General features: G+C 56.5%; 47 protein-coding genes and 1 pseudogene (2 of these 48 cut by a window edge). 23 read left to right on the top strand and 25 right to left on the bottom strand.

Features of this window, described 5'->3' with window-relative positions; genetic code table 11:
- From dam to pilM, 10 genes are all read right to left on the bottom strand, one after another.
- On the bottom strand, window positions 1–220 hold the 5' portion of the coding sequence (gene dam, locus ACMGG1_RS00715; protein ID WP_128865271.1) for an adenine-specific DNA-methyltransferase. The gene continues 593 nt to the left of window position 1, outside the view; 220 of the gene's 813 nt are visible here — the first part of the coding sequence; its start codon is at window positions 218–220; the stop codon falls past the left edge of the window.
- Between the two features lie 277 nt (window positions 221–497).
- On the bottom strand, window positions 498–1520 hold the full coding sequence (locus ACMGG1_RS00710) for an SPOR domain-containing protein (protein ID WP_128865272.1): 1023 nt from the start codon (window positions 1518–1520) through the stop codon (window positions 498–500).
- A gap of 158 nt (window positions 1521–1678) precedes the next feature.
- Window positions 1679–2776: a 3-dehydroquinate synthase gene (gene aroB / locus ACMGG1_RS00705; RefSeq protein ID WP_020837329.1), complete on the bottom strand. Its 1098-nt coding sequence runs from the start codon at window positions 2774–2776 to the stop codon at window positions 1679–1681.
- Between the two features lie 93 nt (window positions 2777–2869).
- Window positions 2870–3391, bottom strand: coding sequence for a shikimate kinase AroK (gene aroK, locus ACMGG1_RS00700; protein ID WP_004391482.1), 522 nt, complete (start codon window positions 3389–3391; stop codon window positions 2870–2872).
- A 113-nt stretch (window positions 3392–3504) separates the two neighbouring features.
- On the bottom strand, window positions 3505–3735 hold the full coding sequence (locus ACMGG1_RS00695; protein ID WP_020837331.1) for a hypothetical protein: 231 nt from the start codon (window positions 3733–3735) through the stop codon (window positions 3505–3507).
- A gap of 6 nt (window positions 3736–3741) precedes the next feature.
- A complete protein-coding gene (gene hofQ / locus ACMGG1_RS00690) occupies window positions 3742–4983 on the bottom strand; it encodes a DNA uptake porin HofQ (protein ID WP_217331893.1) in 1242 nt (413 codons plus the stop codon).
- Window positions 4980–5336, bottom strand: coding sequence for a HofP DNA utilization family protein (locus tag ACMGG1_RS00685; RefSeq protein ID WP_217331892.1), 357 nt, complete (start codon window positions 5334–5336; stop codon window positions 4980–4982). The genes hofQ and ACMGG1_RS00685 overlap by 4 nt, the downstream gene beginning before the upstream one ends.
- The gene (locus ACMGG1_RS00680; protein ID WP_414161100.1) at window positions 5329–5847 is read right to left on the bottom strand and encodes a hypothetical protein; all 519 of its coding nucleotides are present in this window, start codon (window positions 5845–5847) and stop codon (window positions 5329–5331) included. The genes ACMGG1_RS00685 and ACMGG1_RS00680 overlap by 8 nt, the downstream gene beginning before the upstream one ends.
- Window positions 5840–6376 (bottom strand): PilN domain-containing protein, encoded by a 537-nt coding sequence (locus ACMGG1_RS00675; protein ID WP_259219710.1) that lies wholly within the window; start codon window positions 6374–6376, stop codon window positions 5840–5842. The genes ACMGG1_RS00680 and ACMGG1_RS00675 overlap by 8 nt, the downstream gene beginning before the upstream one ends.
- 3 nt (window positions 6377–6379) lie before the next feature.
- Complete coding sequence (pilM, locus tag ACMGG1_RS00670; RefSeq protein WP_259219708.1) at window positions 6380–7222, bottom strand: type IV pilus biogenesis protein PilM; 843 nt, start codon at window positions 7220–7222, stop codon at window positions 6380–6382.
- Window positions 7223–7344: 122 nt separating this feature from the next.
- Between pilM and mrcA the strand changes: the two genes are divergently transcribed.
- Both mrcA and ACMGG1_RS00660 read left to right on the top strand, forming a co-directional pair.
- On the top strand, window positions 7345–9903 hold the full coding sequence (mrcA, locus tag ACMGG1_RS00665; RefSeq protein WP_041415065.1) for a peptidoglycan glycosyltransferase/peptidoglycan DD-transpeptidase MrcA: 2559 nt from the start codon (window positions 7345–7347) through the stop codon (window positions 9901–9903).
- A gap of 93 nt (window positions 9904–9996) precedes the next feature.
- A pseudogene (locus ACMGG1_RS00660) lies at window positions 9997–11242 on the top strand (IS3 family transposase).
- Between the two features lie 16 nt (window positions 11243–11258).
- On the opposite strand, the gene nudE reads toward ACMGG1_RS00660, so the two are convergent.
- Window positions 11259–11813 (bottom strand): ADP compounds hydrolase NudE, encoded by a 555-nt coding sequence (gene nudE / locus ACMGG1_RS00655; RefSeq protein WP_006319109.1) that lies wholly within the window; start codon window positions 11811–11813, stop codon window positions 11259–11261.
- 467 nt (window positions 11814–12280) lie between these two features.
- On the opposite strand from nudE, the gene ACMGG1_RS00650 reads away from it, so the two are divergent.
- From ACMGG1_RS00650 to ACMGG1_RS00620, 7 genes are all read left to right on the top strand, one after another.
- The gene (locus tag ACMGG1_RS00650) at window positions 12281–14413 is read left to right on the top strand and encodes an intracellular growth attenuator family protein (RefSeq protein ID WP_414161099.1); all 2133 of its coding nucleotides are present in this window, start codon (window positions 12281–12283) and stop codon (window positions 14411–14413) included.
- A 96-nt stretch (window positions 14414–14509) separates the two neighbouring features.
- Entirely contained in the window at window positions 14510–15190 is a 681-nt protein-coding gene (gene yrfG / locus ACMGG1_RS00645; protein ID WP_414161098.1) for a GMP/IMP nucleotidase, read from the top strand.
- Window positions 15187–15594 carry a ribosome-associated heat shock protein Hsp15 gene (gene hslR / locus ACMGG1_RS00640; protein WP_020837348.1) on the top strand — a complete coding sequence of 136 codons (408 nt, stop codon included), beginning with the start codon at window positions 15187–15189 and terminating at the stop codon, window positions 15592–15594. Before yrfG ends, hslR begins: the two co-directional genes overlap by 4 nt.
- A 25-nt stretch (window positions 15595–15619) precedes the next feature.
- Entirely contained in the window at window positions 15620–16498 is an 879-nt protein-coding gene (hslO, locus tag ACMGG1_RS00635) for an Hsp33 family molecular chaperone HslO (RefSeq protein ID WP_414161097.1), read from the top strand.
- A gap of 196 nt (window positions 16499–16694) precedes the next feature.
- Window positions 16695–18314 (top strand): phosphoenolpyruvate carboxykinase (ATP), encoded by a 1620-nt coding sequence (gene pckA / locus ACMGG1_RS00630; protein ID WP_020837351.1) that lies wholly within the window; start codon window positions 16695–16697, stop codon window positions 18312–18314.
- Between the two features lie 126 nt (window positions 18315–18440).
- Window positions 18441–18704 carry a FitA-like ribbon-helix-helix domain-containing protein gene (locus ACMGG1_RS00625; RefSeq protein WP_414161096.1) on the top strand — a complete coding sequence of 88 codons (264 nt, stop codon included), beginning with the start codon at window positions 18441–18443 and terminating at the stop codon, window positions 18702–18704.
- Window positions 18701–19180, top strand: a complete 480-nt coding sequence (locus ACMGG1_RS00620; protein WP_046372473.1) for a type II toxin-antitoxin system VapC family toxin — start codon at window positions 18701–18703, stop codon at window positions 19178–19180. The genes ACMGG1_RS00625 and ACMGG1_RS00620 overlap by 4 nt, the downstream gene beginning before the upstream one ends.
- 34 nt (window positions 19181–19214) lie before the next feature.
- Here the strand turns inward: ACMGG1_RS00620 and envZ are convergent, their stop codons facing one another.
- Together envZ and ompR are read right to left on the bottom strand one after the other, a co-directional pair.
- Window positions 19215–20585 carry a two-component system sensor histidine kinase EnvZ gene (gene envZ, locus ACMGG1_RS00615; protein WP_142816250.1) on the bottom strand — a complete coding sequence of 457 codons (1371 nt, stop codon included), beginning with the start codon at window positions 20583–20585 and terminating at the stop codon, window positions 19215–19217.
- A complete protein-coding gene (ompR, locus tag ACMGG1_RS00610; protein WP_004709363.1) occupies window positions 20582–21301 on the bottom strand; it encodes a two-component system response regulator OmpR in 720 nt (239 codons plus the stop codon). Before ompR ends, envZ begins: the two co-directional genes overlap by 4 nt.
- A 416-nt stretch (window positions 21302–21717) precedes the next feature.
- Between ompR and greB the strand changes: the two genes are divergently transcribed.
- The 5 genes from greB to ACMGG1_RS00585 all read left to right on the top strand — a co-directional run bounded on the left by greB (window position 21718) and on the right by ACMGG1_RS00585 (window position 28173).
- Window positions 21718–22191 carry a transcription elongation factor GreB gene (greB, locus tag ACMGG1_RS00605; RefSeq protein ID WP_020837359.1) on the top strand — a complete coding sequence of 158 codons (474 nt, stop codon included), beginning with the start codon at window positions 21718–21720 and terminating at the stop codon, window positions 22189–22191.
- Window positions 22192–22348: 157 nt separating this feature from the next.
- Window positions 22349–24679, top strand: coding sequence for a Tex family protein (locus tag ACMGG1_RS00600; protein WP_414161095.1), 2331 nt, complete (start codon window positions 22349–22351; stop codon window positions 24677–24679).
- Window positions 24680–25325: 646 nt separating this feature from the next.
- Complete coding sequence (gene feoA, locus ACMGG1_RS00595) at window positions 25326–25544, top strand: ferrous iron transporter A (protein ID WP_020837362.1); 219 nt, start codon at window positions 25326–25328, stop codon at window positions 25542–25544.
- Window positions 25545–25615: 71 nt separating this feature from the next.
- Window positions 25616–27931 (top strand): Fe(2+) transporter permease subunit FeoB, encoded by a 2316-nt coding sequence (gene feoB / locus ACMGG1_RS00590; protein ID WP_020837363.1) that lies wholly within the window; start codon window positions 25616–25618, stop codon window positions 27929–27931.
- Window positions 27931–28173: a FeoC-like transcriptional regulator gene (locus ACMGG1_RS00585; protein WP_044554790.1), complete on the top strand. Its 243-nt coding sequence runs from the start codon at window positions 27931–27933 to the stop codon at window positions 28171–28173. The genes feoB and ACMGG1_RS00585 overlap by 1 nt, the downstream gene beginning before the upstream one ends.
- 37 nt (window positions 28174–28210) lie before the next feature.
- Here the strand turns inward: ACMGG1_RS00585 and ACMGG1_RS00580 are convergent, their stop codons facing one another.
- Together ACMGG1_RS00580 and bioH are read right to left on the bottom strand one after the other, a co-directional pair.
- Window positions 28211–28495, bottom strand: a complete 285-nt coding sequence (locus ACMGG1_RS00580; RefSeq protein WP_046372469.1) for a YdgH/BhsA/McbA-like domain containing protein — start codon at window positions 28493–28495, stop codon at window positions 28211–28213.
- A 260-nt stretch (window positions 28496–28755) separates the two neighbouring features.
- A complete protein-coding gene (bioH, locus tag ACMGG1_RS00575; protein WP_414161094.1) occupies window positions 28756–29532 on the bottom strand; it encodes a pimeloyl-ACP methyl ester esterase BioH in 777 nt (258 codons plus the stop codon).
- Between the two features lie 42 nt (window positions 29533–29574).
- Here bioH and gntX point away from each other — a divergent pair, with 42 nt between their 5' ends.
- Together gntX and nfuA are read left to right on the top strand one after the other, a co-directional pair.
- Window positions 29575–30258 carry a DNA utilization protein GntX gene (gene gntX, locus ACMGG1_RS00570; protein ID WP_130016893.1) on the top strand — a complete coding sequence of 228 codons (684 nt, stop codon included), beginning with the start codon at window positions 29575–29577 and terminating at the stop codon, window positions 30256–30258.
- 67 nt (window positions 30259–30325) lie between these two features.
- On the top strand, window positions 30326–30901 hold the full coding sequence (nfuA, locus tag ACMGG1_RS00565; RefSeq protein ID WP_006328556.1) for a Fe-S biogenesis protein NfuA: 576 nt from the start codon (window positions 30326–30328) through the stop codon (window positions 30899–30901).
- A 186-nt stretch (window positions 30902–31087) separates the two neighbouring features.
- On the opposite strand, the gene malQ is transcribed toward nfuA, so the two are convergent.
- On the bottom strand, window positions 31088–33178 hold the full coding sequence (gene malQ, locus ACMGG1_RS00560; protein ID WP_020837368.1) for a 4-alpha-glucanotransferase: 2091 nt from the start codon (window positions 33176–33178) through the stop codon (window positions 31088–31090).
- 9 nt (window positions 33179–33187) lie between these two features.
- Window positions 33188–35593 carry a maltodextrin phosphorylase gene (malP, locus tag ACMGG1_RS00555; protein ID WP_020837369.1) on the bottom strand — a complete coding sequence of 802 codons (2406 nt, stop codon included), beginning with the start codon at window positions 35591–35593 and terminating at the stop codon, window positions 33188–33190.
- A gap of 542 nt (window positions 35594–36135) precedes the next feature.
- Between malP and malT the strand changes: the two genes are divergently transcribed.
- The 6 genes from malT (at window position 36136) to glpD (ending at window position 43474) form a co-directional block, all read left to right on the top strand.
- Window positions 36136–38850, top strand: a complete 2715-nt coding sequence (gene malT / locus ACMGG1_RS00550) for an HTH-type transcriptional regulator MalT (protein WP_020837370.1) — start codon at window positions 36136–36138, stop codon at window positions 38848–38850.
- Between the two features lie 25 nt (window positions 38851–38875).
- Window positions 38876–39424, top strand: a complete 549-nt coding sequence (locus ACMGG1_RS00545; protein ID WP_020837372.1) for a GNAT family N-acetyltransferase — start codon at window positions 38876–38878, stop codon at window positions 39422–39424.
- A gap of 149 nt (window positions 39425–39573) precedes the next feature.
- Window positions 39574–39900: a thiosulfate sulfurtransferase GlpE gene (gene glpE / locus ACMGG1_RS00540; RefSeq protein ID WP_020837374.1), complete on the top strand. Its 327-nt coding sequence runs from the start codon at window positions 39574–39576 to the stop codon at window positions 39898–39900.
- A gap of 168 nt (window positions 39901–40068) precedes the next feature.
- The gene (glpG, locus tag ACMGG1_RS00535) at window positions 40069–40905 is read left to right on the top strand and encodes a rhomboid family intramembrane serine protease GlpG (protein ID WP_020837376.1); all 837 of its coding nucleotides are present in this window, start codon (window positions 40069–40071) and stop codon (window positions 40903–40905) included.
- Between the two features lie 36 nt (window positions 40906–40941).
- Window positions 40942–41700, top strand: coding sequence for a DeoR/GlpR family transcriptional regulator (locus ACMGG1_RS00530; protein WP_020837378.1), 759 nt, complete (start codon window positions 40942–40944; stop codon window positions 41698–41700).
- Between the two features lie 265 nt (window positions 41701–41965).
- Entirely contained in the window at window positions 41966–43474 is a 1509-nt protein-coding gene (gene glpD, locus ACMGG1_RS00525; protein WP_046372456.1) for a glycerol-3-phosphate dehydrogenase, read from the top strand.
- A gap of 44 nt (window positions 43475–43518) precedes the next feature.
- Here glpD and glgP read toward each other — a convergent pair whose 3' ends face one another.
- The 6 genes from glgP to asd form a co-directional block, all read right to left on the bottom strand.
- On the bottom strand, window positions 43519–45966 hold the full coding sequence (gene glgP / locus ACMGG1_RS00520; RefSeq protein WP_046372455.1) for a glycogen phosphorylase: 2448 nt from the start codon (window positions 45964–45966) through the stop codon (window positions 43519–43521).
- Between the two features lie 272 nt (window positions 45967–46238).
- A complete protein-coding gene (glgA, locus tag ACMGG1_RS00515) occupies window positions 46239–47672 on the bottom strand; it encodes a glycogen synthase GlgA (protein WP_046372454.1) in 1434 nt (477 codons plus the stop codon).
- 331 nt (window positions 47673–48003) lie between these two features.
- Window positions 48004–49281: a glucose-1-phosphate adenylyltransferase gene (glgC, locus tag ACMGG1_RS00510; protein ID WP_020837383.1), complete on the bottom strand. Its 1278-nt coding sequence runs from the start codon at window positions 49279–49281 to the stop codon at window positions 48004–48006.
- Window positions 49282–49293: 12 nt separating this feature from the next.
- Complete coding sequence (gene glgX, locus ACMGG1_RS00505; RefSeq protein ID WP_130016894.1) at window positions 49294–51279, bottom strand: glycogen debranching protein GlgX; 1986 nt, start codon at window positions 51277–51279, stop codon at window positions 49294–49296.
- Window positions 51276–53462, bottom strand: coding sequence for a 1,4-alpha-glucan branching protein GlgB (glgB, locus tag ACMGG1_RS00500; protein WP_414161093.1), 2187 nt, complete (start codon window positions 53460–53462; stop codon window positions 51276–51278). The genes glgX and glgB overlap by 4 nt, the downstream gene beginning before the upstream one ends.
- A 496-nt stretch (window positions 53463–53958) precedes the next feature.
- Complete coding sequence (asd, locus tag ACMGG1_RS00495; RefSeq protein ID WP_020837386.1) at window positions 53959–55062, bottom strand: aspartate-semialdehyde dehydrogenase; 1104 nt, start codon at window positions 55060–55062, stop codon at window positions 53959–53961.
- A 213-nt stretch (window positions 55063–55275) separates the two neighbouring features.
- On the opposite strand from asd, the gene ACMGG1_RS00490 reads away from it, so the two are divergent.
- A complete protein-coding gene (locus ACMGG1_RS00490) occupies window positions 55276–55869 on the top strand; it encodes a YhgN family NAAT transporter (protein WP_041415736.1) in 594 nt (197 codons plus the stop codon).
- A gap of 48 nt (window positions 55870–55917) precedes the next feature.
- On the opposite strand, the gene gntK is transcribed toward ACMGG1_RS00490, so the two are convergent.
- Together gntK and gntT are read right to left on the bottom strand one after the other, a co-directional pair.
- Window positions 55918–56445, bottom strand: a complete 528-nt coding sequence (gntK, locus tag ACMGG1_RS00485) for a gluconokinase (RefSeq protein ID WP_020837388.1) — start codon at window positions 56443–56445, stop codon at window positions 55918–55920.
- A gap of 184 nt (window positions 56446–56629) precedes the next feature.
- Window positions 56630–57671 carry the 3' portion of a gluconate transporter gene (gntT, locus tag ACMGG1_RS00480; RefSeq protein ID WP_046372451.1) on the bottom strand. 275 nt of this gene lie beyond the right edge of the window, so only the last 1042 of its 1317 coding nucleotides appear in the window; its start codon lies beyond the right edge, outside the window; the stop codon is at window positions 56630–56632.

Here is a 57671-nt window from a genome sequence, read left to right as displayed (position 1 = left end):
CGAAGTCATCCGTACGCAGCTTAACGATGTTATACAGGTTAATAAGATCGCTGTTGATGTCGGCGAGAATATAGGCATCGTATTCCGTGTTCAGAAAGACTGAACCCGCACCCACGAAGGGCTCGATTAAGCAGTCGCCTGCTGGCAGATGACGACGAATCTCGTCCACCAGCGGGTATTTTCCACCAGCCCATTTTAAAAAAGCGCGGTTTTTCTTCATGCCGTCAATTAGCTACTTATTATACAATTCAGAGCGGCGGATTGTACTCTGTTTCAGACAGCACATCAGCGCACAAATTTAAGTGATTGATACCCATCATACTTCAAGCCGCAGCATCGCTGGCCACGCACGGTTGTTCAGCCTGTTTCCAGGCCACTTCAGTCATCTGTCGCGGGTTAACTGGCGCACCCCGATTAACATGGGCGCAGCATGCTGCGCCCCTTAATGTCTGAAACCCCTGCTCTTGCCGTCTGACTGCAGCTTGAAATCTACCGGGTTACTTTTTCAGTTCTTGCTGTACCTGGCGTACAGGTCGAACCCATGGTTTTTTCGCCTGAACATCCGCTGGCAGCGTCGCGATTGCGCGCTTCGCTTCTGCCGAAGAGGCATAGTTGCCACTCACCAGCACATACCAAGGTTTACCGTCACGCTGGGTTGCGTACACCAGATAATGCTGCAGTTTCTGCTGCTTGGCGTAGGCATTGAGCGTATCGGAACGCGAGGCACTGCTCAGTTGCAGAGTGTAATGGCCTGCCGGTGCAGATTGCAGCGAACCCGCGTTGCCGCTTACGGCTCCCGCCTTGGCACTTGCCGCTCCCGCTTTGGCGGAAGAGGTCGGCGCCGGTGTATACACCGTGGTTGGCGCTTTGTGCTGCGAGGTCGTAGCCGTCGGCTTGCTGACGGTTTTTGCCGGCGTTTTGTGTTGCTGTGGCGCCGTTCCCTGAACCGGACGTACGGTTTCTTTCGCCGTTGCGCCGTTCATCAGAGTCGCAGGAGCCGTCGGCAGGGTCGAAGCCGGCCCCGTCATGCCCTGCGTCGCGGTATCAATCTGCCCCTGCTGGGCCGACAGCGCGTCCGACATATTGCCTGGTAAATCGACCCGTTGCTGCGCGCCGCCCTGCGGCTGCTGCGGTTGCGCTTCCGTCGGGGTGCTGGCGATCGGTGGAACGCTGACGGTTTGCGGCTGCGAACTGCTGCTCACACCGTTATTGTCATTGGTGTCGGTAGTACCACCCGGAACGCCGGAATTACCGGCCGTCAGCGACGAAGAACCGGACAGGTTAATGTCTTTGGCCGCGCCATTTTGCGCGCCTTCCTGGGCCGCTTCATGCTTGGTTGGCGCTTTCAGCGCCGAGCCAATGCCGACAATCAGCAATAACAGCACCAAAATACCGATACCAATCATTAAATGCTGACGCGAAACGGCAAAACGCGGTCCCGGAGCCGGTTTGCGCGAACGTGCAGGACGACGATCGCTGCTATCAGGTCTGAGATCGTCTTCCGGTTTAAACTCATCCATCTGAAACCCTCCAACTAGAGGCAAAAGCCCACCACTGTAGATCTACCGTGGCACGGGCAGATTAACCCGATGATGTCAAAGCGACGCCATGCCTGCTTTGCACATAATTAATATAGATGTAAACGGCGGCTAAGCCACTGTTACTTCGTCCGATTTACTTAGGCATTCCCTGCAGGAAGGCAAGCTGCGATGGAAGCAAGCACCATTTCATGCCCAACTCCGCCGCGGACTTCCGCCTGGCCAATGGCCGTCGGCAGTACCAGACGCAGTTCACCGGCCAGTACTTTCTTATCGCGCATCATATGTGGCAAATAAGATTCCGGTGCCATTTCCTGCGGACCACACACCGGCAAGCCAGCGCGTAATAACAGTGCTTTGATACGTTCAATATCTTCGGCGGAGAACTGACCGAGACGGTGCGCGGTTTCTGCCGCCATCACCATGCCGGCAGCGACGGCCTCACCGTGCAACCATACACCATAGCCCATTTCGGCTTCGATAGCATGGCCGTAAGTATGGCCCAAATTCAGCAGCGCACGCAGACCGCTTTCGCGTTCGTCAGCGGCAACGACCTCAGCCTTAAGTTCACAGCAACGGCGGATGCAATAGGCCAAAGCCTGCATGTCCAACGCCACCAGAGCATCAATATTGTTTTCCAGCCAGACAAAGAAATCGCGATCGAGAATAATCCCGTACTTGATCACTTCAGCCAAACCAGAGGAGAGCTCACGCGCCGGCAAGGTTTTCAGGCAATCCAGATCAACCACGACTGAAGCGGGTTGATAGAAGGCACCGATCATGTTTTTACCGAGCGGATGATTGACGGCGGTTTTACCGCCAACGGAAGAGTCCACCTGCGACAGCAGAGTGGTAGGGACCTGAATAAAGCGGACTCCGCGCTGATAACACGCGGCGGCAAAACCGGTTAGATCGCCTACCACGCCGCCGCCAAGGGCAATCAGCGTGGTATCGCGACCGTGCGGTTTTTCCAACAGCGCCGAGAACACCTGCTCGAGCACGGCAAGAGATTTGTACTGTTCGCCATCAGGTAAAATCACCTGATCCACCATGACGCCAGCCTGTTCCAGCACCTTCCGGACGTGGTCCAGATAGAGTGGCGCCAGGGTTTGGTTGGTGACCAGCATAACCTGCTCACCCGCCTTCAGCGGCATAAAAGAAGCCGGATCGTTGAACAATCCGGCGGCTATGGTAATCGGGTAGCTGCGCTCCCCAAGCGTTACGGTAATTCTCTCCATGTCGCGCTCAGTTCTCAGTGTGGTTTATCCCCGCTACTGCGGGGAACACAATCAGTCTTTCCGCATTTGCCGTGGCGAACACGGAAACCGCAATCAGTTGCTTTCCAGCATGTTGATAATCTGGTTGGCAACCACTTTGGCGCTTTGATCGTCGGTGCGGATGGTGACATCTGCAATTTCTTCGTATAACGGATTGCGCTCTTTCGCCAGCGCTTCAAGCACTTCACGCGGAGGAGAATCAACCTGCAGCAGCGGACGCTTTTTGTCGCGCTGGGTTCGGGCCAATTGCTTCTCGATAGTGGTTTCCAGGTACACCACTACGCCACGCGCCGACAGACGGTTACGCGTTTCACGCGATTTAACCGAACCGCCGCCGGTAGCCAGCACGATGCCTTGCTTTTCCGTCAGTTCATTAATGACTTTTTCTTCACGATCGCGGAAACCTTCTTCACCTTCCACGTCGAATACCCAGCCCACGTCAGCTCCGGTACGTCGCTCAATTTCTTGATCGGAGTCGAAAAACTCCATATTGAGTTGCTGAGCTAACTGACGGCCAATAGTGCTTTTGCCGGCACCCATAGGCCCAACCAGAAAGATATTGCGTTTCTCTGCCATGTTTTTCGGTATTACTAAGACAATTCGTTAATGTTAACCCGCCCCGCCAATCAAATCAGCGGCGGGACCTAAACTGAAACCTCATGAACGATAGTGCGAGATCAGACGGAAAATTATCTCAACACTCTTGGTAGTTTGGCAACCGAATAAATCGCAATCCACGCCGCAGGAGGGAAACCATACGTTTTTAACGGCGTCTTGGCGCTAACAAAAAAACCTCGGTGCTCAATTCGGTAACCCTTGTAAGCTAAATCGGTCGCAGCGTCAAACGCAGATGCCCCCAAGGCGATAAAAAAGTGCATCTGCTCATCAACTTTAGGTGATTTCCCACGAACCTGACACATTGCCGCTCAGGCCTTAATCAATGTCGGAGTAATGAATATCACCAGCTCACGCCGTTTATGCTGCTTGCTGCTCTGTTTGAACAAAGATCCCAGCAGTGGCACATCGCCAATACCGGGCACCTTATCTGCCCCCTGGGCGCTATGGCGCTGAAATACGCCACCCAAAACAATGGTTTCGCCATCTTTCACCGTCACCTGGGTTTTGATCTCCTGCTTATCTATCGCCAGCGTCTCGCCTGTCGCGCGGCTGATGGAGCGCCCCGGCATGTTCTGACTGATTTGCAACGTCAGGGTAATACGGCCATTCGGCAAAATTTTTGGCGTCACCTCCATGCCCAGCACCGCCTCTTTAAATTCTATCGATGTCGCCCCGCTGGCACCGCTGTTCACCTCATAGGGAATTTCCGTCCCTTGCTTGATACTGGCGGTCTGCAGATTGGCGGTCAGCAGGCGTGGGCTGGCGATAATTTCCACCCGGTTCTCCTGTTCCAGCGCCATCAGTTCCAGATCGAGCAAACGGCCACCGATTCGTGCCAGATGAAAACCGGCGCTGACGGCGCTACGCTCCAACGGCAACGCCACGTTGAAGCCATCCAATTGCCATGACTTTGCTGGCCGCTCGTCCGGCGCCAGCCCCCAACGCACACCAAGCTCCCGCAAGCTTTCGCTGTTAATAGTGACGATATGCGCCGCTAACTGCACCTGCGCCAATGGCACATCCATCTCCGCGATCCGCTGCGTCAATAACGCCACTATCGGTGCGGTATCGCGGAGCAGCACGGCATTGGTGCGTTTGTCCGCCACCAGGCTGCCCCGCTCACTCAACAAGGTACCGTCCTGAGCATTCAGATTTTCAGCAATCTCCGTCGCATCGGCATGATTCAGCGGCAGGGTCACGCTGTGTAATGGCTGTTTTTGCGCTAAAGCCAGCTGTTGTCGTTGCTTTTCCTGTTCGCTTGGTTCGGGAAACACCATCATCACGTTGCCCTCCAGCGTCATAGTCAGTTTCCCCACGCGTAAAATCACGGCCAGCGCCTGCCGCCAGGGTACCTTATCCAACCGCAGCGTCAGGTTTCCCCCCACGCCTGCGGCGGTGACAACATTAAGCTGCTGATGATCCGCCAGCGCCTGCAATACCACAGCCACAGGCGCATCCTGAAACTCCAGAGAAATGGGGTCAGGCTCCTGTGCTATGCTTGCGAACGCACTCCCCCACAGCAAAGCTGCAAGCCAACGACATCCTTTCATTTTTCTTCCTTATGCTTTCCCAACGCCAACACCACCCTATCCTCGGCAACCGAACAGGCCGGATTACTCTGAACCGCGCTTAACGTCACTTGCCGCTCCAGAATCTGCTCAACCTGCCAACGCCCAGCCAGTAGCATTTGGCTGGGTTTGACTCGCAACCACTTTCCGCCCGGCGTAACTATCCAGGCAAAACGCAGCCTCTCGTGTCCGAGGGTACCTTTTAAGCGCCAATTCACCGGCGACTCTGCCGCAGCAGGACAGTCGGGGGAAGGCAGCGGTCGAAAAGGATCCCGTGGCTGCGCCAGCAGCGCCATCGGTAGCAACAACAGCCAGAATCCAAGGTTTTTATTCATAGGGGGCAACCCGCACAGCCTCAGCCACATCCTGGAAAGTGAAATGCACCGACATCCCCTCCGTCTGCGTTTCAACAGTCATCTGATCGATGCGTAGCCTGGTGGGCAATTTTTCCAGCAGCCTTAATAAGCTACCGTACTCAAGATGCAGCCGTAGGGCTTGCCGCGAGGCACTTTCCTGCTGCTGCCAGCGTTGCAGCCCGGCCCCCACTTGCTGCAATACGTCCAGCACCGCTTCATTAGCCACCGGTGAGGGCTTAATCTGTTGCAGTTGTTGATTGAGAGCCTCCATTGTCGGCATCCGGGCCAATTGTGCCCACAGCGGAGACATTTGTTGCGTTAGGCGTTGCCGCTCCACCTGGGTCTGCCCCAGTTGCTGCCATTTGTCCTGTAGCAGCAGAAGGCCGAACAGCAGGATCGGGCCGCTCAACGCCAGCCACTGCATCAGCAACAGCTTCCACCCCGGCAGGTTCAAGCATCTCGTTAGCCAGCGCGGTAGAGGCTTATTCATCCCGCCCCCACTGTGCCGTCAGGGTAAATGAAAACAAACCATCCTGACGCTGCACCACCTCAGTCAGGCGGCCGTGCTGCAACAACGGCAACGCAACTAGCCGTTGTTCAAACTGAGTCACCGCCTCATAACGGCGGCTCAGGCCCCGCAGACGGATATTTTGTGCATTAGTATCCAATGCGATAAGCCACAACGCTGCGGGCAACAGGGGCGACAGCTGTTGCAGCAATTGAAGGTAACGTCGGTTGTGCACCCCATTTCTGCCCTGTTGCTCCACCTGCGCGGTTAAGCGTGCCAGGCGAGCCATTGCCCGTTGCCGTTGCTGAAAACGTTCCGTCAATTCCGTCTGCTGCCCGACCAGCGTCAAAAGTGCCAGATACTCTTGATCCTGCTGACGGTTTAACACCCCCAAAACCCCCGTCAGCACCGCCGCAGCCAGCGCCAGTTGCAACACCAACAGGCGCAACCAGAAAGTGGCGCGCCGACGCTGAGCTCGAGTGCGCCAGGGCAAAAGATTAACCTGATACATCAGCTAGTTGTCCTCTGTGCGCAGCGCCAAACCCCCGGCTAATACAAATGCCGCCGGTATAAGGGGCTGTGGTGGACGCAGTTGACTAAAAGCGCTAAATGGAGACCAGGACAAACATCCTGGCGGAGGCAGCTCATCCAGCACGCTGCTATAGTAAATTTGCTGCGTAGCAAGTGGCTGGCAGGCGGCATGCATTGCCGCCAGCGCCTGACCCGCCTCTGTGGCCTCCACCATTGGGACAACCCCATAGGCAAAGGACCTAGAAGGTGATGCAACCCATAACCACTCCAGCTCGAGGCGATGCAGCAAACCGGTTTCGGTCGACACGCCTGCCGCTGTCGCCATCGTGCGAAGCGCGCAAGGGGTAATATCCACCGCCTGCGGCTGCAAATTGGCTTGGTGCAAGCAATGCAGCCACTGTTCCAGCTCCTGCTGTCGCGCAGCGGTAAGCAGCAAAGTGGCAGCGTCTGCCGGTGATGGACGGTAATCCAGAGCCAGCGACTGGCTGTCCAGCGGGAACTGTTTTAATCCCTGGTTGGTGATGTATTCACCGCGAGCCGGCTCTTTCAGCCTGGCGTCCGGCAGCGGCATCTGCTGCTGTAAAACCCGCTGCGCGGGCAAAGCAATGCGTAAGGAAATATGTCTTGGTAACTGAATTCGCCATTGTCGCAGCGCCTGAATCAGCAGCTCGGGGTGTTCGAGGCAGCCTTCTCGCAACACCGGTTGCGGTAGCCTTTGTTGCCACCAGTGACGCAGTTGCCAACCGTTGCGGCGGCGCTGTACCGCCAGGGCGCGAATGCAGTGACTTTGTATATCCAGCCCCACCTGCCATGCTTGAGTGAACATATTTCGCCCGACCTCCATATCGTCAGATGATAAAAGAACATATCCATGTTGCAGGCTTGCCTTTATACTACCGCGCGGTTGTTTATAAACTGCCCAAATGACATGAAAATGGGAAATCTCAGGTGAAGTTCGTAAAGTATTTACTAATCCTTGCAGTGTGTTGCATCGTGTTGGGGGCAGCCTCGATCTTTGGCTTGTACAAATATGTCGAGCCGCAGTTGCCTGACGTTGCGACGCTGAAAGATGTGCGGCTGCAAATACCGATGCAGGTTTACAGCGCCGACGGCGAACTGATCGCCCAATATGGTGAGAAACGCCGTATTCCGCTGAAGCTGAACCAAATTCCACCGGTTATGGTGCATGCGTTTATCGCCACCGAAGACAGCCGCTTCTATGAGCATCATGGCGTCGACCCGGTCGGTATCTTCCGTGCCGCCTCTATTGCGCTGGTTTCCGGACATGCGTCCCAGGGGGCGAGTACCATTACCCAGCAGTTGGCGAGGAACTTCTTCTTAAGCCCGGAACGCACCCTGATGCGAAAAATCAAGGAAGCTTTCCTGGCGATTCGCATCGAACAGATGCTGAGCAAAGACGAAATTCTCGAGCTGTACCTGAACAAAATCTATCTGGGGTATCGCGCCTATGGCGTGGGTGCCGCGGCTCAGGTTTATTTCGGTAAAGACGTTAGCCAGCTCACCTTAAGCGAAATGGCGACCATCGCCGGCTTGCCGAAAGCACCGTCTACCTTCAACCCGCTTTACTCCCACGATCGCGCCGTTGCGCGCCGCAACGTGGTGCTGTCGCGCATGATGGATGAGCATTACATCACTCAGGCGCAGTACGATCAGGCCCGTAGCGAAGAACTGGTGGCCAACTACCATGCACCGGAAATCAGCTTCTCCGCCCCGTATCTCTCCGAGATGGTGCGCCAGGAGATGATCAAGCGTTATGGCGACAACGCCTATACCGACGGTTACAAGGTCTACACCACCATCACCAAAAAGCTGCAGCTGGCGGCGCAGGAGTCGGTACGCAACAACGTGCTGGCCTACGATATGCGCCACGGTTACCGCGGCCCGTCCAACGTGCTGTGGAAAGTCGGTGAAGCGGCGTGGGATCAAAAACAGATCGTCGATTCGTTGAAGAATCTACCGAACTACGGCCCGCTGTCTCCGGCGGTGATTGTCTCGGCCAACGCCGAAGAAGCGACGGCGATGATGGCTGACGGCAGCCACATTGCGCTACCGATGGCGACCATGCGTTGGGCGCGTCCTTACAAATCAGATACTCAGCAGGGCCCAACGCCGAAACGCGTCACCGACGTAGTGCAGGCCGGTCAGCAAGTCTGGGTACGTAAGGTGGGCGAAAATTGGTGGCTGTCACAGGTGCCGGACGTCAACTCGGCCCTGGTGTCGATCAATCCGAATGACGGGGCCGTGAAGGCGCTGGTCGGCGGGTTCGACTTCAACCAGAGCAAGTTCAACCGCGTTACCCAGGCGCTGCGTCAGGTCGGTTCCAATATCAAACCTTTCCTGTACACCGCCGCGATGGACAAGGGCCTGACCCTGGCAACCATCCTGAATGACCTGCCGATCACCCGTTGGGATCCGGGCGCCGGTACTGACTGGCGACCGAAGAACTCACCGCCAACCTACGATGGGCCGATTCGCCTGCGTCAGGGGCTGGGGCAGTCTAAAAACGTGGTAATGGTACGTGCGATGCGTGCGATGGGCGTCGACTATGCGGCAGAATACCTGCAGCGTTTCGGCTTCCCGGCGCAGAACATCGTGCACACCGAATCACTGGCGTTAGGCTCCGCGTCGTTCACCCCTATGCAACTGGTGCGCGGCTATGCGGTTCTGGCCAACGGCGGTTACCTGGTGGATCCGTACTTTATCACCAAGATTGAAGACGATAGCGGCAACACGGTGTTCGAAACCAAGCCGAAGATTGTCTGCAGCAGCTGTAACCTGCCGGTGATCTACGGTGATACCCACCGTTCCGCCGTACTTTCTGAAGACAATATTGAAAATGTCGCTACGTCGCAGGAAGGCAAGAATGGCAGCGTGCCTATGCCGCAACTGGAGCAGGTGACTCCGGCTCAGGTGCTCCAGGATGGCGATCAGCAGTATGCGCCACACGTGATCAGCACCCCGCTGGCGTTCCTGATGCATGACGCGCTGAACAGTAACATTTTCGGCGAACCGGGCTGGATGGGCACCGCATGGCGTGCGGGCCGTGACCTGAAGCGTCGTGATATCGGCGGCAAAACCGGTACCACCAACAGCTCGAAAGATGCCTGGTTCTCCGGCTATGGCCCGGATACCGTGACCTCGGTATGGATTGGCTTTGATGACCATCGCCGTGACCTTGGCCGTGCTACGGCTTCAGGCGCGATACCGGATCAGGTTTCCGGCGGCGAAGGCGGTGCGAAGAGTGCACAGCCGGCATGGGACGACTTTATGAAAACCGCGCTGGAAGGCATTCCGGAGCAGAAGGTCACTCCACCACCCGGCATCATCAGCGTCACCATCGACAAGAGCAGCGGCAAGCTTTCTGGCGGCGGCGGCGGCAGTCGCTCCGAGTACTTCATCGAAGGGACTCAGCCAACGGACTACCCATCGCGAGATACCGGCACGACGTTGACGGATCCTGGCGGCGAGAGCCACGAGCTGTTCTAACAAAAAAAGGCCAGAGAAATCTGGCCCTTTTTTATCTAGTGACCCGTCCTGAATAGCGTTGACACATTTTACTCACGCACAGAGGAAAATGTGATGAACCAGTATGTTAAACGCACACAACGCGATTATTCTCTATCCTTTAAATTAGCCGTCGTCGAACAGGTCGAAAAAGGCGAGATGACTTACCGTCAGGCGCAAGACCGCTACGGTATTCAGGGCAGCCACACGGTTATGAACTGGCTGCGTAAATACGGTCAGTTTGACTGGCGGACCTCCCCTGCCACCAGAACGTGCGGAGACAACATGCCTAAACTCCCTCTGACGCCCGAACAGCGCATTAAGGAACTCGAACAGCAATTGGCTGAATCCGAGGTTAAAGCCCAGTTCTTCGAAGCCGTCGTCAAAGTGATGAATACCGAGTTCGGTGCCACGCTGACAAAAAAGCAGTTAGCCGCCTTATCGCGCAAACACAAACGCCGCGACTCACAGTAACGCGCGCTTGCCGATGGATGGGTATCAGCCGACAGGCGTGGTATCAGTCCCTGCAACGCGAAGCAGGCAGAGAGGAGCAGGCCCGGCATCTCATCGAACAGGTGATGGCTATCCGCTTGCACCAGCCCCGGTTAGGGGCGCGTAAGCTGCATCACCTGTTGCGACGACGCCCCGAACCAGCGTTGCATGTGGGGCGAGACCGGCTGTTCAGTATCCTGCGTTGTGCACGGTTACTGGTGATGCCCAAACGGGCGTATCACAAGACGACGCAGAGTCATCATCGTTTTTATCGCCATCCCAACTTGCTGAAGGCGGGGGATAATCAGGTAATAGCCAGCCGTCCGGAACAAGTATGGGTGGCAGATATCACCTACCTGCCGCTGAGAACGGGAACGGCGTATGTCAGCCTGATAACGGATGCCTGGTCGAGAAAAATCGTGGGGTATCACGTGCATGACAGTCTGCATACACGACATGTCGCCTGCGCGTTCAAAATGGCGCTGGCCAGCAGACGCTCGGCGCTGCCGTTGGTGCATCACTCGGACAGGGGTATCCAGTACTGCTCGCAAGAATATCAGGCGTTACATCAGAAGTATGGTGTCACTTGCTCGATGACGGACGGGTATGACTGTTATCAGAATGCGCTGGCGGAACGGGTAAACGGGATACTTAAAACGGAATACCTGCTCGGCAGGCCAGAAGACATCGCGCAGGCAAGAAAGATGGTCAGGGAATCGGTGAACATCTACAACACACGGCGGCCGCACCTGTCGCTAAAATATAAAACGCCCGATGAGGTTCATCGGGCGTTATCCGGCTGAAAAGTGTCAACCTATATCAGGACTAGTCATAGCAATCAAAGATTAACGTGAACCGCGTAAAAATGCCTCGGTCAGGAACAGCGCACTGACATTGCGCGCCTCACGGAAATCCGGTTCGGCCAGCAACGCCATCATATCGGCAATCGGCCAGCGAACCTGCGGCAAGGGCTCCGGCTCATCCCCTTCCAGACTCTGCGGGTAGAGATCGTGCGCCAGCACGATATTCATTTTGCTGGAAAAGTACGAGGGGGCCATCGTCAGTTTGCTGAGGAAATCAAAACGTTTGGCGCCAAACCCCACCTCTTCCATCAGCTCACGGTTGGCCGCCTCCAACACACCCTCACCGGGATCGATCAACCCCTTGGGGAACCCCAGCTCATAAGATTCGGTACCCACCGCATATTCACGGATCAGCAGCAAGTCATCGCCAATCACCGGCACAATCATCACGGCCTCACGGTCCGAGGGCCGCATCCGCTCATACACCCGCCGTACACCGTTACTGAACTCCAAATCGACGGACTCAACGTTAAATAAACGCGAACGTGCGACCGTTTCAACTTTCAGAATTTTAGGTTTTTGCAGGTGTTTATCCATGATTGCCTCAAATGAGTTATCCGGCGGCAGGCCACAACAGCATGCGTGATGACGCAGATAACCAGAATAATGATTGGCGTGACGCGCAGTTCACTTGCGTTCAAACGCTGACCAAATCCGATCTTGATCACATTGTGCGTTAATGAGAACCTTTGCCGCAACGAGCACAAGCAGTAATTTACTTTTTTTTAACAACCGTAGCCAGCTCAGGCCGATTTTCTGTCTTTCTCGGGTAAAAAAGAGTGCATTAAAATAAGATAATGCCGATACCGATAGAAGAGCCCGATTGCTATCATCACACAGGTAAGACATGGCGATAAAACGGGCAGTTATTATCAATAAATGAGATCCCGGCGGAGAATCTTTCCTCCCGTCACTGTTCAGGGTGTCTCTTGGTGATTTGACTGCGTATAATGCGCCACGATTCATCAGGTTGGTGAGGTTCACGGGTCCAAGATGGGGATAGCATGAGCACAATAGTGTTGATATTGGCCTTAGTGCTTGCCTGCCTGATTGCCGCCGGCCTGTATCTCTGGTTTAAAGCCCGCAATCAGCCGCTGCTCACGCGCGCGTTGCCCTTTATCAAACCCACGCACCGTAAACTGACCGGCGAAGAGCGCGCCGCCGTCGAGCATTATCTCGGCCAGCAAAATAAGCTGAGCAACAAACTGTTGCCCGGTAACAGCTCATTGCCTTCCGCCAAGCTGGCGCTGACCCCGCAAAGCGACAACGTCTACCCCATTACCCACGCTATTACCCGCTACGGGCTGGCCAGCGATGAACCCAACAAGTGGCGCTATTATCTGGACGCCGAAGAGGTGCATCTGCCGCCGTTCTGGGAACAGTACATCAGCGCCGATAACCATGTGGAAGTGATCAGAACCCAGACGTTACCGCTGGTTATCTCCCTTAACGGGCATTCGCTGAAAGACCATATTCACGATCGACCGCAACCGCCGGTGGTGAAAGCGCCCCCAATTCAAAATGCCTCCATTCGCAAGGAAGAGAGTGAGCATGTCGAGCTGGTGAATATCCGCAAGGAAACGCCGGAAGAACACGCGCTGACTCGCCCGAACGGCATCAAGGAAGCTGCCGTTATCTCGGCCGCCCTGCTGCTGCTGTTCTTCAGCCTGATAAGCCCGGTGGTGGTTATTCCCTGGATGATCCTGGTCGCCGTGCTGATGATCGCCTGGGGCTGCTGGAACCTGTTCCGTCGGCCGGCAACGCGAGAACTGAAAGAAGTGCACTGCCTGCGAGGCACCCCCAAGCGCTGGGGACTGTTTGGCGAATCCAATCAGGGGCAAATCAGTAATATCTCTCTCGGCATCATCGATCTGATTTATCCGCCGCACTGGCAGCCTTATATCACCCAGGATCTGGGCAAGACCACCGACGTGGATATCTACCTTAACCGCCAGGTGTTGCGCCAGGGACGCTTCCTTTCTCTGCATGATGAGGTGAAAAACTTCCCGTTGCAGCAGTGGGGCAGAAACGCGGTGCTGATGGCCAGTTCGTTTTTGGTGCTGGTGCTGCTGCTGACCTATATTCCGCTAAGCCTGCCGCTTAAGCTGAGCATGGCCTGGCTGCAGGGCGCGCAAAAAATCGAAGTGACCAACGTTCAGGCTCTCGAAGGCGCCACCTTGCGCATCGGCGATACCCTGAAAGCTCAAGGTAACGGTATGTGTTATGTGCCGCCACCGGTCAGCGGTTCGCACACCTCCAACTTTATGCCTTTCGACTGCTCAGGCATTTACTGGAACAACGCAGCCCCCCTGCCGCAGCCGGAATCAGACGTCATCGACAAAGCTTCAGCGTTGCTGGCGACGGTCAATACTCAGTTGCATCCCGACGGTACCGATCAGAAACTCAACCCGCAGCTGGCCAGCGCGATTGAAAAATCCGGCATGATCCTATTGGACGATTTTTCCGATATCGTGCTGAAAACGCAGGATCTGTGCCAGGCGGACAACGACTGCGTTCGGCTGAAAAACGCCCTGGTGAACCTAGGTAACGTCAAAAACTGGGCTACCCTGGTGAAACGCGCCAAGTCGGGCGCTTTGCAGGGGGTCAACGTGTTGCTGCGCCCGGTGAGTGCCGAATCGCTGGAAAGCCTGACCAAGGTTGCCGCATCGTCGTTTGTCTACAGCGAAACCCGGCAGGCCGCCGCCGCGCTCAACAGCCCTCCACCTGGCGGGTTCCTGATCAGCAGCGATGAAGGCAAACAGCTGGTCAATCACCCACAGCCTGCGGTCCCCTTAAACGAGTACAACGCGCTCGATCAATGGAATGAACTGCAACGTCTGGCCAGCATGCTGCTGCATACGCCGTTTGAAGCTCAGGGCGTGATCACCAGTATCAGCGTCGACGCCAACGGTACACGCCATATTGCGCTGCACAGCGAGCCAGATATCATCACCCTGTGGCGCTATCTCGGTACCAGCCTGCTGCTGCTGACGGTTGCCATCGTTCTGGGTTACAACACCTGGCGACTGGTGCAGCGCCGCCACATCAACCAGCACCGAACCGCCGATATCCAGCGCTATTACGAAAGCTGCTTTAACCCGCAACTGTCCCCGATGTCATTGCGGCCAATGCCCTGAGTCGTTCGCAGGCCTGCTTCCTGTCATCCGCTTATGCTACGCTAACGCTATTCCCCTTATCCTGCGGACCCCCGACGGTTCGCCTATGGAGTTTTCATGGTTCCCGAGTTTGACTGGCGTGAAATTGATACCGTGCTGCTGGATATGGACGGCACCCTGCTCGATCTGGAGTTCGACAGCCACTTTTGGCTCAGCCTGGTGCCACAAGCCCTGAGCGAGCAGCGTGCTATTCCCTTCGACGAAGCGCGTAAAATCATTCACCAGGAATATTTGGCGGTGCAGCACACCATGAACTGGTACTGCTTCGACTACTGGAGCGAACGGCTGGATCTTGATATTTACCGCATGACCACGGAGGTTGGCAGCCGAGCCCGCCTGCGTGAGGATACCGAGCCCTTTTTGCAGGCATTGCGAGCCGCAGGTCACCGGACTATCCTGTTGACCAACGCCCATCCGCACAGCCTGGCGGTAAAAATTGAGCATACCGGTTTGGATCGCCACCTTGATTTATTACTTTCTACCCACACATTTGGTTATCCGAAAGAAGATCAGCGTTTGTGGCAGGCCGTGCAGCAACACACCGGATTTGATCCGCAACGCACCCTGTTCGTCGACGACGGTGAACCTATTCTGGATGCTGCCCGCACCTTCGGTATTCGCTATTGCCTGGGCGTGCAGAATCCGGACTCCAGCATGGCGGAGAAAACCTTTCGACACTACCCGGCAATGCGCGACTACCGCCTGTTGATACCGGCGTTAGCCAGGGGGGAGCAATGAAAGATAAGGAAACACGAGACGACGCGGTCCGGCTGGATAAATGGCTTTGGGCGGCTCGTTTCTACAAAACCCGCGCGTTGGCGCGGGACATGATCGACGGCGGCAAGGTGCACTATAACGGACAGCGCGGTAAGCCGAGCAAGAATGTCGAGCTCAATGCCGAGATCAAGCTGCGTCAGGGTAACGATGAGCGCACGGTGATCGTTCTGGCTCTGGCCAGCCAACGGCGCGGCGCCGACGAGGCGCAGCAAATGTATCAGGAAACCGAAGCCAGCATCGCCAATCGAGAGAAAGTGGCGCTCGCACGCAAGATGAATGCGCTGACCATGCCGCATCCGGACCGCCGTCCGGACAAGAAAGAGCGGCGCGACCTGATTAAATTTAAATTTGGTGAGCAGGAATAACCCCTCGCCGCAATGAGAGAAAACTATGTCTAACCATGACCAATTGCACCGTTACCTGTTTGAAAACTACGCGGTGCGCGGTGAGCTGGTTACCGTCAGCGAAACCTATCAGCAGGTCCTGAACAACCATGATTATCCGGCGCCGGTTAAAAAACTGCTGGGTGAACTGCTGGTGGCCACCAGCCTGCTGACCGCAACCTTGAAGTTCGACGGCGATATCACCGTACAATTACAGGGTGATGGCCCGCTGAAGCTGGCCGTGATTAACGGCAACAACCGCCAGGAAATGCGTGGCGTAGCGCGCGTACAGAGCGAAATCGCCAATGACAGCACGCTGCATCAGTTGATCGGCAACGGCGTCATGGTGATCACCATCGCGCCAACCGAAGGCGAGCGCTATCAGGGCGTAGTGGCACTGGAAGGCGAAACGCTGGCCGAATGCCTTGAGGCTTACTTCCGCCAGTCCGAACAGCTGCCAACCCGTCTGTTCATTCGCACCGGCGAGTTCGAAGGCCAACCGGCCGCGGGCGGTATGTTGCTGCAGGTGCTGCCGGCACAGGACGGCAATGCCGATGATTTCGATCATTTGGTACAACTGACCAACACGGTGAAAAGCGAAGAGCTGTTCAGCCTGCCGGCCAATGAAGTGCTGTATCGCCTGTATCACCAGGAAGAAGTCACTCTGTATGAACCACAGGACATGATCTTCCGTTGTACCTGTTCACGTCAGCGCTGCGCTGATGCGTTGGTCACCTTGCCAACCGACGAAGTGGCCCAAATGCTGGAGCAGGATGGCAATATCGATATGCACTGCGATTACTGCGGCAATCACTATGTGTTTGACGCCGTAGACGTTGCCGCCTTGTACACTGGTAACACCGGTGACAGCGATCAGTTGCACTAAGTAGCACCCCATATCGGCGGGCGCGCCCTGCGCCCGCTCATTCACCGCGTTTGCACGTTTGCTTTTTTCCGTGTGCTATCTCTCAGATCGTAACGAAAAACCGACTAAAACGTTAAATATTTGATACCTATCGCGGTTACTCGCTGTTGAATCCCTACAATTGGCGCCAGAAATTCTGTGACCAAGGAGTAGTGACATGCGTGTTAAAGGTATAACCCCTCAGGATTTGGCCGCTTATGGGATTCATAACGTCGGCGAAATCGTTCACAACCCGAGTTATGACTTGCTGTTCAAGGAAGAAACAGACCCATCTCTGGAAGGTTATGAGCGTGGGGTCGTAACCAAGCTGGGTGCTGTATCCGTCGACACCGGTATTTTTACCGGCCGTTCCCCGAAAGATAAGTACATCGTCCGTGACGACATCACCCGCGACACCGTCTGGTGGGCCGATCAGGGTAAAGGCAAAAACGACAACAAACCCCTCAGTCCGGAAATTTGGGCTGACCTGAAACAGCTGGTCACCACGCAGCTCTCCGGCAAACGCCTGTTTGTGGTGGATACCTTCTGCGGCGCCAACGCCGACTCACGCTTGAAAGTCCGCTTTATCACCGAGGTGGCCTGGCAGGCGCACTTCGTCAAAAACATGTTCATTCGCCCGACGGAAGAAGAACTGCAGGATTTCGAACCGGACTTCGTGGTGATGAACGGCGCCAAATGCACTAACCCGAACTGGCAGCAACAGGGCCTGAACTCGGAAAACTTTGTCGCTTTCAACCTGACCGAACGCATGCAGCTGATTGGTGGCACCTGGTACGGCGGCGAAATGAAAAAGGGTATGTTCTCCATGATGAACTACCTGCTGCCGCTGAAAGGCATCGCTTCCATGCACTGCTCGGCTAACGTGGGTGAAAAAGGTGACGTGGCGGTGTTCTTCGGCCTGTCCGGCACCGGCAAAACCACCCTGTCTACCGATCCAAAACGCCAGCTGATTGGCGATGACGAACACGGCTGGGATGACGACGGCGTGTTCAACTTCGAAGGCGGTTGCTACGCCAAAACCATCAAGCTGTCCGAAGAAGCCGAGCCGGATATCTATCACGCCATCAAACGCGATGCGCTGCTGGAAAACGTCACGGTGCTGGCCGACGGTACGATTGATTTCAACGACGGCTCGAAAACCGAAAACACCCGTGTTTCCTACCCGATCTATCACATCCAGAATATCGTCAAGCCAGTTTCCAAGGCCGGCCACGCCACCAAGGTGATTTTCCTGACTGCGGACGCCTTCGGCGTGTTGCCACCGGTTTCTCGCCTGACCGCCAACCAGACCCAGTACCACTTCCTGTCCGGCTTTACCGCCAAGCTGGCCGGTACCGAGCGCGGCGTGACCGAGCCGACCCCAACCTTCTCCGCCTGCTTCGGCGCAGCCTTCCTGTCGCTGCACCCAACGCAATACGCCGAAGTCCTGGTGAAGCGCATGCAGGCTGCGGGTGCCCAGGCCTACCTGGTCAACACCGGCTGGAACGGCACCGGTAAACGCATTTCGATCAAAGATACTCGCGGTATTATCGATGCGATCCTCAGCGGTGAAATCGATAAGGCAGAAACCATTACCCTGCCGATCTTCGATCTGGCGATGCCAACCTCACTGCCTGGCGTCAACCCGGATATCCTGGATCCGCGCGCCACTTACGCCAGCATTGAGCAATGGCAAGAGAAGGCACAGGATCTGGCCGAGCGTTTTGTCACCAACTTTGACAAATACACCGACACTCCAGCGGGTGCAGCGCTGGTCAGCGCCGGTCCAAAACTGTAATACCTTCCTTTTACAGCTTCAGCTAAGGCGTGGATATCACGCCTTTTTTATTTTTATCGGTTGTTTTCTTGATCGGCACAACGAGATAATAATGCAGTGCAATCATTGATAGCAACGGAGGTTTCAATGGCTACCATAACCGTCAGAAATCTGGACGACGAAGTAAAGGAGTTGCTGCGCGTCTCGGCAGCAAAAAATGGCCATTCCATGGAGGAGGAAGCTCGCATGATTTTGAAACAGGCATTAGTGAAAAAACCGCCGCGTTATGGGTTAGGCACCTGGATGCATCAACACTTTGCCGAGTTGGGCGGGGTTGAACTGGAGATCCCACCGCGCGATGCCACGCCGCCGCGTATTGGCACCTTTGACGACGACGATGACAAATTATGATTATTCTCGATACCAACGTGGTTTCAGAAACGTTGCGCCCCAACCCGCACTATAACGTCATCAGATGGCTGAATGAAAAAGACAATGATGAGCTTTATCTGAGTGCGATAGTTCTCGCCGAGTTGTTCAGTGGAGTTGCCTGTATGCCTGATGGGAAACGGCAGCGCGAATTCAAACACAAGCTGGCGGAGGCAGTGCAGATTAGATTTGATGAGCAAACCCTGCCATTTGATACACTCTGCGCACTGCAATACGCGGAACTTATGGAGAAAAATCAGCGTCAGGGCCGGTTAATGGGCATCGTCGATACCCAAATCGCCGCCACCTGCCTGCATTACGGTGCCACCCTGGCCACGCGCAATACCCAAAACTTTATCCATTGCGGCATTGAGTTAATCGATCCCTGGCAGGCCACGACGGGCCGGCGTCTGCATGAAGAGGCAGCGGAATACTACGTGATGAGCAGGAAGTCCTGACGGGGGCGCAAACTGCGGCCCCCAGACAAAAAGATTACGCGCTGTCCTTCGGGGTCTGATGCCCATTGCCCGACTCTTTTTTCTCCATCGGTAACGGAATATAAGCCCGAATCAACAGCCCACCGCGTTCGCTGGTGCCGATATCCAGTGCGCCATGATGCCCATCGATAATACGCTGTACGATAGCCAGGCCCAGCCCGGTCCCGCTGGTACTGCGCGCGCTGTCACCACGAACAAATGGCTGCAACAGATGCTTCAGCTCTTCCGGTTTAATGCCCGGGCCGTCGTCTTCCACCTGGAACCAGCCGCGCTGCAGCTCACGGCCGCTGCTGACTTTGATCCAACCGTTGCCGTAACGCGCCGCATTCACCACCATATTCACTGCCGCACGCTTGATCGACAACGGATGCACATTCATCATCAGTTCGCCCGGCGCCAAAGCGGTTTCAATCACCCGCTCATAGCCACTCTCGGCAGCCACCACTTCGCCAAGAATGCTATTCAAATCGCTGATTTCTGTCTGCATCTCCTGGCCGGTGCGCAGATAATCAATAAACTGCTCAATGATGTCGTTGCACTCTTCAATATCTTTATTGATCGACTCCGCCAGGTAGCCGTCTTCGGCACTCATCATCTCGGTCGCCAGACGGATACGCGTCAGTGGCGTACGCAGGTCGTGGCTCACCCCGGCCATCAGCAATGTGCGGTCGTCCGCCAGCTGCTTGACGCCCGACGCCATCTGATTAAAGGCCCGCGTTACCGAACGGACTTCCGATGCGCCATACTCACGCAGCGGCGGTGGAATGATGCCCTTGCCCACCTGCAAAGCGGCATGCTCAAGCTCCACCAGCGGGCGGTTCTGAATACGGATAAACAGCCAGGCGCCACCTATGGCCAACAGCATAATCGCCAGGGTATAGCGGAACAGCGGCGAGAAATCGCCCTGGTGAATTTCAGTCAGCGGAACACGCACCCAGATATCCGGTTGCAGCCAGGTTTTCAGCCACACCACCGGTGAGTTTTTGTTTACTTCCACCCGCACGTCGGTGGGCCCGCCGAGCTGCTGCGCCATTTGCTGGCTGAGGAATTGGTAGTGCTGCGCCCAGCGCAGACCGCTCTCTTCCGCCGCAGAATTGGTGTAGAGAGAAATGCCCAGTTCGCGATAGATTTCGCGACGGAACGCCGGTGGCACTTCCAGCAAAGTACCATCCTCCAGCTGCAGCCGGTCGGTCATCAGCATACGAACTTCGTAGGCCAACACCTTATTGAACTGCTGCAGGCTGGGCAGGATGGCGAAGTTCAGCACCACCAGATAGGTCGTCACCAGGCTGACGAACAGCAAGGTGACGATCAATAGCAGGGTTCGGGCAAACGAGCTACGCGGTGAAAAGCGCAATCGTCTCATGCCTTGCTGCCGTCCGGGACGAAGACGTAGCCAAGACCCCAAACGGTCTGGATGTAGCGTGGATGCGCAGGATCTTCCTCGACCATGCGACGCAAACGAGAAATTTGCACGTCGATGGAGCGTTCCATGGCGCTGTATTCACGGCCGCGGGCCAGGTTCATCAGCTTGTCGCGCGAAAGCGGTTCGCGTGGATGGCTGACCAATGCCTTCAGCACTGCGAATTCGCCGCTGGTCAATGGCATAGGCTCGTCTTCGCGGAACATTTCGCGGGTGCCGAGGTTCAGTTTGAATTTACCAAAGGCGATCACCGCCTCTTCCTGTGAAGGAGCGCCCGGCAGTTCATTGGCCTGACGGCGCAACACCGCACGGATGCGGGCCAGCAGTTCACGTGGGTTGAAGGGTTTTGGGATGTAATCGTCAGCGCCGATTTCCAGGCCAACGATACGGTCGACTTCTTCACCTTTGGCGGTCACCATAATGATCGGCATAGGGTTGCTTTGGCTGCGCAGACGGCGGCAGATGGAAAGACCATCTTCGCCCGGCAACATCAGGTCAAGTACCATCAGGTGGAATGATTCACGAGTCAGCAAGCGATCCATTTGCTCAGCGTTGGCTACGCTGCGAACCTGAAAACCCTGTTCGGTTAAATAACGCTCTAAAAGCGCACGCAGGCGCATGTCATCATCGACGACCAGAATCTTATGATTCTCTTGCATTGTATTACTCCCAAAGGCTTTATTGCCTGACGTGAATATTGTTAAAAAACCCTGTCATTTCGGACAGCGTTTAATGGTATATATTCTAGACGAAATTGTTACAAAGCTTATTCTTTTGCCCATTTATCAACAATTTTCATCAAAATGCCCGCAACGATTCGCCAAAATCACGATGCGCATAGGTTAAATTTAGAAGCACTGCGTCTTTTGGCTGGCGGCATACCCGACGGCTGATTCGGCAGTGTAACTCAGCCGGGGCGATAAGAAACGCCAGCACCGGCAATTTTGCGCGTGGCCGATGATTAACGCTCATTGGATTGTGCAACAGCAGCCTACAGCCCGATGCGAGTTTGTGCGACACTTTGCCAACGCAATGACGTCCTTCCCTTTGATATGTCCCTAAAGGCGGAACCACGATGAGAACGCAGCTGATAACCCGCGAAGGTTACGACAAGCTAAAGCAGGAATTAGACTTTCTCTGGCGCGAAGATCGGCCAGAGGTCACCAAAAAAGTGACCTGGGCAGCCAGCCTCGGCGACAGAAGTGAAAATGCCGATTATCAGTACAACAAAAAACGGCTGCGGGAAATCGATCGCCGCGTACGCTACCTGACCAAATGCCTCGAGCAATTAAAGATTGTCGATTACTCCCCGCAGCAGGAAGGCAAAGTGTTTTTCGGTGCCTGGGTGGTAGTGGAAAACGAGGACGGCGACACTAAACGCTTTCGCATCGTCGGCTATGACGAGATTTTTGGCCGCCGAGACTACATCTCCATCGATTCGCCCATGGCCCGCGCGCTGCTTAAAAAAGAAGTGGGTGATGCCGCCACCGTCAATACGCCAGTCGGCGATGCCCTGTGGTACGTGAATGAGATCGAGTACGTAAAATAAGATTTCAGTTTTTTCCGAGCGACCGCCCGCCGCCGCAGTACAGGCCGCTTTACGCGCTATGACTGTCGAGAGGCGGCCCGCTCCACTGGCATTTTCCCCGCGCAATCCGTATAACTGTCCCCCTGTTTACCAACCGTTCTCAACAGATACCAGACTTATGAATGACCCACTGAGCCGCATTATTGCAACAGAACTGCAGGCCCGGCCGGAGCAAGTTGACTCCGCCATCCGTCTGCTGGATGAAGGTAATACCGTGCCCTTTATTGCACGCTATCGTAAGGAAGTCACCGGGGGTCTGGACGATACCCAACTGCGCCAGCTGGAAACCCGCCTGGGTTATCTGCGTGAACTGGAAGACCGCCGTCAGACCATCCTTAAATCGATCGACGAGCAGGGCAAACTGACCGAACAGCTGGCGACGGCGATCACCGCCACGCAAAGCAAAACCGAACTCGAAGACCTCTACCTGCCTTACAAACCGAAGCGCCGCACCCGTGGCCAGATCGCGATTGAAGCCGGTCTGGAGCCTCTGGCGAACACGCTGTGGCAGGATCCTCAGCAACAACCTGAACAGTTGGCCGAAGGTTACGTTAATGCAGACAAGGGCGTAGCGGACGTAAAAGCCGCCCTCGACGGCGCGCGTTATATCCTGATGGAGCGCTTCGCCGAAGACGCCGCATTACTGGCCAAGGTCCGTAACTACCTATGGAAACATGCGCACCTGGTGTCCAAAGTGGTGGAAGGCAAGGAAGAAGCCGGGGCCAAGTTCCGCGACTATTTCGATCATCATGAACCCATTGCCCAGGTGCCATCGCACCGTGCGCTGGCCATGTTCCGCGGCCGTAACGAAGGCGTACTGCAGCTGGCGCTGAATGCCGATCCGCAGTTTGAAGAAGCCCCACGCGAAAGCCAGGCGGAGCAGATCATCATCAGCCACCTGGATCTGCGCCTGAATGATGCTCCGGCGGACGCCTGGCGCAAAGCGGTGGTCAACTGGACCTGGCGTATCAAGGTGCTGCTGCATCTGGAAACCGAACTGATGAGCACGGTGCGCGAACGCGCGGAAGATGAAGCGATCAACGTCTTTGCCCGTAACATGCATGACCTGCTGATGGCGGCACCGGCCGGTATGCGCGCCACCATGGGGCTGGATCCGGGCCTGCGTACCGGGGTCAAAGTGGCGGTAGTCGATGCTACCGGCAAGCTGGTCGCCACCGACACCGTGTACCCGCACACCGGTCAGGCCGCTAAAGCCGCCGCCATCGTCGCCGCACTGTGCATCAAGCATAAAGTGGAGCTGGTCGCCATCGGCAACGGCACCGCATCGCGCGAGACCGAACGTTTTTACCTCGACCTGCAACAGCAGTTCAGCGAAGTCAAAGCACAAAAGGTGATCGTCAGCGAAGCCGGCGCTTCGGTGTACTCCGCTTCCGAACTGGCGGCGCTGGAATTCCCTAACCTCGACGTCTCGCTGCGCGGTGCGGTATCCATCGCACGTCGTCTGCAGGATCCGCTGGCCGAGCTGGTCAAAATCGATCCGAAATCCATCGGCGTCGGCCAGTATCAGCATGACGTCAGCCAAAGCCAACTGGCGAAAAAACTCGACTCCGTGGTCGAAGACTGCGTGAACGCCGTCGGTGTGGATCTGAATACCGCCTCGGTGCCGCTGCTGACCCGCGTAGCCGGCCTGACGCGCATGATGGCGCAGAATATCGTCACCTGGCGTGACGAAAATGGCCGCTTCAGCAACCGCGAACAGCTGCTGAAAGTCAGTCGCTTGGGGCCGAAAGCCTTTGAACAGTGCGCCGGCTTCTTGCGTATCAACCACGGCGACAACCCACTGGACGCCTCAACCGTTCACCCGGAAACCTACCCGGTGGTCGAACGCATTCTGGCCGCAACTCATCAGGCTCTGCAGGATCTGATGGGCAACCCGGCGGCGGTGCGCAGCCTGAAGGCCAGCGACTTTACCGACGAGAAGTTCGGTGTGCCGACGGTGACCGACATCCTGAAGGAGCTGGAGAAGCCGGGCCGCGATCCGCGTCCGGAATTCAAAACCGCAACCTTTGCCGAAGGGGTGGAAACCCTCAACGACCTGCAGCCGGGAATGATCCTGGAAGGTTCGGTCACCAACGTCACCAACTTCGGTGCCTTTGTTGATATCGGCGTGCATCAGGATGGGTTGGTGCATATCTCCTCGCTGGCGGACAAGTTTGTCGAAGATCCGCACACCGTGGTGAAAGCCGGTGACATCGTCAAAGTGAAGGTGATGGAAGTGGACCTGCAACGTAAACGCATTGCATTGAGCATGCGTCTGGACGAGCAACCGGGTGAAGGTTCCCCACGGCGCGGTGGCAATTCAGCGCCGGCCAAGGACAACACCTCGCGACCGCAGGCCAATAAGTCCAAACCGCGTGGCGCTAACACCTCGGCAGGCAACAGCGCCATGGGTGACGCACTGGCGGCAGCCTTTGGCAGAAAGTCGTAGTCAGGCGGCCAGCAGAAAACGCATGAGGCACAGGGAGGGGGTTAACCCCTCCCTTTTCCGCTAAATACCCTCATCATTTTTTGACCCGCCTCAATAAACCCGCATTTTTATTCGCTGCCGCCGACAGCCCTGATAATTCCGGTTTTAAGCCTGAAAGCCACGCTAAATAGCCATTTATTAACATCTCTATTAACATTAAATTCTCATTCCGGTATTTCTCAGCGAAACACAAATGCTTAGCGCTCGTATTCAGCCGGCAATATGTTGCCTAATAAATACCGATATTGACGTCACTGAATCAAAGCTGTCGAATCTGTCACTACTTTTTTCAAACCGGAAAAATTCACTACAAATACGTAACTGATTTAACTCACCATTCGCATTTGCACCCCACCAGGCTGGGTGATAAAAATAGCGCTGTCAGGCAATTGCATTCTCTAAATGTGATCGCCACAACCTTTGGTTACCAATACCCCTATTTTTTGTATTGAATACGATAATTATTCTCACTATTATTATTTTGCGTGTTCACTGCATTGCCTCATGGATTGAAAGCGTCGGCAGCCCGTGGTTTTTATCTCGGGACTGCCATTGGAACGTTCTTTTATCATCACCAGCCCAATAGCCTGGGCTTAGAGAAGGTTACATGCATCTTCTGCCTAAACGGTCTTATAAGATCGCCGGCTTCGCCAATGAAATCGGCCCGGCTTATCGCCAAAAACTTTTATCCCTCGGCATGCTGCCGGGCTCGTCTTTTGAAGTGGTACGCGTCGCACCATTGGGTGATCCCATAGAAATAAAAACCCGCCGCGTCAGCCTGGTGCTGCGTAGGAAAGATCTGGCCCTGATCCTGCTCGACGGCTAGTCCTGAGCCGCCTTGCCTTGGCCATGCATCTTGCCTGGCCCAACTTCCATTGACTGATATCACGCTAAATTATGAAAAAACTCACTATTGGCTTAATAGGCAACCCCAACTCCGGCAAAACTACGCTGTTCAACCAGCTGACCGGGGCACGCCAGCGGGTCGGTAACTGGGCGGGCGTGACGGTAGAACGCAAAGAAGGCCTGTTCACCACGCCGCAATCACAGGTCAAACTGGTCGATCTGCCCGGCACCTACTCCCTGACCACCATCTCGGAGCAAACCTCACTCGACGAACAAATTGCCTGCCACTACATTCTGAGCGGCGATGCCGATCTGCTGATCAACGTGGTCGATGCTTCCAATCTGGAACGCAATCTATACCTGACGCTGCAACTGCTGGAGCTGGGCATCCCCTGCATTGTCGCGCTGAATATGTTGGATATCGCCAAAAGCCAAAAAATTAATATCGATATCGCGGCACTGTCGGCGCGTCTCGGCTGTCCGGTGGTGCCGATGGTGTCCACCAAAGCCGACGGCATTGGCGTGCTGAAGCAGATGATCGACAATCATCAATTCAATGAATTAAAAGCGCTGGTGAACTACCCGCCGCTGCTGCTCAAGGAAATGACCACGCTGAGCGACGCCATGCCGCAGACCCTGCCAAGCGAGCAACGTCGCTGGCTGGCGCTGCAGATGCTGGAAGGTGATATCTACAGCCACCAGCTTGCCGGCCCTGCGGCGGCCCTGCTGCCGGCGGCCAAACAGGCGCTGCAGCGGCAACAGCAGGAAGATCCTGCACTGGTGATTGCCGATGCGCGTTATCAGTCAATCGCCACCCTGTGCGATGCCGTGAGCAATTCACAACAGGCCATGCCGAACCGTCTGACCGAAGCGCTGGATAAAGTGATCCTCAACCGCTGGTTAGGGGTGCCCATCTTCCTGCTGGTGATGTATTTGATGTTCCTGCTGGCCATCAACCTCGGCGGCGCACTGCAGCCGATCTTCGATATCGGGTCAGCGGCAATCTTTATTCAGGGTATTCAATGGCTGGGCTATACCCTGCACTTCCCTGAATGGTTGACCATTTTCCTGGCGCAGGGGGTCGGTGGTGGTATCAACACCGTGCTGCCGCTGGTGCCGCAAATCGGCATGATGTACCTGTTCCTGTCGTTCCTCGAAGACTCCGGCTATATGGCGCGTGCGGCATTCGTGATGGACCGTCTGATGCAGGCGCTCGGGTTGCCCGGCAAGTCCTTCGTGCCGCTGATCGTCGGCTTCGGCTGTAACGTGCCTTCGATCATGGGCGCACGTACGCTGGATGCGCAGCGCGAACGCCTGATTACCATCATGATGGCGCCCTTCATGTCCTGCGGGGCTCGGCTGGCGATCTTCGCCGTGTTTGCCGCTGCTTTCTTTGGCCAGGACGGCGCAGGCGTGGTGTTCTCTTTGTATATGCTGGGTATTGTGGTGGCAATCCTCACCGGTCTGGTATTGAAGTACACCATCATGCGCGGTGAAGCTTCCCCCTTCGTGATGGAGTTGCCGGTTTACCACGTGCCACACCTGAAAAGCCTGCTGCTGCAAACCTGGCAGCGCCTGAAAGGCTTTGTGCTGCGTGCCGGTAAGGTGATTGTAGTTGCCAGCATCTTTATTGGCGGCCTGAACAGCTTTTCGTTCAGCGGCAAGCCGGTAGATAACATTAATGACTCGGCGCTGGCGTCGGTGTCCAAAGTATTGACGCCGCTGCTGAAACCGATGGGCGTGCACAGTGACAACTGGCAGGCTACCGTCGGCCTGGTGACCGGAGCCATGGCGAAAGAAGTGGTGGTCGGTACGCTAAATACCCTGTACACCGCCGAACATATCAACAGCACCGAATTTGATGCCGCCAACTTTAACCTGCTGGATGAACTGGGTGGCGCATTGGACACCACCTGGCAAGGGCTGAAAGACACCTTCAGCCTGAGCGTACTGTCCAACCCGATTGAGGCCAGCAAGGGCGATGGGGAAATGGACGTCGGCTCAATGGGCGTTATGAGCAGCAAATTCGGCTCCGGGGTTTCCGCCTACAGCTACCTGATCTTTGTGTTGCTGTACGTCCCTTGCGTCTCGGTGATGGGGGCCATTGCCCGCGAATCCAGCCGCGGCTGGATGACCTTCTCCATTCTCTGGGGGCTGAACGTCGCCTACTCGCTGGCCACGTTGTTTTATCAGATTGCCACCTTCAGCCAGCATCCGCAGTACAGTCTGGCGGCAATCGCCATCGTGGTGTTGTTCAATCTGCTGATTCTGTTCGGCCTGCGCCGGGCACGTAGTCGGGTCACGGTACGCCTGAGCAACGCCACCCCGGCAGCCTGCTGTCAGGGCGCCAAGGGAAACTGCCACTGATGGCCGGCCTGCTGCAGATCCGCGACGCATTGGCGCTGCACGGTAGCGTACAGGCGCTTCAGCTCAGCCGTCAGCTGGCGGCTCCGCTGCCGCTGGTGCAGGCAATGCTGGAGCGTTTGGTCGCAATGGGGAAAGTGGAGCGCATCGAGCAGGATAACAGCGCCTGCCTGAGCGGCAGTTGCAAAAGCTGTCCGGAAGGCAAAGCGTGCAGCAGTACGGTGATATATCGGTTAAAACACTGAGAGGTGGGGCGCGGCACGAGGCGCGCCCCCTTCTTGATTATTGCTTGTCTTTGTACACTTCGGCGATAGCACTGAACTTGCCGTGCTCACGGCCTGCCAGGATCACGTAATATTGTCCGCCTTTTTCATCAGCCAGTTTGGACAGTTCTTCTTTTGCATCCATCGGCGATGTGGTTTGTGCGGTGGTAGTTACCGTACCGATCTTCTCATATTTACCCGGATTCTTATCCAGGTCTTCCTTGGTCAGCAAGGTTGCCGCCAGGGTGCTGAAAGACACGGAACCCACAACTAACGCTGCAACAATCATTTTCAAAGATTTCATTACCATACCTCTCAAGGGATAATTTATTTGTTATGAAAGCCGTCCAGAGTAAATGCGCGATAACACTGGCTGCCGTGACATCTTCGGACCTCGTTGCTTTCCCTGACGAGACCGTTTTCCCAGAGACGAAACGCCGAATGAAAATACGCACGCGTTTTTTCATTGTGCAGCCAACGCAGTTACCCACCTAAGTATTGAACAGGTTTATTTTTTATCCACTAAGCGGCTCTTTTTTTAGCGCTTTATTGTGCGATTTTGGGTCAGATCCCATTTTCTGCCACAAAAGTGCCAATAATTTCTGCAAATTCATCAGGGTGGGAAATGAATGGTGCATGAGCTGCTTTTGCAATGATGATTGATGGCGAGTTTGGCCACTTGGCATCAAGCAGTTCTGCCACCTTACGCGGCACCAAACCGTCCAGATAACCGTAAACCCGCAACAGCGGCAACGGCAGCTGGGCCAGTGGCTGGCGCAAATCGGCCGTTCGCAGTATTTCCAGCCCACCGTTTAATACCTCAACGCTTGGCATCGGTTGGTTAAGCACCACCGATTTCAGCAGGCGGGCATCTTGCCGCGCGCTTTCCGTTCCCAGCGTCTGCAATGCCAGAAAACGCTCTACGGTACGCTGAAAATCCTGCCCCAGCTGATGCTGGAAACCGCTCAACACCTCCGGACGGATCCCCGGCCAGTCATCCTGAGCGGCAAAACAGGGTGATGAAGCCACGGTGATCAATCCGCTCACCCGTTGCGGCTGCAACAGCGCAATCTGGCTGGCCACCAGCCCGCCCAGCGACCAGCCCAGCCACCAGGCCTGCGCCGGTGCCGCGGCCATCACGGTTTCCGCCATCTGTTCGAGTGACATAGGGCCAAACCCCTGGCTACGGCCATAGCCCGGCAGGTCGACCAGATGCAGGCGGAAATGCGGCGTCAGTCGCTCAATCATGCAATGCCACACTTCGGCATTCAGCCCCCAACCGTGGAGCAGCACAAGATCGCGATCGCCTTCACCTATTGTTTGCCAGTACAACGCACTCATCCGTTATTGTCCTTTCATTCTCATCCGTCAGGGAGGACGGTTATGCTATCAATCCATAGCCGCTGTTGGCTATGCCGACAGTCGCTGCGTCTTTATGGTCAGGGTATCTGCAGCTACTGCCTGCGTCACATGCCCGCCAAACCTTTGTGCTGCCCGCGCTGCGGTCTGCCCGCCGGCGATGCCAGATTGCCCTGTGGCCGCTGCCTGCAACAGCCGCCACCCTGGCAGGCGCTGGTGTTCGTCAATGACTACGCCGCGCCGCTGCGCCAGTTGATAAAAAAGTTCAAGTTTCAGCACACGCCGGAACTGGCCCCGCTGCTGGCGCGGCTAATCCTGCTGAACTGGCAACAGGCGCATCGAGAGCAATATCTGAACAGACCCGATATCATTTTAGCGGTACCCTTACAGGCAAAACGTTGCTGGCGGCGCGGCTATAATCAGAGCGATCTGCTGGCACGGCCGCTGGCCCACTGGTTAGGGTGCGATTACCGCCCCGCCGCCCTGAGCCGGGTGCGTAAAACGGCTCCGCAGCAACGGCTATCGGCCCGCGCGCGGCGGCGCAATTTGCGTGGTGCGTTTCGTTGCCATGAAACCATGGCGGGCCGACACGTCGCGCTGCTGGACGATGTGGTGACGACCGGCAGTACGGTCATGGAAATCGCCAAGTTGTTGCAGCAGCAGGGAGCCGCATCGATCCAGATCTGGTGCGTTTGCCGCACGTTGTAGTACCAGGGCAATGGGCGTATTATAACCTAGTATTAAAGTCAACTATTTGAACTAACGAGCTAATGCCATGATTCGTATAACAGATACTGCACAGGAACACTTTGCCAAACTGCTGGCAAACCAAGAGGAAGGCACCCAAATCCGCGTATTCGTGATCAACCCGGGTACGCCTACGGCCGAATGCGGTGTCTCTTATTGCCCGCCGGACGCCGTTGAAGCGACAGATACCGAGCTGAAGTTCGAAAAGCTGTCCGCCTATATCGACGAGCTGAGCAAACCGTATCTGGAAGATGCCGAAATCGACTTCGTCACCGACCAACTGGGCTCGCAGCTGACGCTGAAAGCGCCAAACGCCAAAATGCGCAAGGTAGACGACAATGCGCCGCTGATGGAGCGTGTTGAATACGTGCTGCAGTCGCAGATCAACCCACAGCTGGCTGGCCACGGCGGCCGTGTGACCCTGATGGAAATCACCGACGATAGCCTGGCTATCCTGCAGTTTGGCGGCGGTTGTAACGGTTGTTCAATGGTCGATGTGACCCTGAAGGAAGGCATCGAGAAAGAGCTGCTGCAGAAGTTCCCTGAACTGAAAGGCGTACGCGATTTGACCGAGCACCAGCGCGGTGAGCACTCTTACTACTGATACCTTTCTTACTTGAAGTTGCAGCGTTGTTGGCTGCGTGCACTTACCCCAGTCACTTACCTGAGTAAGCTCCTGGGGATGCTCGCACTTGCCGCCTAGCTGCAACTCCAATTAATTTGGGTATCTACCATTTGCATGAGAGCTAAAGTTCTCATGCTCCGTCTTTAATACCACAATGGCTCTCTGTTACCCCACCGAGACCTTGCGCCGCCGCTTGTCCAAATCCTTCAGCAGGCGATTGACCTGCTGATCGGCAAACATCTCCTCCAGCGTTTTGGTCAGTTTTCGCCGCCAGTTTGGGTACTGATCGCTGGTGCCGGGAATATTGACCGGATCCGCCATATCCAACCAGTCTTCCGGCTGCAGACCCAGCAAGGCGCTGGCGCTGTCGGCGACATAGCGCTGCAAACCACGATTAAGCAGCGGGCTCATATTCAACAACGCCGCCTTTTTGCCCACTTTCTGCGGCACACAGCCATAGTGATGCAAGCCATCCAGTAGCCCCTGCTTGGCACGTTCGCGATCGGCGAACAGCTCTTTCAGGATCTCCGCATCCGGATACAACCCCAGCTTGTTGCCGAGCTTCAGATCGCCACTTTGCCAATAGCCGCGCAGCGTCGGCAGGTCGTGCGTGGTGATGGTCGCCATCGCCTGAACCGGATAGGCCTGCGGGGCGCGGAAGTGGTTCTCGCCGTCGCGTTCGAAGTACAGCACCTTGTAGGAATAAACGCCGCTGTCGCGCAGCTTGCCGACGATTTCCACCGGAACGGTACCGAGGTCCTCGCCAATCACCATGCAGCGGTGACGTTGACTTTCCAGCGCCAGCACCGCCAGCAGGTCATCGACCGGGTATTTCACGTAGGCGCCGTGAACGGCGGTTTCACCGTAAGGGATCCACCATAAACGCAGTAACGCCATCACATGATCAATACGCAGCGCACCACAGCTGGTCATATTGGCGCGCAGCAGATCGATAAACGGCTGATAGCCGCGCGCCGCCATCACATGCGGATCCATCGGCGGCAGCCCCCAGTTTTGCCCCAGCGGCCCGAGAATGTCCGGCGGTGCGCCAACCGAGGCCTTCAGACAATACAGCTCGCGTTCGCACCAGGTTTCCGCGCCCCCTTCCGCCACGCCGACCGCCAGATCGCGATACAGGCCAATCGGCATCTGCTGTTGCTGACTTTGGCGGAAACAATCGGCGAACTGACTGGCAGCCAACCACTGCAGCCACAGGTAAAATTGCACCTGTTCTTGCTGCTGCTGACAAAATTGCTTTACCGCAGCGCTATCACCCTGCTGATATTCTTCCGGCCAGGCCGGCCAGCCCCACAGGCTGTCATCCGCAGCCGCAAGATGAGCATGCAGCGCGTCGAATGCCGCCTGCTGATACAAACTTTCGCCGCCGTCGATAACAAACTGCTCGAATGCCTGACGTTGAGAGTCAGCGGCTTTACGCGCCTGGAACAGCGGGAATGCCAGTTGCAACGCCGCCAGCTTAAGCTGCGTCACCTTGCCGTAATCCACCCGATCGCTGGCACGGGCCTCGGCCAACTTTTTTTGCGTTGCCGGTTTCAGCCACCATTGCTGAGCGGCTTCGTTGCGCTGGAAATCCTCCACCGCGTTCACGTCAATATAGATGACGTTCAACCAGCGTCGCGACGACGGGCTATACGGACTGGCGCTTTCCGGGTTAGCCGGGTACAGCGAGTGAATCGGATTCAGCCCGACAAAAGCGCCGCCCCGTTCACCGACCTGCTCCACCATCTGGCGCAAGTCGCCAAAGTCACCGATGCCCCAGTTGCGATCGGAGCGAAGAGTGTAAAGCTGGACGCAAGCGCCCCACAGCTTCTTGCCGGTCAACAAGGCATCCGGTTCGAAGCAGCGTTTCGGCGCCACAATCAACCGGCACTGCCACTGCTGTTCACCCTGTGTCAGCGTCAGTTGATGATAGCCCGTTGGCAATTCAGCCGGCAGGGTGAACGTTTTGCGTGCGCTGGCACGGCCTTGCTGCCGGCCGCCGTCTTCGCGCAGCAGCGTCCACTGATACTCACCGCTGCCCGCCAGCGGCAATGCCACCGGCGCGCCCTGATAAAACACCTTCACCGCCGGCAGCGGCGTCACCGCAGGCTCCTGCGGTGACGCGCTTCGGCCCATGGCGTCCAGCAGCCTGCGCTTGGTGTCTTCAGCGATCGCCTGCTGTTGACCATGGGCGTTAATATAATCGGCAGCGATACCCGCCTGAGCTGCCGCCTGATCGATGACCTTGCGATCCATTCGCTCTCCTTAACGCTTGGCTTGCCAGATACGCTGCTGGTAGTCGCGGATCGAGCGATCCGAGCTGAACATCCCAACGCGTGCGGTGTTAAGAATAGTACGACGCGTCCATTCATCACGGTCACGATAGAGTTCGTCTACCTGCTGTTGAGCTTTACAGTAAGAAGCAAAGTCCGCCAGCACCAAATAAGGGTCGCCGCCTTCCAGCAGGCTGTGCAGCATCATGTCGAAAGCATGCTTGTCACCGTTGCTGAATGCACCGCTCGCCAATTCGTCCAGAATCGCTTTCAGATGTTTGTCTTTCTTGCGGTAGCTGAGCGGATCGTAGCCTTTCGCCAGCAGCGCCTTCACCTGATCCACGGTATTACCGAAGATAAAGATGTTGTCTTCGCCCACCTGCTCGGCGATTTCCACGTTAGCGCCATCCAGCGTGCCGACGGTCAGCGCGCCGTTTAACGCCAGCTTCATATTGCCGGTCCCTGAAGCTTCTTTACCGGCGGTGGAGATCTGCTCGGAGATATCCGCGGCCGGGATCATCAGCTCAGCGACGGAAACGCGGTAGTCAGGAATAAACGCCACTTTCAGGCGATCCTTCACCAGCGGATCGTTGTTGATCTTCGACGCCGCTTGGTTGATCGCATAAATGATGTTTTTCGCCAGGTAATAGCCCGGAGCCGCTTTGGCGCCGAACAGGAACACGCGCGGCACGATATCCAGCTGCGGGTTATCGCGCAGTTGACGATACAGCGACAGGATATGCAGCAGGTTAAGGTGCTGGCGTTTGTATTCGTGCAGGCGCTTGATCTGCACGTCGAAAATCGCGTCCGGGTTCAATTTCAACCCCATGACGTCGTGCACGTAATTGGCCAATACGACTTTATTATCGCGCTTGATTTGCTGATAACGCTGACGGAACGCCGCGTCATCGGCGTACTTCTCCAACCCCTTCAGCGCGTCAAGATCGTTAGCCCACTCTACCTTCAGCGTTTCGTCAATCAGCCCAGACAACGCCGGGTTACACTGCTTCAGCCAGCGGCGCGGCGTGATGCCGTTGGTGACGTTGTGGAATTTGTTCGGCCACAGTTGGTGATATTCCGGGAACAGATCTTTCACCACCAGATCGGAGTGCAATTGCGCCACACCGTTGACCGCAAAGCCGCTGACCACGCACAGGTTAGCCATGCGGACCTGCTTGTTATGGTGTACTGCCAACTTGGCCCACACCGCGTCGTCACCCGGCCAGTGCTTGTCCACCAGCTTTTTGAAGTTGGCGTTGATCTGTTTGATGATGGAGAAGTGGCGCGGCAGCAGGCTGCGTACCAGTTTCTCATCCCAGCACTCCAACGCCTCCGGCATCAGGGTATGGTTGGTGTAGGCGAAGGTCTTGCTGGTGATGGCCCAGGCGGCATCCCACTCCAACTGATGCTCATCCAACAGAATGCGCAGCATTTCCGGAATGGCGATGGTCGGGTGAGTGTCATTAAGCTGGATCACTTCGTACTTCGGCAGATCTTCAATTTTGCGGCCTGCCAGATGGTGCTTACGCAGGATATCCGCCACCGAACAGGCGCACTGGAAGTATTGTTGCATCAGGCGCAGGCGCTTGCCTGCCTGGTGGTTGTCATTCGGATACAGCACCTTGGTCAGCTTGGCCGCTTCAACGCCCTGCTTCTCCGCCTGCAGGAATTTACCGTCGTTGAAATCACTCAGATTAAACGGATGCTGATGCGTCGCCTGCCACAGGCGCAGCGGTTGAGTCACGCCATTGCGGAAGCCCAATACCGGCAGATCCCAGGCCTCGCCGCGCAGGGTAAATGCCGGACGCCACAGTTCACGGCCATCGGCCAATTTCTCCAGTTTCCCGCCGATGCCCACATCCACCGACAGCGCGGCGTTGTGGCGGAACCACGGGTAGCTTTCGCGCTGCCAGTTATCCGGCGCTTCCTGCTGCTGGCCGTCGCTAAACGACTGGCGGAACAGCCCGTATTGGTAATTCAACCCGTAGCCGGTGGCCGGTTGTTCCACCGTCGCCATCGAATCCAGGAAACAGGCCGCCAAACGCCCCAGCCCGCCATTGCCCAACGCCGGATCGGTTTCCTGCTCCAGCAGATCCGCCAGCTTGATGTCCTGCTCCGCCAATGCCTGCTCGACGGTGTCATACCAGCCCAGGTTAATCAGGTTGTTGGCCGTCAGGCGACCAATCAGAAACTCCATCGAAATGTAGTTCACGTGGCGCAGCGGCTTACTGCTTTTGCGCGGTGCAGGCTGCGCAGCCAACTGCTCGGCCAACGCCGCGCTTACCGCCTCCCACCATTGGTGCTGAGTCATTTGTTGTGCAGAACTGAGGCCAAACTTTTGCCACTGACGGGTCAGTGCCGCCAGGAAAGCATCCTTTTTAAGCGTAGGCTGGGACATAAAAAACTCTCTATCCAGTAAGTGGGTCAAATTAGCGTTATCGTGCCGGGGAGAAAGAGTGAAGGCATCATCCCGCCTGGGGATTAGCTGGGGAGGAGGATTGGGGCGTAGCTAAAATTGTGATCTCAGGCACTTTTTGACTCCCTTGCATCATGCAAAAAAGCCCACCGACGGACGCGGCGAGCACTGAGAACCAGGTGAAAACTTGTTCAATGACGTTAGCACAGTTATCGCAGAGGCTACAGTCGCCTGCGCGCCCATAAATGCTTTCTTGTACCTGCGTCACTCAAGCGCGCTAAAACACCACGGTTCCACAGGGCTTTAGCTGTAAACGTAAAAAAGTGTGATCAATAGCAATATAACTCCAAGCCAATGCGGAACCTTGTTGCAATACGTTTAACGTTGTCAGAAGTTAGGAGGGGGATTAATTACGAGCCATAAAATAATTAACCCTACTCCGATCCCGGCAGGCGTCGCGCTGCAATGAACGCCAACGGGCAGGCCAACGGCTACGGAAACCGCGATTTTCACTCTGGAATACTATGCTGATCCCATCGAAACTGAGCCGTCCGGTACGGCTGCAAAATACCGTGATCCGCGATCGCCTGCTGGCCAAATTAGCCAGCACGGCCAACTATCGCCTGACATTGGTCAATTGCCCTGCGGGATACGGGAAAACGACGCTGGTCGCACAGTGGGCGGCCGGTAAATCAGATCTGGGCTGGTACTCGCTGGATGAAAGTGACAACCAACCCGAGCGCTTCGCCAGCTACCTGATAGCCGCCTTGCAACACGCCAGCGGCGGCCACTGCGTCAAAAGCGAAGCACTGAGTCAAAAGCATCAGTACGCCAGCCTGTCGGCACTGTTCGCCCAGGTGTTTATCGAGCTTTCCGACTGGCATCAGCCACTGTATCTGGTGATTGACGACTACCACCTGATCACCAATGACGTGATTCATGAAGCCATGCGCTTTTTCCTGCGCCACCAGCCGGAAAATCTGACGCTGATCCTGCTGTCCCGCACCTTGCCGCCGTTGGGCATTGCCAATCTGCGCGTGCGTGACCAACTTTTGGAAATGGGCACGCAACAGCTGGCGTTTACCCATCACGAAGCCAAACAGTTCTTTGACTGCCGCCTGACGGCCCCCATGGAACAGCATGACAGCAGCCGGCTGTGCGATGAGGTCGAAGGTTGGGCTACCGCGCTGCAGCTCATTGCGTTATCCGCCCGTCAATCCACTTCTTCCGCCCAGCAGTCGGCCAAACGCCTGGCGGGGCTTAATGCCAGCCACCTGTCGGATTATCTGGTGGACGAAGTGCTGGATCACGTCGATGCCGAGGCGCGCGCCTTCCTGCTGCGTTGTTCGGTGCTGCGTTCCATGAACGATGCGCTGATCGTCCGCCTGACCGGCGAAGACAACGGCCAGCAACGGCTGGAAGAGCTGGAGCGTCAGGGCTTATTTATCCACCGCATGGACGACAGCGGCGAGTGGTTCTGTTTCCACCCGTTATTCGCCACCTTCCTGCGTCAGCGTTGCCAATGGGAATTGGCGCTGGAACTGCCGGGCCTGCACCGGGCCGCCGCCGAAGGTTGGCTGGCGCTGGGGTATCCGGCGGAGGCAATCCACCACGCGCTGGCGGCCAGCGATGTCAGCATGCTGCGCGATATCCTGTTGCAGCATGCCTGGTCGCTGTTCCACCACAGTGAGCTGGCCCTGCTGGAAGAGTGTCTGAACGCGCTTCCTTACGAAAAGCTGATCCAAAACCCCAAGCTTGCACTGCTGCAGGCCTGGCTGGCGCAGAGCCAGCACCGCTATATCGAAGTGAATACCCTGCTGGAGCGCGCCGAACAGGCAATGCGCGAGCATAAAATTGACGTCGATCGCACCCTGCACGCCGAATTTGATGCCCTGCGCGCGCAGGTGGCAATCAACGCCGGCAAGCCGGAAGAGGCCGAACGCCTGGCCACCGAAGCGCTGAAATTCCTGCCGCTTTCCAGCTATTACAGCCGCATCGTCGCCACCTCGGTCACCGGCGAAGTCCATCACTGCAAGGGCGAGCTGGCTCGCGCACTGCCGATGATGCAGCAGACCGAGCAGATGGCCCGACGCCATCAGGCTTACCACTACGCGCTTTGGGCGCTGCTGCAGCAGAGCGAAATTCTGATTGCGCAGGGGTTCCTGCAGGCCGCCTACGAAACGCAGGACAAAGCTTTTGAGCTGGTGCGCGAACAGCATCTGGAACAGCTGCCAATGCACGAGTTCCTGCTGCGTATCCGTTCACAAATCCTGTGGTCCTGGTCGCGGCTGGACGAAGCGGAAGACGCCGCCCGCGAAGGCCTGAAAATCCTGGCCAACTATCAGCCTCAACAGCAGCTGCAGTGCATGGCCATGTTGGCCAAGTGCTCGCTGGCGCGTGGCGATCTGGATAACGCCAATGCGCACATGCAACGTTGTGAAGTCCTGCTGCACGGCTCTCAATACCACCGCGACTGGCTGACCAATGCCGACAAACCGCGGGTGATCCACTGGCAGATGACCGGCGACACCGCAGCCGCGGCCCAATGGCTGCGCCAGACCGAAAAACCCGGCATGGCGGACAACCACTTTATGCAAGGCCAGTGGCGCAACATTGCCCGGGTACAGATCATGCTGGGCCAGTATGAAGAGGCCGAAGTGGTGCTCGACGAGCTCAACGACAATGCCCGCCGCCTGCGCCTGGTCAGCGATCTGAACCGTAACCTGTTGCTCAGCAACCAGCTTTACTGGCAGATGGAGCGTAAAAGCGACGCGCAAAAGGTCCTGATGGAGGCGCTTTCACTGGCCAGCCGTACCGGATTTATCAGCCATTTCGTCATTGAAGGCGAAGCGATGGCGCAGCAACTGCGCCAATTGATTCAGCTTAATACGCTGCCGGAGTTGGAAAATCATCGCGCCCAACGTATTCTGCGCGACATCAATCAACATCACCGGCATAAGTTCGCGCATTTTGACGAGAACTTCGTCGATAAGCTGCTAACTCATCCACAGGTACCGGAACTGATCCGCACCAGCCCGCTGACGCAGCGCGAATGGCAGGTTCTGGGGCTGATTTATTCCGGCTACAGCAACGATCAAATTGCCGGCGAACTGGACGTGGCGGCTACCACCATCAAAACCCATATCCGTAACCTGTACCAGAAGTTGGGCGTAGCCCATCGCCAGGAAGCGGTACAGCAGGCGCAGCAACTGCTGAAGATGATGGGGTACGGCGCCTGACGAATACAGAAAGGACTCATCGATTATGGAAGATGTCATTATTGGCAACGCTAAAAAAACTGATGCGGGAGAGGTGGTAAGGCTTATCGCACTGGCGGATAAAGATGCGGTACTGGCCCTGTCTGGCAAAGACGATATCAACGAAGCCCTGTTTCAGTACGAAGTGAACTTCGGCCGCCATGATGTCTATTTTGGCTATAAAAACGTCTTCGTGGCTCGGGACCAGGAAAAAATACTTGGCTGTATCCTGTATTTCAAAGGAGAAGATGAGTCAGGGTTCACAGCCATAACAGAACATCGAGCTGAAATGGAAAATGAATCAGACCCCGATGAAATATATATAGATTCCCTGGCCGTCCTGCCGGAGTGCAGAGGACGAGGGATAGCAAAATCTCTGATAAGCCGTGTTGTTGAGGAGGCCGGGCGACAAGGGCTCAATAAAGTCGGCCTTCTGGCAGACACGAAAAAACCTCATCTGAAAGCACTCTATCGCAAGCTAGGGTTCAAGGTGACGGCGGAGATAGAGCTCCTCAACGATCGCTACGAAAAGATGACGGTCGAAACGGGAGTTTAATGAGTCAGGAAAAGGGCGCCCTTTTCCTGATAGTGTTCTATATAGCAGCAGTACAACTGGTGTAATAAACCACAATTTTCATCTGGTCTTAATTGCCGCGAAATTGACTACAATGGCGGCATATTCTTATTACGAGGCAGTTGGCAGTTATGGAACAGTTTGAAGCGATCAACGTTGAGCAGGCGCACAGCCGTTGGAAAGACGACAGCGCCGCGCTGGTCGACATCCGCGATCCCCAGAGTTTTGAAGCCGGGCACACGCCAGGCGCCTTTCACCTGACCAACGCCAGCCTGCAGACCTTTATGCAGCAAAACGACTTTGATCGTCCGGTGATGGTGATGTGCTACCACGGCAACAGCAGCCGCAGCGCGGCGCAATACCTGCTGCATCAGGGGTTTGACGCAGTGTACAGCATTGACGGCGGCTTCGAGGCATGGGCACGCCAATATCCTCAGGACGTTGAAACCTCCGCATAATCCTCCCCCCGCCGTCTGCGGCGGGTTCCTTTTTCGCGCTTTTAGTGAGTGTTTTTGCGGGTTTTTCGCAGATCTGCTGCCTGCGCTCAGGATTTCGACGGTATAATCGGCCGTCAACGCCATCGGGGTAAACCGGCGGCTAAAATCATTCACTTAGACGGAAAAGCCATGGTTAGAGTAATCGCCGTATCCAACCCCCGCCTGGCGCAGGCCTTTGTCGACTATATGGCGACACAGGGCATCGAGCTACGGGTGCACAACAGCGGCGAAGCGGCAGAGATCTGGCTGGCTGACGACAGCCATCTGGAGCAGGTACAACATGAGCTGCAGCAGTTTCTGATCGATCCACTCAACAGCCGCTACCGGGCTGCCAGTTGGCAGGCCGGCAAGACCGACGCCGAGCTGCACTACCAGGGCTATTCTTATCTGCACACCTTGCGCAGCAAGGCCGGCCCGCTGACGCTGAGCGTGATGGCGCTGTGCATTGTGGTCTATATCCTGATGCAGATACTGGGCGACGACGCGGTAATGTACTGGCTGTCCTGGCCGCAGAACAGCGAGCAGTACACGCAACTGTGGCGCTGGGTCAGCCATGCTTTCCTGCATTTCTCGCTGCTGCACATCACCTTTAACCTGATGTGGTGGTGGTATCTCGGCGGCCCGATGGAAAAACGCCTCGGCGCCGGCAAGCTGTTCGTGCTGGCGGTGGTCTCGGCCTTTTTCAGCGGTTGGGCGCAGTCGCTGTTCAGCGGTGCCTTGTTCGGTGGCCTGTCCGGCGTAGTCTATGCGCTGATGGGTTACTGCTGGCTTAGCGGCGAACGTGCACCGGAACGCGGTCTGATGCTGCCACGCGGCCTGATGGTGTTTTCGGTTCTGTGGCTGGTGGCCGGATATTTCGATATTTTAGGAATGTCGATCGCTAACGCGGCACACGTAGCCGGTTTAGTGTTAGGGTTATTGATGGCATTTTGGGACACGCGTCATCGCGCGCACAACGAACAATAACAGCCAGGTACAAGCCGGGCGTTTTAGGGGATTATCGTGAAGCAAACACAGCGTCATGACGCAATTATCGAGCTGGTGCGCCTGCAGGGGTATGTCAGCACGGAAGAACTGGTCGAACATTTTGACGTCAGCCCGCAAACGATTCGCCGTGATTTGAATGACCTGGCCGATCAGAACAAAATCCAACGTCACCACGGTGGCGCCGCGCTGCCCTCCAGCTCGGTGAACGCCGCGTATAACGATCGTAAAGTGATGTGGTCGGAACAGAAAGCGCGTATTGCCCAACGCGTCGCCAGCCAAATCCCGGACGGTGCCACGCTGTTTATCGACATCGGCACCACGCCGGAAGCGGTCGCCCATGCACTGATGAACCACAAGAACCTGCGTGTGGTGACCAATAACCTGAACGTCGCCACCCTGCTGACCGCCAAAGAAGATTTCCGTTTGATCCTGGCCGGCGGCGAAGTGCGCACCCGCGACGGCGGCATCATGGGCGAGGCCACGCTGGACTTTATCTCCCAGTTCCGTCTCGATTACGGCATTCTCGGTATCAGCGGCATCGATATGGACGGCTCGCTGCTCGAATTCGACTATCACGAAGTGCGCACCAAACGCGCAATTATCGAAAACTCACGCTGCGTGATGCTGGTGACCGACCACTCCAAATTCGGCCGTAACGCGATGGTCAACCTCGGTAACATGAACCTGATCGACTATCTGTTTACCGACCAACTGCCACCGCCAAGCGTGATGAAAATCATCGAGCAGTACGACGTACAGCTCGAACTGTGCTAAGCCCTCTCCGTCACGTTTAACCCTGCGGTACCGCTTTTACCTCCGTTATTCCTGCCGTTTTCTCCGGGGTTCAGCCTGCTGGCCCCGGTCATTGCCATCCGAAATATCCCTTCTTTTTGTATAACTACTATCACCAAACTGTTACCTCTATCACGCCTAAATGTTTTTGTTTGGTTAAGTCTTGGCTTGTTTGTTGGTTTTTGATTACAATCATGAGCGAAAACGAACATGAAAGAGCTATTTCGAACATCTGGAGGAAGTTGACGTGGAAACCAAAGACTTGATCGTTATCGGTGGCGGCATCAACGGTGCCGGCATCGCGGCGGATGCTGCCGGGCGCGGCCTGTCCGTACTGCTGCTGGAAGCGCAAGACTTGGCCTGTGCTACGTCTTCCGCCAGTTCCAAACTGATCCACGGTGGCCTGCGCTACCTGGAACACTACGAATTCCGTTTGGTCAGCGAAGCGCTGGCAGAGCGTGAAGTGCTGCTGAAACTGGCACCGCACATTGCCTTCCCAATGCGTTTCCGTCTGCCGCACCAGCCGCACCTGCGTCCGGCCTGGATGATCCGTATCGGTCTGTTCCTGTACGATCACCTGGGCAAACGCACCAGCCTGCCAGGCAGCAAGGGTTTGCGCTTTGGACCAGAATCGGTGCTGAAACCAGAATTGAAGCGCGGTTTCGAATATTCCGACTGCTGGGTCGACGATGCTCGCCTGGTGGTGTTGAACGCCCAGGAAGTGGAAAAACGCGGTGGCGAAGTGCGTACCCGTACCAAGGTCACCCGCGCATGGCGTGAGAATGGCCTGTGGATGGTAGAAGCGGTCGACGTCGACAGCGGCAAAACCTTTACCTGGCGCGCCAAAGGCCTGGTGAACGCCACTGGCCCATGGGTGAAACACTTCTTCGACGACGGCCTGAAGCTGAAATCACCTTACGGTATCCGCCTGATCAAAGGCAGCCACATCGTGGTGCCGCGCGTACACGATCAGCCGCAGTCCTATATTCTGCAAAACGAAGACCACCGTATCGTCTTCGTGATCCCATGGAATGACGAGTTCTCCATCATCGGCACCACCGACGTGGAATACCACGGCGATCCGAAAGACGTGAAGATTGACGATAACGAAATCAACTACCTGCTGAAAGTGTATAACGACCACTTCAAGAAACAGCTGGGCCGTGACGATATCGTCTGGACTTACTCCGGCGTGCGCCCACTGTGCGACGACGAATCGGACTCGCCGCAGGCGGTTACCCGCGACTACACGCTGGACGTGCATGACGAACAGGGCAAAGCGCCGCTGCTGTCGGTGTTCGGCGGTAAACTGACCACCTATCGCAAGCTGGCTGAGCATGCGATGGAAAAACTGTCGCACTACTACCCTGGCTGCGGCCCGGCGTGGACCAAAAACGGTTCGCTGCCAGGCGGCGACATCGGTGGCGATCGCGATAGCTACGCCGCAAAACTGCGCCGCGAGCACAGCTGGCTGCCTGAATCACTGGCGCGTCGTTTTGCACGCACCTACGGCAGCCACAGTGAGCTGATCCTGGCCGGTGCCAACAGCCTCAACGATCTGGGCGAAGATTTCGGTCACGGCCTGCATGAAGCCGAGCTGCGCTACCTGATCGAAAAAGAATGGGTGGTAGAGCTGGATGACGCTATCTGGCGCCGCACCAAGTTGGGCATGTGGCTGGACGAAACGCAGCAGGCACGAGTCAAGGCCTGGCTGGCAGAACACGCGAAAGCGAAAACGCTGTCTCTGGCATCGTAAACCGCTAAACGTTAAAAGGGCCGGATATCCGGCCCTTTTTTACATTACAGCTTGATGGGTTTGATGTGCCAGATTTCGTCCGCATACTCCTGGATGGTGCGGTCGGAAGAGAAGTAGCCCATATTGGCGATATTCAGCACCGCCCGACGCGTCCAGTCGTCCTGATTGCGATACACCTCATCCACCTTGTCCTGCGTATCCACATAGCTGCGGTAATCTGCCAGCAGTTGATAGTGATCACCCAGATTTACCAGTGAATCAAACAGGTTGCTGTAGCGCTTAGGTTCTTCAGGGCTGTAAACGCCGGTGGCAATCTGGGTCAGCGCCTGATGCAGCTCCGGATCCTGCTCATAGTACAGATGCGGGTTGTAACCGTTGCGGCGTAGCTCCTCCACCTGCTCGGCGGTGTTGCCGAAGATGAAGATGTTCTCCGCCCCAACGTGTTCCAGCATTTCAACGTTAGCCCCATCCAGCGTGCCGATAGTCAGCGCGCCATTCAGCGCAAATTTCATGTTACTGGTGCCGGACGCCTCGGTGCCTGCCAGCGAGATCTGTTCGGACAGGTCCGCCGCCGGAATGATCATTTGCGCCAGGCTGACGCTGTAGTTTGGAATGAACACCACTTTCAGCTGCGTATGCACTCGCGGATCGTTGTTGATCACCTTGGCGACGTCGTTGATCAAGCGGATGATTTGTTTGGCGGCGTAATAAGCCGAAGCCGCCTTGCCGGCAAAGATCACCACGCGCGGCACCCGTTCGGTTTCCGGATCCTGCAGCAGGCGGTTATACAGCGTGATCACGTGCAGTACGTTAAGCAGCTGCCGTTTGTACTCGTGGATACGCTTAATCTGTACGTCGAACAGCGCGTCCGGGTTGACCACCACATTCAACGTTTTGGCGATGTAGGTCGCCAGTCGCTCCTTGTTCTGACGTTTGGCGCTTTGCACCGCCTTCAGGAAGCTGGGGTAATCGATATTGGCCTTGATCTCGCTCAGTTGGCTGAGATCGGTACGCCAGGTCTGACCGATGCTGTCGTCCAGCACGTCAGACAGCGGTCGGTTAGCCAGCCCCAGCCAGCGGCGTGGGGTGACACCGTTGGTTTTATTGCAGAATCGATCAGGGAAAATACGGGCGAAATCGGCAAACAGCGATTGCACCATCAGTTCGGAGTGCAGCGCTGAAACGCCGTTAACCTTGTGGCTCGCCACGACCGCCAGCCACGCCATACGCACCCGGCGACCATTGGTTTCATCAATGATAGACACCCGCGCCAGCAGCTCATTGTCGCCCGGCGCCACTTCCTGCACCTGTTTGAGGAAGTGATCGTTAATCTCGAAAATCAGCTGCAGGTGACGCGGCAGGATCCGACCAATCATGTCCAGCGGCCAGGTTTCCAGCGCTTCACTCATCAACGTGTGGTTGGTGTAAGAAAACACCTGCTCGACCACCGCCCAGGCATCCAGCCAGCTGAACTTATGTTCGTCGATTAGCCGGTGCATCAGCTCAGGGATAGACAACACCGGGTGGGTATCATTGAGGTGAATGGCAATCTTGTCTGCCAGGTTGTCGAAGCTTTTATGCATCGTCCAATGGCGGTTGAGGATATCCTGCACCGTGGCCGACACCAGGAAATACTCCTGCCGCAGGCGAAGCTCACGCCCTGAATACGTCGAGTCATCGGGATAGAGCACGCGTGATACGTTTTCAGAATGGTTTTTATCCTCAACCGCCGCAAAGTAATCGCCCTGATTGAATTTACCCAGGTTGATTTCATTACTGGCCTGCGCGCTCCACAGCCGCAGCGTATTGGTGGCGTCGGTATCAAAACCGGGGATCACCTGATCGTAAGCGGTGGCGACTACCTCTTCGGTTTCCACCCAGCGCGCCTTGGCGCCTTCCTGCTGGATCCGTCCGCCAAAGCGCACCTTATAGCGGGTGTTATGACGCGGGAACTCCCACGGATTGCCGTATTCCAGCCAATAGTCCGGTGACTCCATCTGTTGGCCGTTTACGATATTCTGTTTGAACATGCCGTATTCGTAACGAATGCCGTAACCCCGACCCGGCAGCGCCAGCGTCGCCAGCGAATCCAGGAAGCAGGCGGCCAATCGCCCCAGCCCGCCGTTGCCCAGCCCTGGATCGTTCTCCTCCTCCAGCAGTTCGCCCAGGCTCAGCCCCATCTCATTCAACGCGTCGTCGATATCCTGATAAATCCCCATCGACAACAAGGCGTTGGACAGCGTCCGGCCAATCAGAAACTCCATCGACAGGTAATAAACCTGGCGCACATCCTGCGAAAGTTGCGCACGGTTAGAACGTAACCAGCGCTCCACCATACGGTCACGCACCGCAAACAGCACGGCATTCAGCCAGTCATGCTGGTTGGCGATAGCCGGATCCTTGCCGACGATAAACATTAACTTATAGGCGATGGAGTGTTTCAGCGCTTCAACACTGACCGTGGGTGAGGTGTAACTAATCGGTGAAGTCATAGCTTTTCGATCCCAAGTTTGTGGCTGCCCGTCGCCTTTCAAGCCGCAGCGTTGTTACCTGCACTTGCTCACCCAGTTACTTACTAAAGTAAGCGCCTGGGGATGAGTAAGCTGGCCGCCTGGCTGCAACGTGAAATTCATAGGGCATTACAATAGGTGTTGATATACCCAAAATAATTGGTGCTGCATCAAGGCGGCAAAAAAACTTATCCCGATGAGCTTACACTGGTAAGTGATTCGGGTAAGTGAGTGCAGCCAACACAGAGACAGCGTCAAATATGACGGGAATAAAGCGACAAATATTCCTTTGCCGCGACCTGCCAGCCAAAATCCACGCTCATGGCGTGGCGCTGGACGTGACGCCAATGCTTCGGCCTGCTCCACAGCACCATGGCGCGCCGAATGGCGTTGCCCAGTGCGGTGGCGTCACAATCATCAAACACAAATCCGCTGGCGCTGCCGTCGGCCAGATTCTCCAACGCGCAGTCCACCACCGTGTCCGCCAGCCCCCCGGTGCGGCGCACCAGCGGCAGCGTGCCGTATTTCAAGCCATAGAGTTGAGTCAGCCCGCAGGGTTCAAAGCGGCTCGGCACCATGATCACATCGGCTCCGCCGATAATGCGGTGCGAGAAGGCTTCGTGGTAACCAATCTGTACGCCAACCTGCTCCGGATAGTCGGCGGCAGCGGCGAGAAACGCCTGTTGCAGTACCGCATCGCCGGCCCCCAGCAGCGCAAGTTGGCCGCCCTGCTCCAGCAGCGCCGGCAGGGCTTCCAGCACCAGATCCAGCCCTTTCTGACTGGTCAGGCGGCTCACTACCGCAAACACCGGCAACGACTCATCCACCTTCAGGCCCATGGCTTTTTGCAGGTGCAGCTTGTTCTTGACCTTGTTCTTCAGATCGTCAGCGTCGTAACGGGCAGTCAGCCGCGGATCGTGGGACGGGTCCCAAATTTTGTCATCTACGCCGTTAAGAATGCCGCTCAAGCGCCCCTGATGCTGGCGTTCCTGCAGCAGCCCCTCCATGCCATAGCCAAACTCCGGCCGGGTGATTTCGCGCGCGTAGGTCGGGCTGACGGCGGTGATATGGTCGGCGTAGTACAACCCCGCCTTCAGGAATGACATCTGGCCGTAAAACTCCAGGCCATAGACGTTGTAGAACGAAGGCGGTAACCACAGCTCTGCCACGTGATGGGCGGAGAACAACCCCTGATAGGCCAGGTTATGCACGGTGAAGATGGATCGCGCCGGATGGCCATTGGCGGCCAGATAGGCACAGGCCAGCCCCGCATGCCAGTCATGGGCATGCACTATCTGCGGGCGCCAGTACCGATCCAGCCCCTTGGCCAGCTCACAGGCTATCCAGCCCAGCAGGGCAAAGCGTCGGTGGTTGTCGGAATAGGCATTCATTGATTGGTCGTGATACGGGCTACCCGGCCGCTCGTACAGCCAGGGGGCATCAATCAGGTAAATGCCCACGCCGTGGTAGGTGCCGTAACGCAAGCCGACCCGGCCGGCGAAAGAATCGATTTCTGCCACCAGAACCGAGTCCGGTATGCCGTTGCGCACGTCAGGAAAAGCGGGCAATAACACCCGAACATCGCCGCCCTCGGCGATCTGAGCCGCCGGTAATGCGCCAACCACGTCTGCGAGCCCGCCGGTTTTCAACAGGGGGAACATTTCAGAACATACGTGTAAAACCTGCATTATCACTCCTGAGAATCGGCAAAATTACTCTGGAAAAGCAGGCTTGCCGCTGTTGTTAATCCCGCGTTGTGCAAGCCATCAGTCCGTTATACCCGTCATACTTCAAGCTGCTTGGGTGTTGGCTGAACTATTCGGCCCATCCTTGGGCCTCACCCCTTACGGGGCTGCTGCAAGCAGCGTTCAAATCTGCTCCCGGCAGATTTGTCACTCACCCCAGAAACGATCTTGAGTAAACTCCTGGGGATTCACTCAGTTACCGCCTACAAGCAACTCGAATTATTTTGGGTATATATAGCGGCAGGCGGCAGTTTTTGCTGCCGACTACCTTAACTCACAACTTTGACAACATTTCGCGCGTAACCAGCACAATGCCACCTTCCGAGCGATAAAAGCGTTTGCTGTCCTCGTCGGCGTTTTCGCCAATCACCATGCCCTCGGGAATATGGCAGGCACGGTCGATAATGCAGCGCCGCAGACGGCAGGAACGGCCGACGTTAACGTCCGGCAGCAATACGGTAGAGTCGATGGTGCAGAACGAGTTCACCCGCACCCGCGGGAATAGCACCGAATGCACCACCACCGAACCGGAGACGATGCAACCGCCGGACACCAGCGAGTTCATGGTCATACCGTGGCTACCGGAACGATCCTGTACGAATTTGGCTGGCGGCAGCGGTTCCATATGAGTGCGAATTGGCCAGGCACGGTCATACATATCCAGCTCTGGTGTCACCGAAGCCAGATCGAGGTTGGCGCGCCAGTAGGCCTCGAGCGTACCCACATCACGCCAGTACGGCGGCAGATCGGGGTTGGAGGTCACACAGGACAGCGTGAACGGGTGCGCCCAAGCCGCTTTCTGGGCGGTGATTTTCGGGATCAGATCCTTGCCGAAATCGTGGGTGGAACCCGGCGTCGACATGTCCTCTTCCAGCAGTTGGAACAGGTAGTCAGCGTTAAAGATGTAGATCCCCATGCTGGCCAGCGACATATCCGGGTTGCCCGGCATCGGCGGCGGGTTGCTGGGTTTTTCCAGGAATTCGAGGATCAGATCGTTTTCGTCCACTTCCATCACGCCGAACTCGCTGGCTTCCTCACGGGGTACCGGCAAGCAGGCAACGGTGCATTGCGCGCCCTTCTCCACGTGGTCGATCAGCATGCGCGAGTAATCCATCTTGTAGATGTGATCGCCCGCCAGGATCACCACATATTCGGCGTCGTAACGGCGAATGATATCCAGGTTCTGGTACACCGCATCCGCCGTGCCCTTGTACCAGTGCTCGGTACTGAGGCGTTGCTGGGCCGGCAACAGATCGACAAACTCGTTCATCTCTTCGTTGAGGAACGACCAACCGCGCTGGATATGCTGCACCAGAGTATGGGACTGGTATTGGGTGATCACGCCGATGCGGCGGATGCCCGAATTCAGACAGTTCGACAGGGCAAAATCGATAATGCGGAATTTACCGCCAAAGTGGACGGCCGGCTTGGCCCGGGTTGAGGTTAAATCTTTCAAACGCGAACCGCGGCCACCGGCCAGGATCAGGGCGACGGACTTAATCGGCAGTTGGCGTGCCAACATCAGGGGGTCTTTATTTTCAAACCTAACCATAGCTGACTCCTTTTATTTTTTCTTTACCAGCACGCAAATCGAGTGCGCAGCCTGGTGCCAGGCGGGTAAAACCGCCCGCGAATCTTCCTGAGTAAAGGGAGCGACAAGCTGCCAATCGCCGACGGGCAACGTCATCTCCACCGCCTGCTGCGTGGCGTTCACGACCACCAGCCAGCGTTGCGACAGACAGATCTGCAAACGCAGCTCACCCTGCTCCCACTCCTGTGCGTCGAGGGGTTGCCCCTGCGCGTTCAGCCACTGCACGCTGCCGTCACCCTCCTGCCACCAGCGGTCTTGCTGCAAGGCAGGGATTTGTTGGCGTAAACGGATCAGTGCTGCGGTGTAATCGGTGAGAGCGTCATCTGCCGTGGCCCAGTCGAGCCAGGTGATAGCGTTGTCCTGACAATAGGCATTGTTGTTGCCCTGCTGGCTGTGTCCATGCTCGTCGCCGGCCAGCAGCATCGGCGTCCCCTGGGACAGCAACAACGTGGCGAGCAGCGCTCGTCGGCTGGCCCTGCGGCGTTGCAAAATGGCATCGTCGGCAATCGGGCCTTCAACACCGTGGTTATTGCTAAAGTTACGATCACTGCCGTCACGGTTACCTTCACCGTTCAGTTGGTTGTGCTTGCGGTTAAAACTGACCAAGTCCTGCAGGGTGAACCCGTCATGAGCGGTCAGCATGTTGATGCTGGCGTACGGCGCACGCCCGCGTTGGTTAAACAGATCACTGGAAGCGGCGAAACGTTGGGCGAACTGCCCCAACGATATGCCGTCCTGCAGCCAGAAACGACGGATATCGTCCCGGTAATGGTCGTTCCACTCGGCGAAGCGCCCCGGGAATTGGCCCACCTGGTAACCGCCAGGCCCGATATCCCACGGCTCGGCGATCAGCTTGCAGCGAGAAAGCAGGTCGTCCGCCAGCAACGCCTGGAACAACGGCGCATCGCGGTCGAACGCAGGTGTACGGCCAAGTACGCTGCCCAGATCGAAGCGGAAGCCATCAACGTGGCATTCGCCCACCCAAAAACGCAGACAGTCCATCACCCAGGCCACGCCCTGTGGCTGATCCAATCGCAGCGTGTTACCGCAGCCGGTATCGTTCACGTAGTCGCCGTCGGGGGTGAGCCAGTAATAGCCCGGGTTATCGATACCGCGCAGCGACAACGTCGGCCCATCGGTATCCAGCTCGGCGCTGTGGTTGAACACCACGTCAAGGATCACCTCAATACCGGCCTTATGCAGTGCTTTCACCGCATCGCGAAACTCGCGCAGCGGCGTCGTATCAGTGCGCAGGCTGGAATAACGGTTATCCGGCGCAAAGGGCGCAAGTACGTTATAGCCCCAGTAATTAATCAGTCCGAGCCGCTGCAGACGCGGTTCAGAACTGTGCTGCTGCACCGGCAACAACTCCAGCGCAGTGATGCCGAGCCGCTTGAAATAGGCAATCATCACCGGGTGACCGAGCGCGGCGAAGCTACCGCGCAACACCGGTGGGATTTCCGGATGCTGCAAGGTCAGGCCGCGCACATGCGCTTCGTAGATCACCGTTTTGCCCCAGGGCGTAGCCGGCGGGCGGTCATCCTGCCAATCGTAAGCTTCGTCAATCACCACGCACTTGGGCATCAGTTCGGCGCTGTCATGCTGATCCGGCCGGTCATAGCCGCCATGCAGATAGGGATCATCTGCAACCGGTCCCTCTACCGCGCGTGCGGCGGGATCCAACAGCAGCTTGTTGGGGTTAAAACGCAACCCCTGCGCAGGATCAAACGGACCATGTACGCGGAAACCGTAACGCTGCCCCGGTTTACCGCCCGGCAGGTAGCCGTGCCAGATATCACCGCTGCGCGCCGTCAGTGGCAGCCGAACCTCCTGCTGCTGCTCGTCAAACAGGCACAGTTCCACCCCCGTGGCTCGGGCGGAATAGAGGCTAAAGTTGATGCCGTTACCGTCATAGTGCGCCCCGAGAGGCGCGGCGATGCCGGGCGTCAGCTCAGTCATTGCGCCTCCCGCAGCAGGTAGATGGTCGCCAATGGCGGTACGGTCACGCTGATCGAATACTCGCGGCCGTGGTTGCCTATCTGTTCAGACACCACGCGGCCCTGATTGCCGGTATTGCTGCCGTGATAATGATGCGAGTCGGTATTGAGGATTTCCCGGTATTCGCCGGCACGCGAAATGCCGATGCGATAATGATGGCGCGGTACCGGAGTGAAGTTGCTGACGGCAATCAGCTCATTGCCCTGCGAATCGTAACGGGCAAAGGCGAACACCGAGTTGTCGTGGTCGTCCACCACCAGCCACTCAAAGCCGTCAGGGCGATAGTCGCGCTCATACAACGGCGCCTGCTGTTGATAGCAATGGTTGAGATCGCGCACCAGCCGTTGCACGCCGTGGTGCCAACCGTCCAACCCTTCCAGCAGGTGCCAGTCGAGGCTGCTGTCGAAGTTCCATTCGCGCCCCTGGGCAAATTCGCAGCCCATAAACAGCAGCTTCTTGCCCGGATGCGCCCACATAAAGCCGTAGTAGGCGCGCAGGTTGGCAAACTTCTGCCAGGCATCGCCGGGCATGCGGTCGAGCACCGATTTCTTGCCATGCACCACTTCGTCATGGGAAATCGGCAGCACAAAGTTCTCGGTGTAGGCGTACAACATGCCGAAAGTCATCTGATTGTGATGATATTTTCGGTGCACCGGGTCGCATTTCATGTAGTTAAGCGTGTCGTGCATCCACCCCAGGTTCCATTTGTAATGGAACCCCAGGCCATTGGATTCCGGCGGCAGCGTCACCCCAGGGTAATCGGTGGATTCTTCCGCCAGCGTCACCGCGCCGGGGCGCTCCTTGCCGACGGTGTGGTTGGTATAACGCAGGAAGGCGATGGCCTCCAGGTTCTCGTTACCGCCGTAGTAATTCGGCACCCATTCGCCGTCAGCGCGGCTGTAATCACGGTAGATCATCGAGGCTACCGCATCGACGCGCAGCGCATCTATGCCATAACGCTCCAGCCAGTAAAGGGCATTACCTGCCAGATAATTACGCACTTCGTTGCGGCCATAGTTATAGATCAGGGTATTCCAGTCCTGATGAAAGCCTTCGCGCGGATCGGCGTATTCATACAGCGCGGTGCCGTCGAAGTTCGCCAGGCCATAGGCGTCGCTGGGAAAATGCCCCGGCACCCAGTCGAGGATCACGTTAATGCCGGCCCGATGCGCCGCAGCCACAAACGCCTTAAAGTCAGCCGGAGTGCCAAAACGTCGGGTCGGCGCGTACAGACCTAAAGGCTGATAACCCCAACTGCCGTCAAACGGGTGCTCGTTAATCGGCAGCAGCTCGATATGGGTGAATCCCATGTCCTTGACGTAATCAATCAGCTGCACGGCCAATTCACCGTAGCTGAGCCAGAAATTATCGTCGGTGTGGCGGCGCCACGAGCCAAGATGCACTTCGTAGATAGAAATCGGGCGGTCAAAATCATTGGCCCGCTGACGTTGCGGGGTGTTTTCTACCACCTCAGGCAACGGAGTGACCAACGACGCGGTGTCCGGTCGCATCTGCGCTTCAAATGCGTAAGGATCGGCTTTGAGCTGGGTGTTGCCGTAGCAGTCGATGATTTCATATTTGTACAACTGCCCGGCCTTCACGCCCGGCAGAAACAGCTCCCAAATGCCATTTTCACGACGCAGGCGCATCGGATGGCGGCGTCCGTCCCAAAAGTTGAATTCCCCCACCACCGAGACTCGCTGGGCGTTGGGTGCCCAAACGGCAAAACTGACGCCTTCGACGTCATCGAGCGCGGCGAGATGAGCGCCCAAACGTTCATAAGGACGCAAATGGGTCCCTTCAGCCAACAGCCAACTGTCGATATCCTGCAGCAGGGTGCCGAAGCGGTAGGGATCGTCGACGATCTGTTGGTGATCGTGCCAGCGCACATCAAACTGATAGCGGAACGGCGTTTTACGGCGCGGCACCGTGGCGCTGAAAAAACCCCGCTCATCATCACAGTTCAGCTGCACCAATCGGCGGCCGGTTTGCTGATCCCGCAGCCAGACTTCGCTGGCGTCAGGCAACAGCGCACGCACCTGCAGGCCGTTGTCGACCGCATGCATGCCAAGCAGGGAAAAAGGATCGGCAGAGTTGCCGGAGAAAAGCTGATCAATCACGTCACGATCGGGAAGTACAGGCATAGTCTTCTTCCTAAGATTAAGAGCATGATTTATAAGAGGCCACGCAGCCCATCGCCTTTCAGGTTACAGCGGCGTTGGCTGTACCTTGAGATCCACAGGGCGTAACGCTTAATCCATAGCCGTTTTGGTTATCATGCAATTCATTCGGTTTCTAAAGCGTGATTACAGTCGGTTATTGATCAATTTTCACCCTACCGACCCGAATACCGCTCTTTATGCTTATTTTTGGTGCTGGCGAAAATTTATCCGCCAGCCCTTTAAGCATAGCTAATGTCAGTTAAAAACATTGCCGCATTACCAGGAAAAAGCTTCATTAAGAAAACTGCCAGCCTGACAGCGTCTTTGCGCTGCTGCCCGCATGGTGGAGTGCCGATGGCTTGTGTGCTTTCTCCCCTTTGCAGCGACTTAGTCCATAGCGCGCCGAAACGGAGAAAAAGGAAGAAAATAAGGCTTTTGAGGGCTGAAAGAGCTCAGCCCTCGGGAAGTACAGTTCAGGTTACAGCAGGATACGCAGCATGCGGCGCAGCGGTTCAGCCGCACCCCACAGCAACTGGTCACCCACGGTGAACGCAGACAGGTATTCCGGCCCCATATTCAGCTTACGCAGACGGCCGACTGGCGTATTCAGCGTCCCGGTAACCGCAGCCGGCGTCAGTTCACGCATGGTCAGTTCACGGTCGTTAGGGATCACCCGCACCCAATCATTGTGGGTCGCCAGCATCTGCTCGATTTCCGGCAGCGAAACGTCTTTTTTCAGTTTCAGGGTGAATGCCTGGCTATGGCAACGCAACGCGCCAACGCGCACGCACAGGCCATCAACCGGGATCACGCTGCTGCTGTTGAGGATTTTGTTGGTTTCCGCCTGGCCTTTCCACTCTTCGCGGCTCTGGCCGTTATCGAGCTGCTTGTCGATCCATGGGATCAGGCTGCCGGCCAGCGGCACGCCAAAGTTATCGGTTGGCAGTTTGCCGCTGCGGGTGGCCGCAGTGACTTTACGTTCGATGTCCAAAATGGCCGATGCCGGATCCTGCAGCTCTTTCGCCACGTCTGCATGCAGCATGCCCATTTGAGTCAGCAGCTCACGCATGTGACGCGCGCCGCCGCCGGAAGCGGCCTGATAGGTCGCAACGGATGCCCACTCGACCAGGTTGTTGGCGAACAGGCCGCCCAGCGACATCAGCATCAGGCTAACGGTGCAGTTGCCGCCGACAAAGGTCTTGATGCCTTTGTCCAGGCCCTGCTGAATCACGTCGCGGTTGACCGGGTCCAGAATGATAATCGCGTCATCCTGCATGCGCAGAGAAGAAGCGGCATCAATCCAGTAGCCTTGCCAACCGGTTTCACGCAGCTTCGGGTAAATTTCGTTGGTATAATCGCCGCCCTGGCAGGTAATAATGATGTCGAGCGCGCTCAGCGCATCAACATCGTAAGCATCTTGCAGCGTGCCCTGCTGGCCGCCGAATGCCGGCGCCGCAGAACCGTGCTGCGAAGTGGAGAAAAAGACCGGGCGAATGGCGTCGAAATCGCGCTCTTCCGTCATGCGTTGCATGAGTACGGAGCCGACCATTCCGCGCCAACCGATGAAACCAACGTTTTTCATATGACTGTCCTGCCTTGGAGGATGACTGCTATAAGTTGTGTGCACTATCTCTCCACCTTACAAAATGTCAGCGCAGGCGCAAAGTGAATTTATTCGATAGCTGAACGATTCTCAGCAATCCTTCTTATATACCCCGTTGTCTTTCAAGCCATCGGGGATGGGTTAGTGCGTGGGTCGGGATGGCCGACACGTTTTTCAGATGCAGAGGTAATGATGACAGAGATGATTTCCGTCACGGTGTTGCTGTTTTTAATCATGGATCCGCTAGGCAACTTGCCGATTTTCATGTCGGTACTCAAACATCTGGAACCGCGCCGACGCCGGGTGGTGGTGATCCGCGAATTGCTGATCGCCCTGTTGTTAATGCTGATATTCCTGTTCGCCGGCGAGAAAATTCTGGCGTTCCTCAACCTGCGAACCGAAACCGTGTCCATTTCCGGCGGGATTATTTTGTTTCTGATCGCCATCAAAATGATTTTCCCTACGCAGGAGGGCAACAGCAGCGGGCTTTCCGCCGGGGAAGAACCCTTCCTGGTCCCGCTCGCCATCCCACTGGTCGCCGGGCCTTCGATTCTGGCGGCGCTAATGCTGCTCTCGCACCAGTATCCGAACCAGATTTCACATCTGGTTGTGGCGCTGCTGATTGCCTGGGGGATTTCTGCCGCTATTTTGCTGATGTCGGACTTGTTCCTGCGCCTGCTGGGCAGTAAAGGCGTGAGCGCGCTGGAAAGGCTGATGGGGCTGATTCTGGTGATGCTGTCGACCCAGATGTTCCTGGACGGCGTGCGGGCTTACATGAAGCTGTAGTGAATAAACGGGCGCCTGTGCGGCGCCGGCTTAGGGTGGCAGCCCGGATTACTGGGCTGCAACATGCCGAATATAGGCAAGAGTATCGGCGACTACGCCATCCAGCGGCTGATCGATATCAATCGCCTGCACATCCGGCTCCTGCGCGCCCGGCTCTTCCAGGGTGGCAAATTGGGAAACCAGCATCTGCGGCTTGAAGAAATGCCCTTTGCGCTGCTTCAGGCGCTCTTCAATCACCGCCTTGTCACCCTTCAGATAGATGAAATGCAGGTTGCGGTTGCCTTCACGCAGGCGGTCGCGATAGCTTTTTTTCAGCGCCGAGCACACCAGCAGAGAGACGTCATTGGTGCGTTCCATGGCAAAGATAGCGTCATTCAATGCGGCCAACCACGGGGCGCGATCGTTATCGTCCAGCGCATGCCCGGCGGCCATTTTGTTAATGTTGGCGCGCGGGTGCAGGTAGTCTCCGTCCAGCATCGCGGCATGAGCTTCATGGGCAACGGCGCTGGCGACGGCAGACTTTCCGCTGCCTGAAACGCCCATCAAAATAAATACGTGGTGCTGTGGATTACTCATAATGTCATGCCCTTACGGAGTCAGATGTACGTTCTGGCAACGGGATACGCCGCCTGCGCCATCAAATGCGCCTCAAACTCAAAAGAATGTCCGACACCCCCACGGGGTGCCGGATAACCTCGCTATTCCCTTTGCATTTCAAGTGGCAGTCAACGCTGCGCCAACCTGAAAAACGACAGGAATATTAGACCACCGTCGCCAGCAGCAAACACCCTACCAGGCCGCAGACGGAAATGATGGTTTCCAGCACCGACCAGGACTTGATGGTTTCCATGATGCTCAGGTTGAAATACTCCTTGAACAGCCAGAACCCCGGATCGTTGACGTGAGAGAAAATCACGCTGCCTGAACCGACCGCGATCACCATCAGCTCCGGGCTGACGCCGGTAGTGGCGATCAACGGGGCCACGATGCCGCCGGCGGTGATCGCCGCCACGGTAGCGGAACCCAGCGCCAGACGCAGCGCAGCCGCAATCGACCAGGCCATCAGAATAGGTGAGACGTTGCTGCCTTCCATCAGGGCGGCAATGTATTTCTCCACGCCGCTGTCGACCAGTACCTGCTTGAACGCGCCGCCACCGCCGATGATCAACAGCATCATGGCGATAATTTTGATGGAGTCGGTGATGGTACCCATCACTTCATCCATAGTACGGCCGCGGTTCAAGCCAAAGGTGAAGATAGCGATCAGTACCGCAATCAACGTCGCCATCACCGGATCGCCGAAGAACTCGGCAAAGCGCAGCAGGCTATGGCCCTTCGGCAGCACCATTTCCGCTACCGCACGCAGCGCCATCAGGATCACCGGCACCAACGAGGTGGCAACGCTGATGCCAAAGCTTGGCATTTCTTCTTCGGTGAAGATTTTTGGGTTATACAGGCCTTCAGGAACCGGCTTGTCGATGCCTTTCAGGAAGCGGGCATAGACAGGACCGGCCAGGATCACCGTCGGAATGGCCAGCAGCGTGCCGTACAGCAGAGTTTTACCCATATCGGCATGGAAGATGGTGGCGATCGCCGTTGGGCCAGGGTGCGGCGGCAGGAAACCGTGGGTTACCGACAGCGCAGCCGCCATCGGCACGCCGACATACAGCAGCGGCACGCGTGCAGACGCGGCGATACTGAAGACCAGCGGCAGCAGCAGCACGAAGCCAACTTCATAGAACAGCGCAAAACCGACGGTAAAACCGGTCAGTACCACCGCCCATTGAATGTATTTTTGACCG

The organism is Serratia sp. BNK-12 (genome assembly GCF_047456085.1).
GTDB lineage: Bacteria > Pseudomonadota > Gammaproteobacteria > Enterobacterales > Enterobacteriaceae > Serratia > Serratia liquefaciens.
Note: the sequence above shows the minus strand (reverse complement) of the source record. Positions and strands in the feature narration are given on the sequence as shown.

Bases quoted from the DNA above. Each gene is read 5' to 3' on its own strand.
- pilM (WP_259219708.1), bottom strand. From the start codon at position 7,222: ATGTTCACTCAAGCATGGCAGGTGGGGCTGGATATACAAAGTCACTGC.
- malT (WP_020837370.1), top strand. From the start codon at position 36,136: ATGCTGATCCCATCGAAACTGAGCCGTCCGGTACGGCTGCAAAATACC.
- ACMGG1_RS00675 (WP_259219710.1), bottom strand. From the start codon at position 6,376: ATGTATCAGGTTAATCTTTTGCCCTGGCGCACTCGAGCTCAGCGTCGG.
- malP (WP_020837369.1), bottom strand. From the start codon at position 35,593: ATGTCCCAGCCTACGCTTAAAAAGGATGCTTTCCTGGCGGCACTGACC.
- asd (WP_020837386.1), bottom strand. From the start codon at position 55,062: ATGAAAAACGTTGGTTTCATCGGTTGGCGCGGAATGGTCGGCTCCGTA.
- ACMGG1_RS00585 (WP_044554790.1), top strand. From the start codon at position 27,931: ATGGCCGGCCTGCTGCAGATCCGCGACGCATTGGCGCTGCACGGTAGC.
- glgP (WP_046372455.1), bottom strand. From the start codon at position 45,966: ATGACTTCACCGATTAGTTACACCTCACCCACGGTCAGTGTTGAAGCG.
- aroK (WP_004391482.1), bottom strand. From the start codon at position 3,391: ATGGCAGAGAAACGCAATATCTTTCTGGTTGGGCCTATGGGTGCCGGC.
- nudE (WP_006319109.1), bottom strand. From the start codon at position 11,813: ATGGATAAACACCTGCAAAAACCTAAAATTCTGAAAGTTGAAACGGTC.
- ACMGG1_RS00650 (WP_414161099.1), top strand. From the start codon at position 12,281: ATGAGCACAATAGTGTTGATATTGGCCTTAGTGCTTGCCTGCCTGATT.
- hslO (WP_414161097.1), top strand. From the start codon at position 15,620: ATGTCTAACCATGACCAATTGCACCGTTACCTGTTTGAAAACTACGCG.
- yrfG (WP_414161098.1), top strand. From the start codon at position 14,510: ATGGTTCCCGAGTTTGACTGGCGTGAAATTGATACCGTGCTGCTGGAT.
- pckA (WP_020837351.1), top strand. From the start codon at position 16,695: ATGCGTGTTAAAGGTATAACCCCTCAGGATTTGGCCGCTTATGGGATT.
- ACMGG1_RS00680 (WP_414161100.1), bottom strand. From the start codon at position 5,847: ATGAATAAGCCTCTACCGCGCTGGCTAACGAGATGCTTGAACCTGCCG.
- bioH (WP_414161094.1), bottom strand. From the start codon at position 29,532: ATGAGTGCGTTGTACTGGCAAACAATAGGTGAAGGCGATCGCGATCTT.
- greB (WP_020837359.1), top strand. From the start codon at position 21,718: ATGAGAACGCAGCTGATAACCCGCGAAGGTTACGACAAGCTAAAGCAG.
- nfuA (WP_006328556.1), top strand. From the start codon at position 30,326: ATGATTCGTATAACAGATACTGCACAGGAACACTTTGCCAAACTGCTG.
- gntX (WP_130016893.1), top strand. From the start codon at position 29,575: ATGCTATCAATCCATAGCCGCTGTTGGCTATGCCGACAGTCGCTGCGT.
- glgB (WP_414161093.1), bottom strand. From the start codon at position 53,462: ATGCCTGTACTTCCCGATCGTGACGTGATTGATCAGCTTTTCTCCGGC.
- ACMGG1_RS00685 (WP_217331892.1), bottom strand. From the start codon at position 5,336: ATGAATAAAAACCTTGGATTCTGGCTGTTGTTGCTACCGATGGCGCTG.
- aroB (WP_020837329.1), bottom strand. From the start codon at position 2,776: ATGGAGAGAATTACCGTAACGCTTGGGGAGCGCAGCTACCCGATTACC.
- hofQ (WP_217331893.1), bottom strand. From the start codon at position 4,983: ATGAAAGGATGTCGTTGGCTTGCAGCTTTGCTGTGGGGGAGTGCGTTC.
- malQ (WP_020837368.1), bottom strand. From the start codon at position 33,178: ATGGATCGCAAGGTCATCGATCAGGCGGCAGCTCAGGCGGGTATCGCT.
- glpE (WP_020837374.1), top strand. From the start codon at position 39,574: ATGGAACAGTTTGAAGCGATCAACGTTGAGCAGGCGCACAGCCGTTGG.
- ACMGG1_RS00600 (WP_414161095.1), top strand. From the start codon at position 22,349: ATGAATGACCCACTGAGCCGCATTATTGCAACAGAACTGCAGGCCCGG.
- feoA (WP_020837362.1), top strand. From the start codon at position 25,326: ATGCATCTTCTGCCTAAACGGTCTTATAAGATCGCCGGCTTCGCCAAT.
- ACMGG1_RS00695 (WP_020837331.1), bottom strand. From the start codon at position 3,735: ATGTGTCAGGTTCGTGGGAAATCACCTAAAGTTGATGAGCAGATGCAC.
- ACMGG1_RS00545 (WP_020837372.1), top strand. From the start codon at position 38,876: ATGGAAGATGTCATTATTGGCAACGCTAAAAAAACTGATGCGGGAGAG.
- ACMGG1_RS00580 (WP_046372469.1), bottom strand. From the start codon at position 28,495: ATGAAATCTTTGAAAATGATTGTTGCAGCGTTAGTTGTGGGTTCCGTG.
- hslR (WP_020837348.1), top strand. From the start codon at position 15,187: ATGAAAGATAAGGAAACACGAGACGACGCGGTCCGGCTGGATAAATGG.
- glgC (WP_020837383.1), bottom strand. From the start codon at position 49,281: ATGGTTAGGTTTGAAAATAAAGACCCCCTGATGTTGGCACGCCAACTG.
- glgA (WP_046372454.1), bottom strand. From the start codon at position 47,672: ATGCAGGTTTTACACGTATGTTCTGAAATGTTCCCCCTGTTGAAAACC.
- ACMGG1_RS00490 (WP_041415736.1), top strand. From the start codon at position 55,276: ATGACAGAGATGATTTCCGTCACGGTGTTGCTGTTTTTAATCATGGAT.
- ompR (WP_004709363.1), bottom strand. From the start codon at position 21,301: ATGCAAGAGAATCATAAGATTCTGGTCGTCGATGATGACATGCGCCTG.
- glgX (WP_130016894.1), bottom strand. From the start codon at position 51,279: ATGACTGAGCTGACGCCCGGCATCGCCGCGCCTCTCGGGGCGCACTAT.
- feoB (WP_020837363.1), top strand. From the start codon at position 25,616: ATGAAAAAACTCACTATTGGCTTAATAGGCAACCCCAACTCCGGCAAA.
- glpG (WP_020837376.1), top strand. From the start codon at position 40,069: ATGGTTAGAGTAATCGCCGTATCCAACCCCCGCCTGGCGCAGGCCTTT.
- ACMGG1_RS00625 (WP_414161096.1), top strand. From the start codon at position 18,441: ATGGCTACCATAACCGTCAGAAATCTGGACGACGAAGTAAAGGAGTTG.
- ACMGG1_RS00710 (WP_128865272.1), bottom strand. From the start codon at position 1,520: ATGGATGAGTTTAAACCGGAAGACGATCTCAGACCTGATAGCAGCGAT.
- gntK (WP_020837388.1), bottom strand. From the start codon at position 56,445: ATGAGTAATCCACAGCACCACGTATTTATTTTGATGGGCGTTTCAGGC.
- envZ (WP_142816250.1), bottom strand. From the start codon at position 20,585: ATGAGACGATTGCGCTTTTCACCGCGTAGCTCGTTTGCCCGAACCCTG.
- ACMGG1_RS00620 (WP_046372473.1), top strand. From the start codon at position 18,701: ATGATTATTCTCGATACCAACGTGGTTTCAGAAACGTTGCGCCCCAAC.